Below are 55228 nucleotides of genomic sequence, written 5' to 3'. Positions count from 1 at the left end.
CATCGATCACGACCATCTTGGCCGCGCGGCGCGTGGTGCCGCCCGACTTGATGGCGCCGGCGGCGCGGTCACCGATCTTGAGGAAGGACATCAGGCCGGACGAGCGGCCGCCGCCGGAGAGCTTCTCGCCTTCTCCCCTGAGATAGGAGAAGTTGGAGCCGGTTCCCGAGCCGTACTTGAACAGGCGCGCCTCGCGCACCCAAAGGTCCATGATGCCGCCCTCGTTCACCAGGTCGTCCTCGACGCTCTGGATGAAGCAGGCATGGGGTTGCGGATGCTCGTAAGACGACTTGGACTTGGTCAGCTTTCCGGTCTTGTAGTCCACGTAATAGTGACCCTGGCTCGGACCGTCGATGCCATAGGCCCAGTGCAGGCCAGTGTTGAACCATTGCGGGGAGTTGGGCGCCACCATCTGATTGGCGAGCATGAAGCGCAACTCGTCATGAAATGCATGGGCATCTTCTTCCGACGAGAAGTAGCCGCCCTTCCAGCCCCAATAGGTCCAGCAGCCGGCGAGCCGGTCGAAGACCTGCTTGGAGGAGATCTCGGAACCGAAGCGCTGATCCTCGGGGAGCTGGCCAAGCGCCGCCTCGTCGGGCACGGAGCGCCAGAGCCAGGAGGGAACGTCGTTCTCCTCCACCTTCTTCAGGCGGGCCGGGACGCCGGCTTTGCGAAAGTACTTCTGGGCCAGCACATCCGCTGCGACCTGGCTCCAGGATTCGGGAACCTCGATGTTCTCGAGCTTGAAGACGATCGAGCCGTCCGGATTGCGGATCTCGCTCGTGGCGAGCCGGAAGGCGAGGGCAGCGTAGGGCGACTGCCCTGCTGTGGTGAAACGGCGCTCGAAATGCATCGTAGGCTAATCCTTACTTCGGAGATCTCAATCTCCGGGCCGCAGGGGCGGCTCATTGATGAGGGGTCTCAGGTTCTTTCGCTTCCCAGTGGAGGGCATACTCGAAGCGACCCAGAGGATGCTCTGGAACACCGCAAGTATGATTTGCGAAATAACTTGTACTTTAAGTGCGAGATAATTCCAAAGACGATCACGCCCTGACAGGGATCAAGGCGAAAATGTCCTTAATTTTCGTCACTTTGATCTCTCAGGAGAGAAGACGGCGTCGATCGATGTGCCTGCACCGGATCGCGAATTGGATCGCCTTCGAGGCGCCGCCGACGTGGCAAATAGCTTCGGCAGCGGCCAGGAAGTCATCTCTGTAGGTCCGGCGAGTATAGATGGCCGAATGCGCCTCGGACTGACTGAATCCAGCGAGGCTCATGGCCCGCTGCAGACGCGGAAGGGGCCGAGTGATCATGGGAGGTCTCCGGATCCAGATTTTGGGGTTTGGTTCTGGTCAGTGGATCTCGTGATCACCTGATCTAAGTGGATCTTGTTCTATCCCTTGTGGGTGGGAAGAGGGCGGTGCACTCCTTTATGAAAGCACCGCAGCATCGATCTGGGCCTGAGCATAGTAGCGATAGGCCTCTTCGGTCGGTCCTTTGAGCGTCCTTCGCGCAGTCTCAATTTCGTTTCGGACCTGTTTCAGCCTAGCCAGACCGTTCCGGATCTGGCTTTCAAGCCGGCGCTTTTCGGACATGATCTCCCGGTCGACCCGGGCGGCGTCGGCGGGATCAACGGGCAGGGTAGGGACATAAACGAAATCCCGCTCTATGGAAGTCCGCCAGGAGAGTAGGCTTTCGAGCAGGCGGTTGCTCAGGCCGGGGACGGCGTGGAACCGCTTGATGTCGATGTCGGCAGCGGTCTCGATCCCATAGGAGGCAAGGAAGATCTGCCGTTCCGTGGTCAGAGCCTCTATCCTGGCCTCAGCAATCCGGTAGCCATCGAGGTAGCGGTTCCTTTGCAGCGCCCAATGATTGTCTTTGAGCTCCTCTTGGCGGCGGTTCCGGAGGGCTGGGAGCTGGTCCCAAACGTCGCGAAGCTCCTGAAGGACGGTCTTCTGACGAGAGAACTCTTCTGAACTCGCCCTGAGTGTCCACTCGGCCTCGGCAGCTTCCCACTTGAGCTTTGCTCGCTCTAAGCGACGCCTGATGGCAGCCTCGTCGTCCTCGGTATCAAACAGACCGTGGGTGACAAAGAATGCGAGGATCCCAGCACCGATGAACCACATCGGGTGAATGGCCTCAATCTTGGTGAAGATGCCTAATGTAATCAGGCCAAATCCGATGATCACTGCGGCCAGATGGGCAAGGTTCCCTTTGCGGCGGACTGCTAGAGCCGCTTCCGAGGGAGCCGAGTCAAGGTTGAGGACATTGGGCGCCTCACCTGGTGGGTCGAGGGTTTCGGCTTCCCGCCAGAGGGTCTCAAAGTCAGCGCTTTCTCCGAAGACAACTGCCTCAGCCATGAAACTTGAGGCCGTCCCGTTGTCGGATGAGAGCCGGCACCACGGGCACGAGGTTCCTGTGTGGTGCCAATGGGATCCATCGGAGCGGCATGGCTTCAGATTTTGCTCTAGTCGGCTGAGGGCAGCCATCCACTCGCGCGCTGACGGGCGTCCGCCCTTGACCGCAGGTTTTCCGAACGCACGCTCAAACAACGCGGCCAACTCTGGGCCCACAATTGACAAGGATGGGGTCTTTGGCGGCTGCTCCATTAGATGGACGCTACGACGGGAGCCATATGGGAAGCGAAACTCAGCGATCGCTCTCGAGATCGGCATGTCACCATCTCCGAGGTAGCGTCCTGCGAAGGGATGGCGGCCAGCAAAGAGTAACTGGAATATCAGAATAGCCAGGGCAAAATTGTCATGGTTAACGCTGCGAACCAGACCACCAAAGGGCTTGTCTTGAAGTTCGGGGGCAAGCAGCGTTACCTGCGCGGCTTCTCCGACTACAGAATCGATCATGTCGATCTGGAAGGTGTCGCAGCCCGTGAGAATGACCGATGCATCCTGTCCGACCAGAATATTGGCAGGGTTGACGTTTCCAACGATGCACCCGGCTTTGATCACCGCGTTGAATGCCCGAGCAAGATTGATCGAGACCCTGACAAGAAATCTCCAATCGGCATTAGGAAAGCGCTCGATCTGCCCCTTAGGGCTGGAGAGCGTTGAGATGGGAAACCGCCCTCTGACCAAGGGCATCAGGAACCCGATAGGCTCGTGACTATCCTTCGGATAGAGCAGGGTTGTCGGCCAGGCCGTCACCTTCCTTAGTTCGCTGTTGTTGAGCTGCAGCATCCCCTTGAGCCGGGCAGTCATGTGCGCACTAGGGCTGCCGTGGAGGACTTTGGCCGCAAGCCGTCCGTCGGCGGGCACACGATAGACGGCTCCGCCGCTCTCATCGGAGAGCATTTCACCGAGCGGGAATGGTACTCCAGCCTCGTCAGTCACCCGGGGTGCATTGAGGTTAACAGCGATGCTTTCGCCTGAAGGGAGCCGCCGGTCCGTTGGAAGGGCAGGGCTGAGATGCATCGCGTAAGGTCCTCATGTGACGCGGCCGATTTACATTCAGGTGAATGCGATGGGCACGATAGAGGATCGATCTGTTAATTGGAATTTACGATTTAAAACAGCGTAAACGCCAGCCGCTTTGCGCCTATTCGGCGGCTAATTTCGTGCGGCAGATCATTGCGAGCGTCGTAGCCCTACGGTTATGAGAGGAGAGATACCTCGTTGCGCGCCTTCTGGTATCGGTCGAATTCCAGGCTCAAGATTTCTGCGCCACGCGAGCGAACCTTCTTGATCCGTGCGAGCGTTTTCTCGAGGTCCGCGATCCCGAGCCTAAGCTGGAGTTCCAGATCTCTGGCTTGTGCCGCGATATCCGCCTTAACTCCATCGACCTGCACGGGCAGGAGTGGCTCGGCAGGATCGAATTGGAATCCGCTCTGCAGCGTTCTGCGCCAATCGACCAAGGTTTTCGCGATTGAGGGACCAATACCCTGGATGCGCGAAAGGTTTTCCTCGGCCGGGATGTCGGCTGCCGTCTTGACCTTCGCGTCTTGGAGAGCTTTCAGACGCGGGTCACCTATATTGAAGATATCGGCCTCATGAATTGGGAACCCTGATAGAAACTGCTGACGCTGGGTGTCCCATTGGACGTCCCTGAGAGCCTCCATCTTCTCCTCTTCCTGATCGGGAAGGCTGTTCCACTCATTCCGGAGGTCCAGCAGTTGGAGTTTCTTGGTGTCGAAGGATCGCGGTCCAGCGCATTGCTCCCATTCGGCCTCGACGCTCTTCCATTCGGCCTCGGCAGCTTGGAGCCGCTTCTGGAAGGCACTGGTGTCTGTAGGAATTGCCAGGACGCAGCAGAGACAGAGGAGTCCGACCCCTCCAATAGACCATAGCGATACTGGGTCTCCTCCAGCGATGCTGAGGATCGGGAGAAGGATGAAAGCTGTCCAGGCAAGGGCGAGGGTGACCTGGCGGCCATCAAGGAGGCGCCGATAGAAACGCGCCTGGCGTGACGGGAGGATCGTAGAAGCTTGCGGCTTCGGCGCGGGCCCTGGGTGAGGAATTGCCTCGACCCGTTCCCAAAGGGACTCGAAATCGGCTGTCATCGTTTCTCTGGGCGGCTGGATGCTCTGACGAAGCGGAAGGGCCTGGGATGAGGCCTTAATGGAGGAACGCCAGTGGCGGGGTTGCCTCCTGTAGTTCGGCTGCCCCTGCGATCAGCATGACTTCCGAACTAACCAGCGTGCGAAAGCTGACAAGTTCCTCATACAAGGCTCCAGCTCGGAGGAACGCCCGTTCCCATGCGGCGTCGTTGTTCCCGGCGCTTCTGAGACGGGAGAACGTGGTCACTATCTCGTCCCGCAACTCCTCAGTCCGTGTTTCTAACATGTGGGTTTCGGCGCCCATGTCTTCGGCCGCCTCGATTTGCTCATCGATTTCGTCGAGGATGCCGATTTGAAGCCCCCAGAGCGTTTCGATCTCATTCATCAGGATGTCGGATGAGAGCGGAGCAATGTGAAGGTCTGTCACGGGAGGGAGGGTATTCATCGAATTTTCCTATTAACCGCGGCAGTTAGTGACATGACTTAGTGTCAACTGCACTGTCGTGCTGTTGGATTCCAGTAAGCCACTCCTTAAGCGCTTTGGCACGCTCGGGCGCTTGCCGAGCAATTTCCGCTTCAATGCAATCAACGAGCCGAAGATATTTCGCGCCTAAGAGGTTTGCGTGGTTTACGACCAATCCAGCAAGAGAGTTTGGACCGCTCGCTGCTTGGAGGCGGTTGTGCAATGTTGTGATCTCCTCCCGTGTCCAGTCGAAGTCCGACCTGTCGAAGGGAGCTTTAAGGTTCAACTCCTCCATCATGGCGTACAACGCCTCGTTTCGGGCAAGCATTTCGCTCAAGGTTTGGTTGATCTCAGCTATTCTTGAGCCGAGAGGCCGATTGCTTTCAGGTGAGTTGATCATTTTCTTCTCGCTTCGAATTGTGAAGGGTTGTGAGACTAAATACGTCTAGGGAAGCGCCTCGCGGGCTACGGATGCGAAGCACCGCCGCATGCTATTGAGCACCTTCAGCAGCTCTTTCCCGGTCTTCGTCGTATAACTTCGATAATGGGCTTCGAGGCCATCCATTAATTGGGTGTACAACTGGCTGATCGCAGCAGCCATCTCTTTGCCTGCAGCGATGTCCGGCATCGGATTATCCGCAGCGAGTGCGCCTTGCTGGAGGACTAAGAACTCTCGGCGAAGCCGCGTTAGCTTTGATCGTCTGAAGGGACGTTGAACTTTCAACTTCTTCATTGAATCAAAACCGTCCTCGGTCATCTCCAGCATTGCCGAAAGGACAGCCGTGAGGTTGTCGACTTTCTTCCGGATCGAGGCACGAACTCTGGGGGAGGGACTCAAGGCTGATCTCTTGTTCGTTGAGGCGCAACGTTATAATTTCGCATAAGATACGTTATGGAACCTGTTCGGAGATTCCGCATGCGATTTCAATATGTTGGGCCGGCCCATCTGCGTTACCTACAGGTCGATTTTCACCAGCGAGGCCTTGGACATGACGCGGTAGACGCCATCGGCCATTTTCTCTGGGTCGGCTCGCCACTCGTCGATCGGGATGCGGCAGAGCTGCCATCCAGCGTTCTTGATGCGAGCAATGTCCGAAGCCTCTTGCAGAGGCGAATGAAGTCCCGTGATGTAGAAGCTTATGACGTACCGCTGTGGGTCATCTTTTTCGAATCCAGCCAAGAAGCGCGGGAACTTGTGAACGAAGTACCGTTCGAACTTAAGCCGCTTCTGCATCAGGCGGAAAGCTACCTCGAGATCATCACTAGGATCGTTAGCTTCGAGGGGAAGAATGGCTGGATCGATAACCGAGCCGTTTTGACATTCTTTCCAGTAACGCCTCAGTGCCCGGGCGCCATCACTGTTGGCATCGTCTAGCAACTCCAAGTCGAATGAATGGTAGACAACTGTCTTCCATTTCGAGCGGGTCGCAAGCACGTTGACTCGGTTCGCAGCCCCAGGCTGTGAGAGTACGCCAAGATTGGCGATGAATCGTTGCTTCCGGTCTCGGCCATAAGTTGTTGAAACTAGAACAATGTCGCGCTCATCGCCTTGGACATTCTCAAGAGCTTTGACGAAGTGCCTCTCGTGCCCGTTTGTTCCGGCTAGGTCGAGCTCGGATAGGCCCTGTCCTTCCAGCGCTTCCGGAAGCTGGGTAAGGATAAGATCGCGCTGATTTTCATTCAGCGTGATAATGCCCACAGAGCGAGGCGTGCCCCCCAGTGGATTTCTCCTTCGGAAGTTGTTCTCCTTCGCGATCTCTAGTGCATCCGAGATCAAGGCATTTGCTTCAACAACGTTATCGCCGGCTCCGCCTCGGTCGTAGATCGCGTCGGGTACGAATTTAAAGGTAGTTCCGAGGGATCCGTTGCGCAGTGGAGACGGAATGATATCGAGCTGGCCTCCATAGTAGTTCTTGTTCGAGAAGAGGATGAGGCTCTCGTGCTTGGAGCGGTAATGCTGTTTGAGGACCCGTGACGGCATGTTTGAGGCGACGGCGTGATCCAGGAGACTACGGATCATGGTTGCCGAAACTTGGGTCTGGCCGACACGTGCGAACAGGTTGCTCGGCGCCATCTGCTGTGAGTCACCAATAACGATGATCTGGTCCGCCAACGCGGCGACGACAGCGGAATGAGCTAGCCTCATCTGAGATGCCTCATCAACGATCAGGGTGTCGAATGAGACGCCAGGAGGAATTTTCAGGGCTGCGACTGCTGGGGTTGCGACGGCGAACTGAGCTTCGGGTCCCAATGGTGTTCCTCCCTCAGTGAGAAGGACTGGGCCCACAACGTTTTGAGCGTTCTTCGGCCAGCGATCGGCAATGACTTCCAATGCGGCGGTTTTCTCGGCCGAGACAAGGACGCGCTTCCCGTCATTAAGCAGATTAGCAACGACGTTGACGATAGTTTGCGACTTGCCTGCTCCGGGCGGGCCCTGAAGGACGAAGGACTCCCCTGCCCTGGCGGCAGTGACGGCCTCGTCCTGGCTTAAGTCGGCATCGACGATATGCAGGTTTGATGTTTCGAGATGATTTCTCGGGCTCGCTGCATGTAGGCCTGCAAGAATACGAAGTGCACCAACTTCGGCCAAGTGCGGCCGAGCGGAAAGATCCACGGCTCGGTGCATCGCCGCGCTTTTGCCAGCATAGAGGTTAAGGTTCACACGCGCCTTATACCCCAGAACTGCTATGCCACCGGCTTTTACTGGTTCGACCGTGTGGGCCTTCACTGCCAATGCGCGAGAGGGAAGTTTTGTTGGGTCGATCCCAACCGTACATCCAAACGAAGCTGCGAAGAGTGGAAATGTCTCGTTCGGCTCTAAAGGTCCAGCCTGAGCAATCGTGAGGTCGTTTGCGACCGTTACTGGCATGGTAAACAAAGGAGCCATTCGGATCTCACCATCGGCGTCCTTCCACTCGATTGCTCCTATGCCCAGCCGGCGGGTTTCGATGCCTTGTTCGCTGGCGACGATCTCCGCATCGGCTATCAACGATATGATCGAGCGGCGAAGCTCCGCCGCTGAGCGTTGGGACTCTCGAGCCAGCGGCAGTTGGTCAGATCCGATTTTCCAGCGAGTCTCTTGCTGTGAGAGTAGTGAGACCAACGAGTCTGGATCAACGGCGAGGTCAATCGAACGCCCACGTGAGCTCGCGGCCGGAAGCGAAATCATCTTATTTCGCAATCCGAGATCCGTCAGGGCCCGGTAGGCGTCGGTGATAAATGTCACAACGGGATCTGCGGGAGAAGCGAGTTCTGCCTGTTGCATCGGCGTGAAAGGCCCCTGAATTTCGTTTCTGAAATCAGAAATGATTTGCGTACTTTCCACCTTTTATAGCAGACCCTCGCCCAGTTGGCACGGTGTCTCCGCGATTTGGCGACCGCTGAGTTAAGGGTAAACAAATCATGGATGATCCTGATTTGTTCACGCTATTCACAGGACTGACTCCTGTTCAAAGGGATCCTATTCCTCGCCTCCGACGTTCGCCTTATGTTCCGCGAAACTGGAGTGAATCGGCCGCGTAGTGCCGATCCTCCTGTCGGGATTGCTTTGTCTGAAGGTTGGCGCAGGGGGTTTGAATGAGGCGGATGGTGTCCGTGTATCTTCCGACCTGGTCAACAGATCGGGTCAGGCGGCATGGTGGCCCTCCTCCCGACGAGCCTCTGGTCACGGCCGTATCAATCGGATCAGCCCGGCGGATCGGGTGCGCCTGCCCCAAGGCATTGGAGTTGGGTCTCGGTCCAGGACTTCCCATTGCCCAGGCACAAGCCCGTGTTCCGAACCTCCATGTGGTTGATGCCACGCCAGAGGAGGACAGGGCCGCATTGGAGCGGTTGGCACGGTGGGCGATCGCCTTTTCACCGGTCGTCGCCCTCGATCCGCCGGACGGAGTTTGGATCGACATCGCGGGTGTGGCCCATCTCTTTGGCAGCGAGGAGAAGCTGCTTGAGCACCTCTTGGGTCGTCTGTCGGGTCAGGGGATCAACGCGAAGGCTGCGATTGCCGATGCGCCGGGGACTGCATGGGCAGCCGCCCGCTTTCGAGGCGGAGGGATTATTCCAGTGGGCCGAAGTGTCGAGGCCGTAGCAACCTTGCCGGTCGCCGCCTTGAGGATCCCTTCCCAGACCGTGGCCACGATGCAAAAGCTTGGGGTCGATCGTGTCGGTCAGCTTGCGGCCATGCCCCGGGCGCCGATGGTTCGCCGCTTCGGGAAAGACGTGGCGCTCAGGCTCGACCAGGCGCTGGGTCATGCCTTTGAACCGATCAACCCGCTGATCCCGCACGAAACGGCAATGGCGAGCCGCGCCTTTGCGGAGCCGATTGGCCGGCTGGAGCATCTTCAGCAGGTGGTCAGGCATTTGGCCGAGGACCTGTGCGGCCAGCTTGTCAAACGAGGTCAGGGTGTGCGGCGATTGGATTTGATCCTCCGCCGGGTCGACCAGAAGGGGGCCTCGCTGCGGGTTGGCACGGCCAAAGCGACCCGGGAGTACGCCCACCTTGCGAAACTCTTTGATGAGCGACTGGAAACAATCGATCCAGGCTTCGGCATTGAGGAGATGGTTCTTGTGGCGAGCAAGGTCGAGCCATTCGCCGAAGCGCAGGTGGAGGCCAGGGGCATCGATGCCGCTGAAACGCAGGATGTGGACCTGAGCCGTCTTGTTGACCGGCTCAGCGCGAAAGTGGGCAGCGCCCGCGTCTATCGCCTGGCCCCTGTTCAGACCCTGGTGCCTGAGCGGATGGTAAAGCGGATCTCACCGCTCGCTCCGCCGACTGGGGAAGTCTGGCCCGAAAACTTGCCGCGACCGCCCCGTCTGCTCGATCCGCCGGAGCACGTGGTGGCGACGGCACTTGTCCCGGATCACCCCCCTGCCCTCATCGTCTGGCGCAAGGTCCGGCATAAGGTGATCCATGCTGATGGTCCGGAACGGATCGCGCCGGAGTGGTGGGCCGGAGATAAGGATGGCCCCTCTCGGGACTATTATCGCATCGAAACCGATCGGGGCGGCCGGTTCTGGATCTTCCGCGATGCCCCTATGGCCGAGGGCGGTCGCTGGTGGATGCATGGGTTCTTCGGCTGATGTACGCCGAGTTGCAGGTCACCAGCCACTTCAGCTTTTTGCGAGGAGCCTCCAGTCCGGCCGAATTGTTCGAGCAGGCGAAGCTCCTTGGGATCACCGCGCTGGGAATTGTCGATCGCAACTCGCTTGCCGGGATCGTGAGGGCGTATGAGGCCTCACGGGAAACGGGTCTCCGGCTTGTCGTGGGTTGCCGACTGGATCTGACAGACGGGACCTCGCTGCTGGTTTATCCGACGGATCGTGCCGCTTATTCGCGCCTCTGCAGGCTGCTGAGCGTCGGCAAGAGCCGGGCCGGCAAGGGGCGATGCCTTCTCACCTGGGAGGATGTCACCGCGTGGCAGGAGGGGCTTTTGGCCATTCTCCTCGGCGACGATGCGGATGAAGAGCTTAAATCGAACCTCGCGCGGCTGAAGGCGACCTTCGGGGATCGAGCCTATATGGCTCTCATCCGCCGTTTTGCGCCCAACGAGCACGCGCGCCTGTATTATGTGGAGCAAGCGGCCCAGGCGGCGAAGGTGCCGACGGTTGCCATGGGTGACGTACTCTACCATCACCCCTCCCGCCGTCGCCTGCAGGATGTGGTGTCCTGCATCCGCCAGCGGTGCACCATCGATGAAGCCGGGTTTCGGCTGGATCGCCATGCCGATCGATTCCTCAAGGATCCGGCAGAGATGCAGCGCCTCTTCGAGCGTCATCCAGAGGCGTTCTGGCGTATCGGTGAAATCCTGGACCAATGCACCTTCTCCCTGGACGAGCTGCGGTACCAATATCCCTCGGAGACGGACCCCGGCGAGACCGCCCAGGAGAAACTCGAGCGCTTAACCTGGGAGGGTGCGGCCAAGCGCTATCCGGAGGGTGTCCCTGACGTAGTGGCGGCGACCTGCCGTCATGAGCTCCATCTGATCGAGGAGTTGGGGTATGCCCCTTACTTCCTGACGGTCCATGCGATCGTGAGCTTTGCGAAGTCTCGGGGGATCTTGTGTCAGGGGCGGGGCTCGGCTGCGAACTCCGCCGTCTGCTACGTCCTCGGCATCACCTCCATCAATCCCACCGAACACGATCTGCTCTTTGAGCGGTTCGTGTCTCAGGAGCGCCGGGAGCCACCGGACATCGACGTGGATTTCGAGCATGAGCGTCGTGAGGAGGTGATCCAGTGGATCTATGACACCTATGGCCGGCACCGTGCGGCCCTGACGGGCGTCGTGATTACCTACCGCGCCCGTGGCGCCGTCCGTGAGGTCGGCAAGGTGCTGGGCGTGCCGGAGGATGTCACGGCAGGATTATCCGGTCTTGTCTGGGGTTGGGGCAACGAGGGTGTGACTGACAAGGAGGCGAAGGAGCTCAATCTCAATTTGAGCGACCCGCGTCTTCGGATGACCCTGGAACTCGCCTCCGAGCTGATCGGAGCGCCGCGCCATCTCTCCCAGCACCCGGGCGGCTTTGTCCTGACGCAGGAACGTCTTGATGACTTGGTGCCGATTGAACCGGCAGCGATGGAAAACCGCCAGGTGATCGAATGGGACAAGAACGACATCGATACCCTGAAGTTCATGAAGGTCGATGTGCTGGGGCTGGGAATGCTCGGCTGCATGCGCCGTGCTTTTGATCTCCTGCGGGAGCACAAGCAGGTTGAGCACGATCTGTCGTCGATCCCGCTCGATGATCAAAAAACCTATGAGATGATCCAGAAGGCGGACACGGTCGGCGTGTTCCAGATCGAGAGCCGCGCCCAGATGGCGATGCTGCCACGGGTTAAGCCAGCGAACTTCTATGACATCGTTATCCAGGTGGCGATCGTCCGTCCCGGGCCGATCCAGGGCGATATGGTGCACCCATACCTGCGCCGACGGGAGGGCCGCGAAAAGCCGGAATATCCTCGCCCGGAATTGCAGCGTGTTCTGGAGAAAACCCTGGGCGTGCCCCTGTTTCAGGAACAGGCGATGCGGGTTGCCATTGAGTGTGCCGGATTCACCCCTTCCGAGGCTGATCAGCTTCGGCGAGCTATGGCGACGTTCAAGCTGACGGCCGGCGTGACTAAGTTTAGGGATAAGCTGGTCCAGGGAATGATCACCCGAGGCTATGATGCGGAATTTGCCGAACGGACTTTCAAGCAGCTTGAAGGCTTCGGATCCTACGGCTTTCCGGAGAGCCACGCGGCATCGTTTGCCAAGATCGCCTATGCCTCCTCTTGGATGAAGCGGCACCATCCGGACGTGTTCTGCTGCGCGATCTTGAATGCCCAGCCGATGGGCTTCTATGCTCCTGCCCAACTGGTACGGGATGCAAGGGCTCATGGGGTCGAGATCAGGCCCGTCGACGTCAATTACTCCCGTTGGGACTGTACCTTGGAGCCGACGCGCAACCGGCACCGCTTTGCGGTGCGCCTGGGGCTGCGCATGGTGAGAGGGCTCGCTAATGCCGACGGCGGCATGATCCCGATTGCAAGGGGCGAAACACCCTATAGCTCGATCGAGGAGCTTTGGCGGCGTGCTGAAATCCCGGTGTCAGCCCTTGAGCGCCTGGCCGAGGCTGATGCGCTTGGCTCCCTTGGGGTAAGTCGCCGCGATGCCTTGTGGACAATCCGGGGGCTGTCGGACGAGGTCATGCCCCTGTTTGCCGCGGCCGACGAACGGGACCGGGTCATCCGGTCCGAGAGTACCGAACCCTCAGTGGCACTCACTCCGATGACGGAAGGCCGGGAGGTGGTGGAGGACTATCGCTCGAAAGGTCTGACCCTGCGGCAGCATCCCCTCGCCTTCCTGCGCGGTGAGTTACGGGAGCGAAGGATTCATAGCTGCGCCACCCTACGTCGCGTCCGAGACGGCCAGCGGCTCACAATTGCGGGTCTGGTCCTGGTGCGCCAGAAGCCGGGATCGGCGAAGGGCGTGATGTTCATGACCATCGAGGATGAGACTGATGTGGCCAACATCATCGTCTGGCCGTCCCTTTTCGAGAAGCAGCGCCGTTTGATCCTCTCATCCGGCATGATGGCGGTGCGGGGACGCTATCAGCGTGAGGGCGGAGTAACCCACCTGATCGCCGAGCATCTCATCGACCTGTCAGACCTGTTGCGCAGCGTCGGCGACCGGGATGATCCCTTCAGCATGCGCCATGGACGCGGCGACGAGGCGAAAATCGGTACCCGCGACCGCCTCCGGGAGGGCGCAAGGGAGATCGTTGATGCGCGGGAGGCAGAATTGCCGGAGCAAATTGTGGAGGCTCCGGTCATCAGGGTTGCAACGCGGGATTTCCACTAAAACCGCAATGAGGGAGCGGCGGCGGGTTTTGCCGCCACTCCCGAAGCCCCGCCGGTCACCAGGCCAAGGGCTTAGGACTGCTTATCCACGGCCTCGTAGAAGGCTTGGATCTGTTCAGCAACCTCGACCCGGAATGGACCACCCCAGTCTTGAACCCATTTCGGGGCATTCTGGGTGTAGCGAAGATCGTCCGTGTTGTGCTGATCGTCCTCGAGCTCCATCGCCTTCTGGCGTCCCATGGCTACGATCTCGGCCGTTATGTCCCAGACAGTGTCACCTTCCGGATCAACCGCCATTGCATAATCCCCCACCCATGCCTGAGGGGTAAACTCTGCAGTGACCTTCGGGCCCGAAGCCGGCATCATCAGACGGGCAAGCTTGATCTTCCATTCATCGAAGTCAGCGGCGTTCTGGACGATCCAGTCGAAGGGGATCAGGACCTGCAGTGTATGGCTGGTCTCGTCCGGCTCGTCTTCCTCGACGATGACGTGACCGCCGATCGCCTGCAGGCGGGGTTGGATCTCTTCGGCATATGACTTGAGCTTCGCGAGCACCGTAATACGGTCTCCCTCGCCTTCCTGGCCATAGCCGACCTCAATGGTGGGGCACGCGAACTTCCGGCCTTCATAGAGGCAGCTATAGGCCATGTGTGGCCAGTAGCCGTTCGGAAGCGCGATACCGTCCTCGCCCACGAACGCGCTTTCCTTCTGGGTCAATGGATAGAAGAAGCCGTCGTCGTCGAGGCTCCATTGAAGTCCAAGTTTTTGGAGAAGACGCGGTCCACCGTGGGCCGACTCGCAGCACCCGTTGGTCGTATATAAGAGGCCTCCGGCATACGTATCAGGCTCGTCCGAGACCCATTTGTGAACGGGTGGCAGACCGTTGGCATCTTCAGGCTCATCGCCTTGTTCCTCTGCCTCTTCGATCTTTGACGCAACCCAATCCCAATATCCGCGGCGGGTATCGCCGTTCTCGACCTCGTACTTCCAATCCTCGGACGGATAGTCGGGGTGATCGTCCCAAACACTATCGATCCCGGCGATCAATGCCGGAGCATTGGAGTGAGTAGTACTCGGGAGTGACTGGGGTGCGACGCCCGCCGAACCCCGCGTTTCGCTTCTGGGCTTCTTCGACTCCGACACTGCGCTCGGGACAACACCAAGGAGTTCACGAAGGAGCGGCAGCGGCACTCTCAGCGTGTCGGTTGACGTGTTGAGGTATTCTTCGTGCGGTGCGTCGAAGTATCGGCGGATGATCTCCTTGTCGGAGAGCTTGGTAAGATCGTCACCAGCGTCTGCCGCGTTGCCGGGTCGGAACGTCCAGTCATTGAACAGACTGGACCGGCAGTAATCGGCGACTTCCGCGTCGAGGGCCTCTTGTGTTGCCATCACATAGAGGTTGTCTCCATGCTTATGGCTGACCTCTCCAATGAAGAGCGGAATTTCCACGGTGTCGGAGGCGCCGATGCCGTCCAGGCTTGCCTGTAGCGGCAGGATCTCATCGTCCAGAAGGCGCGACAGGTTGAGAAGGTGTCCGTAAGGTGTGGGACCGAAGATCTCGGCGCGCTCCTCGGCAACCACTTGGTCGACGAAGGCCTGGTCTACCGCATAGGCGGAGTTGGCAAGGGGATCACGAACCACGATGATTGTCTCCCCCGACGGCAGGGCGACTTCCCCGATGGGCTCGGCCATCGGCGGATTGAGATCGCCCGCCTTGCCAGCAGCGGTGAGTTCGTTCTGGTTGTGGTAGCCGAACGCGGCGGCAGCGACTTCCAGGGTTTGATGACGCTTGCAGGGGATGCCGCGGGCCTTGAGGACTTTCTCAAGACGATCAAGATGAACGGATAGCGATTTCATAAGCTGTCTCCTTCAGGGCAGCCGGCATGCTCTATCGAGACGGGGGTTCCATTGACCGCGAGCCGGCCGCCGCAGGATGCAGCAGGGGTTAATCGCAGGGTGACGTTGGACAGGATTCGCCTGCGGCCGAGAGCAGGCCACGAGAGACAAGGTCTCTTTGGAACCGGCGGGCTTACCTGAGGCCCTTAAGGGGTCGAAGGCCCCTTCGGCACGGCCGCTATGGCCGTGGCGGAGAGGTCATCACCATTGTTTTGGGGTTTGGTCCATCTTTGGACCGATAGACAATCCTAGTTCAGGGGGTAGCCTATCTGCATGAAATTTGGGGGTGCAGAATGCCGAAATTCTTAAAGGACGGAGAAATCCTGAAGGCCGTTAAGGAGATCATCGATGGCGGCAATAAGTGTCGGCTTGCGGTCGCCTATTGGGGCTGGGGTGCAGCGGAGAAAATCGGAATTGGTAAAGCGAAAGGCCCGAGGGTCGATATAATCTGCGATCCATGGAGTGGAGCTTGCAATAAGGAACAGCTTCTAGCCTTGGCAAAGAACCCAAAGGTGAGATTGAGGCATCTGCGGGATCTCCACGCAAAAGTCTATTTGACCTCCAAAGGAGCCGTGATTGGCTCCGCAAACGCATCGACGAAAGGTCTTGGCAAATCCGACGGGCAAACCATCAATCATGAGGCGGCGATAAAATTCGGAGCCAATGAAGACCGAAAGGATTTAAGTGACTGGTTTGAGAGCAAGTGGAAGTTGGCCCGACGCCTTACCGAAAAGCAGATTGTAAAACTTCCCGTCCTTCCAAAGCCACCTGTAGCAAGCATCAAGCAGCCGCAGCGGACGGTTATGGAAGTAATGGGAACGGACCGGGATTGGTTTCGTCAAAACCGCGTTCGGCTAATGGCGTACGATCCAGATGAAGCCAGTGATGCAGCGGTAGCCTTATACAAGAAGACCGCGGATGAAGTTTATGACCCAGCCACACGAAAGGAATACGAGGATAACTACTACTACCCAATTTTCGAAGCCGTACCAGGCTGGAAGATCGATCCTTCTGATATTGTGATTTGCTTCGCGTTCGATGGAAAAACCAAGGAAGTTGAATTCGACGGGATCTGGACTCTGAAAGACGAAGATCCGCGTGTCGAGGGAACGACAAAGATCTTGTTCTTGGATGGTCACACAGCTGTGGAGGATCTAAAGTTTCCACGATCGGAGATCGCCGCGCTACGAGCAAAGGTGAAACGCTACTTAAAAGCAAATAACTACAAGGAGGACCGCTATGGCGACCTCATTGATATGAATCTGGCAGATTTTTGGGAAAGTCCGCTGCTGGATGACCCTTGGCTCAGGAAGCTGGATCCGATGGCCAAGAGGAGGATCCTTAACTTCGCAGCCAAGCAAATGCCAAAGGTCGAGAGCATCTTCGTAGGCAAGATCGGGGAAGGTCAGCAACCAAACTTCCGGCTTCATTTCAAATCTGAACCGCCAAAGGATTATAACGGCAAAACTTTCAAATCGGGGAAGTTTGACGAGCTAAAGGGTGGCATCAAGAATCCTAAGAATCTCGTTGAGCTCCGGCAATCTTGAATGGGAGAGATATGTGAGCCGTATCTTGAGTTTGGCGATGTTGATGTTAGTCGCCTTGGCACCAAAGGCATTTGCCGAAACGTCTTGGCAGCGAGATACCCGTCGCCTATGTACCTCGACACAGCAACAGGCCTGTTGGATCAAACCTGGCGCGGCGCTCTGCGATAAGGACCAGATGCGTTGTGACAAGCTGCCGGATCAGGCTCCGGCTCGGATCATCGGGCATAGCGGGGGTCGCTGGAATGTCCAGACAGCTTATGGCACTGGTTGGGTATCAGAGCGCATGATCATGATGGACTGCCGCTTCATGGCGCCGCCGCACCGGTGCGCAGGAGATGTCCGGTAGCCAGCAGAAGCTTTTCATCATCAGAATCCGGCGATAGGCGGCGCAACCTTCCTCCTCTGTGCGCCGCCTTGACGAAGTGGTTCTCTAGGACGGCTATGCGGCTGCTTCGCCTTCTGGCGATCTTCCGGGGCGAGGAGCGCTGGCCAAGTGCTGCTCAATGAGCTTGCGCGCTTCTGTGTCCGTGATTTGATTCACTGCCGCGACCTCCTTGATCATGAAGTCCAGAGCGCTCTCGAAGATCTGCCGCTCGCTATAGGATGCCTCTTCCTGCTGCGGCCCTCGGTTTAGATCCCGCAGAACCTCGGCGATCGCTGTCAACTGGCCTGTTCCGATGCGCTCTTGGAAATCTGCAGCACGGCGGTTCCACATTCCGCGCTTTGCGCGAGCCTTTCCACTCAGGATCTCAAGTGCCTGGCTGACAACGGCCGGCTCAGACAGCTTTCTCAAGCCGCTGCTTTTCGCCTTAGCCAGAGGAAGGCGAACGGTGAGTTTGCCAGCGTCGAACCCGATTACGAGGAGTTCAAGCTTGAACCCAGCGACCTCTTGCTCCTCAATTCCTGTGATCGCACCGACGCCGTGACCCGGATACACGACCGCTTCGCCAGTCTGGAAGGTCAGAGGATTATTCTTCGTCGTCATTCAGATCAGATCTCCTTGAGACACAGATCATTTCTCGGTCGAACTAATCTGTGCCGCAGACGTCGAATTCACTACGCTCATACGGCGAGTGTAAATGGTTTGAACTCGATATCTTTTGTGCGGTTCCCGCATATCGGATTCCCACCGTGGCTGCGCAAGGGGGACTTTCAACGATGGTTTACGCTGGCTACGCTCGGTCGGCTGTAGCGTCGTCTCATCTCTAAATGCCGCTGCTTAAAAGCAGTCCTGGAACGATAAGGCGGTTTGGTTAACGGGCTGTTTACGAGAGGGGCAAAGGCCTCAATCCAGAATAGGGCGGCTTGAGCCCTGCCCGCTGGCGCGCTAGGCGGCGGAGTTCCTGACAACCGGCATTCAGACTAGCTCCTGGCGGGTTGATGTGCTTGTACGGGTCCCAGAACGCTTATCTGCCTTCCGGTGAACGGTCGATGCCAGCAATAATCTCCAATTGTCCGATCGTACTGGCCGCCCGGAGAATTTTCTCGATAGGATGTTCCGGCGGTGATTTCCTGCGCTTACCCGGCATGTTGTTCTCCTGATCGGCATTGAAACTACGGAAAATTTGCAGATAATCGCCTCGGTCTCACAACCGGAGAGAACTGGCGTGCAGAGGATGACGGCAATCATGAGTGAGGGCATTCCCGGCCCCGTCATGCCCGTCGTGCGCCCGAAATCCACTCGTCTCGCTCGAATAGTGGCGCCGCGCGCCTGGTGAAGCGACCCCGCTGAAGATTCTCGGGGCGCATGCGCCCCGCCCGCGGCGTCCCGCCCAGCCATGACCCTGTCCGCCCTCTTGTCAGGCGCGGATCAGCGCACCTTCGAGAGAGCGAGCGATGACCATTTTCTACACGAGCGACACCCATTTCCGGCACAAGGCCGTTCTGCACTTTGACCGCCGCCCCTTCATCACCGCCGAGGAGATGGAGGAGGAGATCATCCGTCGCTGGAACCAGCGCGTCCGGCCCACCGACACCGTTTGGCACCTGGGCGATTTCGTGTGGGGCAAAGGCCAGCATGCCGCAGCCATCCTTGGCCGCCTCAACGGCCAGAAGCATTTCGTGTGGGGAAATCACGATCATTCCACTGTGAAGCGCTTGCCGGAATGGGTTTCGTCCCAGGCTTACGCGGAGATCCGGGACGGTCAGGACTTTGTCGTCCTGAGCCATTACGGGCACCGGGTCTGGAATAAGGCTCATTATGGAGCCTTCCATCTGTACGGTCACTCGCACGGGTCCCTGCCGCCGCAGGGGCGCTCCCACGATGTGGGGACGAACGTCTGGGACTATCGGCCCGTGACGCTGCCGGAGGTAAAAGAGCGTTTGGCTGGTCTGGGCCTGCTGGAGAGCTATGGCGTCCATCATGGGCAGGAAACGAGGCCCGTTGGGTAAACGGGCTTTAGGCGATTGGCGGCGCGCCCCTTCCCTCCTGGCGCCGCCAATCGAAGCTGTCAGGCAGCCAAGGCCATTTCTGGGTGGGAAGCGACTTCGGCCTCTTCGTCATCGAAGGCGAAGGCCAACACGCGTTCATCATGAAGCTGCTGCCAGTCGATTTCTCCCGCCTCGAGCAACTCTCGCATCTGCTCACGGGCATGATGAAGCCGTGCCTCAAGAGGGCTCAAAGGTAGCGGCATCCTCAGATCCAGGAGGGCTGGCGGATGGCGGTTCTCGCCGGCCGGAGCCTGCAGGGCATCCAGCTGCTTTAGGTACCAATCGGTCATGGTCTGGGCGAGGAACTGGTTGGTCTTGCTGATCCCGGCTTCCCGCGCCTCAATCCGAGCTTTGGTGCCATAGGCCTGCGAGTCCACGGTGGCGACGCGGGGATGCTGGCGCAGCTCGGCCGCCCCGACTCCTTTGAGGCCGAAGAGGTGAAGCTGGATGGGTGTCCCGCGCAGTTCGCGATCCAGTGTCTCGATCACCTGCAGGATGCCTTGGGGACCGTGGAGGTGCCGCCGGCACATGGATCCGACCCCGACGATCGGAAACCCGGAGAGATCCGGTATGCGCTCCAGGCAGCGGACGTAATCTTCAGGCATCCAGCCCTGCAATACAGGCATCAGGCGGCTGAGGATTCCTCGCTCTCTGGCGCCGCGGATACAGGCGCGGTTGAGATCCACGGTGCCGGAGATCCTGTCCAGGACCAGATCACGGTTTCGGGCGATCTCCGGCTCGACGCAGAGGTCCATTGAGGCGAACCACTGCCACGGGTATGCAGCGCCAAGGTCGAGATACTGATCGACCGTCCAGGCGAAGCCCCGGTATCGGCTCGCGGCGACGAAGCCTGCGCTATCAAGATATGCTTCTAAGCCGTTGAGATGTTTGAGGTTGCTGGTTCTGAATCCGTGCCAGACGGGGATGTCGCTGGCATCCTTCTTCCAGACCGACAGGGCGTTGGCACTGATTAGGACCGGTGCATTCAGGGATCGGGCAGCATCGATCAGCGGCCCTCTCATCACATGAGGGAGGCCGAGCAGAAACTTGAGCATGGGTTCTTTGTCCGGAATGGCGGGGATTGTCAGTCCGCAACGGGCAAAGAAAAAAGGACCGGCGAAACTCACCGATCCTTTCGAAACTTCAATGATTTAAGGGAGGGATCTGAACCACTACCTTAATGGTGCTGGTGCCTCTGACGGCGCATATGCCATTCATTCAGAACAACCGCGCCGATGCCGATCGCCGCGACAAGAGCGGGGGCAATCACGAAGGCTAGTAACTCTGTTCCGTTCATGGCTTCAACCACCTCAGGACATATCTTCCCAGTAAATGTAGTAGGATCGCGACGGATAGCCAACCCAGAAGACCGATAGTTAGTTTCTTGGTCTCCATCAATTCCGCGAAACCGTTCAGGTTGTAGACGGCTGCAGCGATCGGACCGGCGACCCCGACAGTCAGGCAGGTGGTGGAAGCTCGATCCAGAGCATTGACCAGGTATTTGATTCGTTCGTTCTCGACGTGCTTCAACTCAAGCTGCCTCCCTCCGGGAATCTTTTGAGGATCCGGTTGAGCTTCTTGGGGTTTGTCGTCCCTTTGGCTCATAGGGAGGGCTCTGCCGAGTTCTTAGGCGACCTTGGTTCCGCTGCGGGATTTGATGGCTTCGAGCGCAGCATCGGCGCTCTGTTGCAGCCGAAGCTCGGCCAACTGCTGGCGAAGACTCAGGTACAGCGGCCGAAAAGCTGGGCCGTTTTGCTCTACGATGTCGGCAAGAATATTGACGGCCTTGAGGAGTTTCTCCTCGGTGATGGGTCCACGGTCGTGGTTGGGCAAAGCCGTCATAGTGCGTACTCCTTACAAACGAGGAGGCACACTGCCGCGATCATCTTGATACAAGGTTAAGCTTGCCCAGGGCTTGTGGAAGCGACTGAGCTGCCACGACCAATCTTACGGCGCCACCCTCGCACAATGCTGCTGCGGTAAGCGAAGCGCAGGGAAAGGGGGCTCCCATGTGTAAGAGACAGATTGAAAGGCGGCCAGCACCGGCGAAGCCATGCAATGACAATGAGCCACGTGCCATCAGCTTTTTGGCGCGGCGGCCAATCGCCTACCGTACGGGCATCCTGGCGGCAGCTTTGGAGCGGACGGAACGTGTCAGGCTGGATGTTCTGGCTGCTGGTGTGGTGACGATCCAGGGACAAGGTCCAAGGCCGAAAAAAGAGAAGCGCCCATCGTCTCAGCGGGCGCTTTAAGGATTCCGGCCGTAGGGGCAACTAGACCGGTTCGGGTTACTCAATCAGGTTCGCTCGCCGTCGTCTGTCGGGAAAAAAACAATTCTCGCAAAAAGTTATGCCGGGCATATCGCGACTAAGCGGCTCATAAAATTGCCACGGTTGAACGGCCAAGGTTCGCGTGTGCGGTTTCAGCCTCCTTGAGCCGCATACGCCCTGGCTGAGGATCCACCCGATTTCCTTGGCCGGGGCTCCAACCGCCCTCAGCCGGAGGTCTGGCAAGACCCCTCGGTGAGGGCGTTTTGCTGTACTCCCAGCGATAAGGCTCCGTTAACCATCCTCGCGGACGATAGCTTGCCTGATCAAGACTGGGGGAAATGGCATGAATGTCGTGGTTTTCGCGTCCCGCAAGGGCGGTTCTGGAAAAAGCACCCTAGCCGCGCATCTGGGGAGCTATATGGCCGAGAATGCTCGCCCGACGCTCCTGATTGACGCGGATCCGCAGGGGTCTCTGGCCCTTTGGAACCGGGTTCGGGGCTCACAGGATCTTCCGCTCCACGTTGGCACCAAGCATCTCGCGGCCACCTTGGCGAAGGCGCGCCGTGCCGGGGCTGAATGGGTTCTGATCGACACGCCGCCGAATGCGGAAGCCCCTGTGGCCGAGGCGATCTGGCATGCGGATCTTGTCGTGATCCCAATGCGTCCGGGGCTGTTTGATGTCGATGCCGTCCAGGCCACGATCCAGATGTGCCGTGAACTCAAGAAGCCTTATGCGGTGGTGATCAACGCCGCGCCAGCCAAGAACGGCTCGGAAGATCCGACGGTGATGGACGCACGGGGCGCGATGCAGGCGCTCGACGTTCCGACGTGGAGTGGTCAGATCACGCATCGCCCCGAACTGTCGCTTTCCCTGGCTCATGGAGCCGGCGTGAGCAAGTTCAGCGCCGGGTCGCCTGGATCGGAGGAGATCGGCAGCCTTTGGCGGGCGCTCACAAGGAGCTTCGAGGCGATGAAGGCGATGTCGGGCAACCAGGCTCAATCGGCCTGACCCGCACGAGCGAGCCAGAATCCTTGGCCATGGAAGCCTCGGTCGGGTGGGCAGGCTTACAGCTTCTCAGGGAACCGGAGGTAGGCGTCGGGGTCGATCCCGTTCTCCTTCATCGCGTCCTTGAACCCGGCGAGGTACATGATGTCGCCGGCGGTCATCGGCGAGCCGTCCGGCTTCTTGAGCGAGGTCGGCTTGAGGAAGACAGAATCGGGATGCGCCTTGTGCATGTGTCCGAGCTCACTCTGCAGGCCGCGGCGCATGGCGTGCTCCTGCATCAGTTCCCATTTCAGGTCGCCAATGTGCCGACGCAGGGTGGCGAGGGCCTCCTCGTACTGATCTACCGTCGCTTCCATCCTTTTCGCCGCTCCCCAAGCGAGCGCGTAGGCCATGTTGTCGTCCATCGGTCGTCCTTCAGGTTTGGGAAAATCCATAACGCGCGGTGGGGGAGGCTCAAAATCTAAATCGCTCCTAGTGGTAAATCTGGGCTTTGCACGCGCATAGAACGCAAAACTGAGCCGCAAAAATTCGCATTATGGGAACCACGGAACGATGCCGGGCAAAAGCTTCAGTTCTCAATGATGGCGGTGATCAGGTTTAAAGCCTGAACGGCAGAGGCGACGACTCCTGCGGCTTCGTCAAAGGTCCGTGTATCCCTTGCGCCTCTGGGCGTCGGCCCACAGCTCCAGGGCGCGGGTGGCCTGGGCTTCCTCGGGGTAGATATCGACCTTCTCCTGGCCCTTGGAGCCAACGGCTCCCCAATTCCGCACCAGCCGGATGGTGCCAAACAGGTCGCGTTCGATCATCAGGCTGAAGAAGCGAGCCCTGCCCTGCTCCGGGTCGCGCCGGTAAAGCACCAGGTGGTGCTTTATGGGCGAGCGGGCATCAGACATCCGGGCCGAAGTCCCTTAGGAGGAGCGGCTATTTTGGAGCGCACGCTCCATTTCGTCCATCATGGCCGCCTCGAGCTCGCCGAGATCGACCGTGGCAACTTGGCCCCTGCGGGTCACTGGCGCGGCAGGAGAGTTGGTCACCGGCACCTGCTTGGCTGTGGGGCGGGCTACCGGGATACGAGCCTGAACTGGGAACCGGTTCTCGAGGGTGTCGAGCAGGCCGCTGAGCGCCTCGTCGGACAGTGGAACCTCTGGAGCCTCGTTGAGCCCACTCAAGGCCAAAGACTGGTTCGTGTAGCGGTCATCGCCCGTGACCTCAGGACCGAACCAGGGGAGTGGCCGGAACCCCCTCGCCTCGCCGTCCGTATCGAATTCGACCGTAACGACCTGAAATGAGCGTGGCCGGAAGGTCTGGTCCACCAGGGCGGCGCGATCCCCGATCTGAAGCCTGGTGCGGGCGTAGTCGACCTCGCCGGCACAGACATCGAGGAGCGCGTGGGCGTGAGCCACCGGAACTTCGGTCTGTTCCTCCGTCTCCCCATGAGGGCCAGCCGCTCTTAGGATGAGGAAAGCTCTATCCTCTTCGAGCCGGACCCAGGAGGTGCGGTCCGATTGTGCCGGGAAGAAGCCTTCGACCTGGCGAAGACCTCCTCTCTCCCGCTGAATGAGGCGGGCAAGAGACGGGGCGAGGAGAAATCGGCGGCGAATGGTCATGGAATTTAGGGAATGAAAGGATTTGAGGAGATTTGGTTCTCGTAATCACGGGGCAAGGGCGAGGCAACCCCTGAAACCCGCAGGATAGTCCCCGGTCAGCCGCATACCCCCGCCCGAGACCTCTCCTTTTCGCTGATCTTCTGCCGAGTCAGATACTCCCGTCCGTAGAGGAAGAGCGGCTCAGCCTTCTCACCCCGCATGTCCGACCAGGCGGTGACGCTGGCGAACGGGACCATGTGGTACTGGCACGAGGAGCCAGATCGAGGCTCGAAGAGGACCAGTTGGTCCTCGGGACCCTCAGCAATGGCTCCCGTAAGGGAATGACGCGAGTTCAGATGGAGGGTCACGACACGGTCGAGCGGTAGTTCCTTGAGACCGGCCAGAGGGTCGGCCCCGGCAGTCGCGGCTGGCTTGAGGGCCTCATCGGCCGGTTTGTCGAGCCGGCTTCGAAGCTCCTCAACGAGGTCGAGGCCCGAACAGCCGATCTCAGTGGCATCCCGCAGGCAGAGGACATCTGGCGCCTCGGTGTCCGAGAGCGAGACCCTCTCGGTATTCGCCAGAATGGCGAAGTAGCTTTGGATTTCATTGAGCAGTTCGGCGACCGTCTTAAGTGTGGTCGGCGTAGCGGGGTTATCCATCGGCAGGGTTCCTCGTGAACGGGCGGGTGCGTCAGGCGGCGATCTGCTGGCCGATCTTGTCGATCAGGTCGTTGGCCCGGGCGATGATCCGGGTCCGGATGTCGCGCTCATTCTCGGCGTACTGATCCGGGTGGTAGATCAGTGTCACGGCGCGCCGAAGCTTGGTGAGTTGATCCTTGGCTTTGATGGGCTGGGCCCGGATGAAGGTTTCCGTGACGGACCAGAGGCGATCTTCCTGAAGATCGGTGGGCTTGGCCGCGGGCTCGGGGGCCATCGGACGCGCCTTTTGGTGCGAGGCCTCGACGGTGCAGGAGAGTTCCAGCGAGGAGATGTCGCCGACGGCGAGGTCGGCGACCGGCACCGGGACCGTGAGCTTGTCTGATCCGAAGTAGACCACCAGGGTCATCGACTTCGTGAAATCGCGCTCCTTTCCGGCAAACGCGCTGCCGTAATAGGTCGTGCCATCTTGGGCGGTTGCGCGGAGCTTGCGGTATATGCCGCCATTCGTGGCCTGGAAGACCGCATCGGTCAGGTGGATGTCCAGCTTGTCGACCCGGACGTCGGCTCTGGTGCCCTCATCCTGGCGATTGACCGTAAGGAAGCCGAGGTGAAATCGGCTGTTGTCGTTATGTGCGCGGCGCATCGTCATGGCGGGACCACCATTCATCGGAAGAACTGGAAAGGAAGGGGTGACGGTTGGGCGCTAGTGACTGGCGTCAGGCAAAGAGGACGTGAGAGTGCCCGTCCTCGAAGGCCTCCAGCGCAAGGTCGCGATCATCCTCAACGAGGTCTGAGGCGACCGACGGCTTCTCGAGGGTCTGCCACTGAGGACCTTCGGCTTGGGCCTCGTACCGGTCGTACCACCGTTCCACGGCCATCGGGATAGCGGGAACCATGGAGACGCGATTGTCCCAGCGGCCGCCGTCGCAATCGATGCCACCATAAACGATGGCGACTTTGCCGCTTTCCTGCAGCTGCCCGATCCTCGTTTTGAGATCGGCCCGTCGGGCGAGGAAATTCACCTTGTTACGATTCAGTTCGCGGACCAGACGACGGATGAGGCTGCGGTACTTGCGCGTGAGCTGCATCGAGATCTCCCTTCACCCTTTCCGGGGATTTGACCAACTGTCGGGTTCACCCAATGTCCGAGTTAAAGCGAGAATTCTGTTGGTTTCGTATGCCCAGCTTAGCCGCAACGGCTTCTTCCGGCAGGCGTTATCCCTTCGTCGGGAGGGGCAATCTCCTCAACGTGTAGGCCGCGGCTTGATCCTCACCGGAGGAGGAAATCATGTTTGACATTGCTGGCTCGGACCTCCTGCCAGACTGGCCGCGCCTGCTGACGTTTGCGGTTGCCAGTTTCGCCCTCAATGTCACGCCAGGCGCCGACATGACGTTTGTCGCCACATCAGCGGCCCGAGGCGGAGCTAAGGGTGGGATAGCCGCAGCGCTTGGCGCCGGCGCAGGCTCGATGGTCCATCTGCTGGCGGCAGTTCTGGGCCTGTCGGCGATCATCGCGTCGTCCCAGACAGCCTTCACCATCCTGAAATGGGTGGGTGCAGCGTACCTGATCTATATCGCCTTTACCCTGATCCGCAGCGGGCCTACCCACTCACACGACGTGGAGGTGCCCCGCTCCACTGCGGCCGTGTTCCGCTCAGGAGCAATGGTGAACCTCCTGAACCCGAAGGTGGGCTTGTTCTTCCTCGCGTTCTTGCCCCAGTTCATTGACCCTGTGCATGGAGTGGCTGCGATCCAGACCTTTCTTCTGGGTCTGTGGTGCAACGTCGGTGGGACGAGCGTGAACCTTCTTGTAGCGCTTGTAACCGCGCGTGCCGCCACTCGCCTGGCCAGCGTCGGATGGATCCGTCAAGCGGCACGTTGGATAACGGCAACAATCATGGGCGGATTGGCCGTGAAGCTCGTCACGTCCGACAATCGGTAGCCGTTAAACTCCAGCAGCGGATAATGTGAGCTCTGCATGAAAACGGGCGGTCGCGATGACCGCCCTTGTCGCCCTCAAGCCGCTTCCGCCTGGACCGGTGTGTCACGCTCAACGGTCACAACCGGAGAGCCGCCATTCTTCAGGCTCACCATCACCCTCAACACGATGGTCTCCTCCTCTCCTTCGACGTCGCTCATGAGCGAATACGCCTTGTCTTGGACAGCCGACTGAACCTCCCGCTGGAAGTGGGAGCGCGACGTTCCAGTGATCTTCGCAATCAGCGTAGCGAACGATGCGCTGTGGTTGTCCTCCTGGAGGGAATAGTCCCCGCCCTCATCATTGTACCAGGGGACTCCCCGGAGCATGCGGGTCTGGACTTCGTCCTCACGACCCTTGGCGATGATCAGATAAGGGTCGTAGGTATCCCAGTCGGGATTGAAGTAGATCGCTGCGATGGGAGCCGAGAGGGTTCTGTCATCTCCCTGCGGGTCTTCAATCGTAAACATCAGGGCAAGGTCTTCCACGACCGTGTTGTAGAGATCGTCGATCTTGACCGTGGCATCGCCAATCGCACCGCCGACCTCGGTATATTCGAGGGCGTAGCCGGACTCTCCATCGTCGAGGGGCACGTGGATTTCGTCGCCCTCGGCTTTGATCACAAGGGTGTTGCCGACCACATGCGGAACGACCCCCTTTCCAAGCGCTTGGTCGATGTCTCGGTCCTCGAACATGACCCGCGTCACGGGTGCACAGCCATCGCTCCCGACGATGTTCTCCAGCATCGACTGCAGGTAGCCACTTTCCTGGACGTGGTAGGAATCGAGGGTCACGCTGACGATCTCATGGCGCTCCAAGCGGTCGCCATCGGCCGCTATCAAGCCGCCGTCGACAGGCATCCAGCTGGTGCCTGCGAGATTGGAGACGACGCAGGAGGGGCGCGGAAGGGGATAGGGCGAGGTCCCGCGCAAGGGGTGGTCGGCCGGAAGACCGTTGACGATGGCCGGGTTCGAGATCATCCGGCAATAGAGCTGCTCGACCGTCTTCCAGATCAGGTCCAGACCCTCATCCTGGATCAGGACATCGCGTTCGGGCAGTTTGAGCTTCAGGCGGCTCGTATCGTGCACATCGATCAGGACGATCGTGCAGAAGCTGGTCTCAACGAACGCCTTCTTCTCGGTGCTCAACTCGACCGTCTTCTCTGCGGCCGGGATCTGATGCCGGGCCTGGGTGTCGCTCAGGCTGATGACCTTGCCGAAGAAGTTGATCTTGGTTTTGTCCATCCGCCAGAACTCGCCGCGAACGCGGGCTAGCTTGATGGTCACGCCATGGATCGTCTCGGAGGTAACAGCGGTGATCTGGCCTTTGTGGTCCTCCAGGGTGTGATCAAGGAAGATCCTGGGCAGGACCACCGTCGGCACCTCCTGAGGAAAGCCTTCAAGAGTGGCGGTCAGTCCGGAATAGCGGATGCAGCGCTCGATGATCTCGCCGAGGCGTTTACCCTCATGCTCCTCCAGGGCTTTGAGCGGGATGAATGCTCGGATCCGGATGGAGAGTCCGTCCTGATGGGGAAAACCACGGGTGAGTGCGGCGGTCGTGCCGCCCGTGAAGGCCTCCTTCGGCACCTGCATCTCCCAGTCATGGGAGCGTACGACGACGTCGTACTTAGAGAGCGCGAAGAAGCCCAAACCCGCTGGCACCTCAAAGGTCTCCGTCGCATCGTCGTTTTTGCTACCGCCCGCCATCAGCAGGATGTGGGCGTTATCGGCCGTCAGTCCGTGCCCATCGTCGGCGATAACGAGATCGCCGCCTTCGAGGGTGAACCGGACGGATTTCGCCCTGGCGCGGCGGGAGTTCTGAATCATCTCGTCGATGATGCAGTCTTGGGAGTGGCTGAAGAACTGATCCGCCCGGGTGATGAGCTTGCGGCCGAGGGTGGCTTCAACGGAAGTGGTGGTGAGCGTGTTCATTGCAATTGCCTTGGAATATCGAGGGGAGTTAGCCGGCGAGGTTGAGCAGAGCGGAAACGGCATTGTCGTTGCGATGCTCGTCATCGGCTTTGAGGATCCTGGCGACGGCCGGAAAGATCTTTACGATGTCCTGATAGGTGACGCAGTCGTTGAAAGCCTGGACGAAGGCTGGAACCTGGGCGAACTCCGCCATCACCGCCGGGCAGATCTCCTCTTCCAGAATTCTGACATGTTCCTTGAGGCTGGCTTGATACGTCTCGACCCCGGAGGCCTCGGTCGACAGGGCCCAGGAAAGGGATGCGACGGGGAGGAAGGAGGCGCTTCCGCCCCGCCCTCCTTCGTGAACACGCTTGAAGTTGAGGATTTCGCCGGCCATCGGCTGACGGTTCATCGCTCCTTCCGGTAGTTGGAAGGTCAGAAACCCCGGGCGGGAGCAGTGGTCGATCCATACACCCCAGACGCTGCGATAGGTGTGAGCGATTTCCACGTATCCGAGCAGGTGGCTTGCCAGCGCTCCGATCTCCAACTCGGAGGTATTCTCAGTTAGGCCCGCAAGAGTGAATTCCTCAAAAGCCTTGTAGCGCTCAGAAGCGATGGTCCCGATCTGGTAGGCGCAATGAACAATGTCGCTCAGAAGGCGAGAGCGACGCTCGTATAGGGGTTTGCAGGCCTGGGCATTGATCAGTGAAACCGCGTGCAAAAGCGCGCGGGTGCGATGCCCGTTCCTGAGCTTGAAATCATGTGTCATGGGATCCTCCGGTCAACTTTGTGCCGGTAAGGGTGGGTTGCGGTTCGATCGACCCTGCGTCGAGCCCGCGCCGTCGAGATTCTTCTCTTGGGGATTGAGAAATGCCGACTGGCAGATGAGCAGAATTGGAAAAGAAAAAGGCTGACCCGAACTCAATCGGGACCAGCCTCTTGAACGCTTGAGGGGGAAGAGTGTTAGGCTGCTGCAGGAACCTGGTCGAGGAAACCCACGACCTCCTTCAGGCGCCCATTGTCCAGAGTGGCAAAGTCGGTGCCCTTGATCGGCCCGTCCACCCCTTCTGGCCCGAGCTGCCACGAGAACCGGACGTTGCTGCCATGGCCGTCGGGCTGACCGACCAGCGCGAAGCGAAAGCCGGGGAAGCGCTCGTGCACGGCGCTGATGAGGGCGCCGATCTGGTTGTGGCCGCTGCCCTGCATCAGTGGGTCGATGTAAGTACCATCGTCGGTCCAGAGATCGGCCAGCAGCGCCTGCCGACGGTTGGCATTCGTCTCATTCCAGAGAGCGATGTAGCGGTTGGCGATTGAGGTGGCGTCGGTCATGAGATGTCTCCTGATGGTGGGCTGGGGTAATCCCGGCATGAGGACCATGGAGGAGACGCAGCATCGGGTCGATTACGCCTGAGGTAATGCTTTACGTGGCAGTCGCGAGGATGTCATCGGCCGCCGTTTCCGGAGAATGGCCGGTCTCGTAATAGTCCCGAGCATCGCCATAGCGGGCTTCGGGGAGCTTTCGCTTGGCCAACTCTCCGTTCAGAGCCAGCCACCACGGCGAGAATTCGGTGTTGGCCTTGGTCGATGCCATTTCGAGAAGGCGAAGGCTGGTGTTGGTGAAGTAGGTCACTGATCCTCCTTGGGAGCGATAACGAAGGGTGTGAACATGCCCATGCGCGCTCAAACTCCGGGCGGAGTGAACGTTTGGCGCATCAGGTGAGATCGGGAGCAGAGCGTATGCTCGGCAGTCTGCGAGACGCAGAGCAACGCCTTGGCAGAGGTGCTGTCTTGGAAACCTCGACCAAGGCGTTCGTGGTCCAAGGGAATGACACCACAGTGGGGAGATAGGCAGCGGTTGCAATTCCGTCAACGCTGCTCAAACGAAAACGCCCTGACAGAGATAGCCGTGCGGAGCTCACTGTCAGGGCGAATTGTTGTGATGCCGGTTGCAACACCACGGCAAGATAATACGCCAAGTGCCTCGTCGGTTCAACATCAGGCTGTGCATAAGCAGAATTGCCCCGGCAGGAGGCTGAGCACCAGACCTCCCACCAGGGCGCGTGCGATGTGTTCCGGCATCGCACGTTCTTTGTAGATGCACGCACGACGCACCACTGTGTGGCGGCGCACATCATCAGTTCCGAGCGGGATCACTGGACCGCACCGTCGAAACATCACTCGGCTCGGCTGCGGTCGACACCAACATCACGCAGCATATGCGGGTTGAGTTCGTTACGCAGCGCCTGCTTGAGTTCGTGGCGCAGGAGATGATCGAGTTCGGCTGTTGCTAGAGGTCGCTTGTGATCGTTCGCAGGCCTACGCGGCACGCGAAGGAGTTCAAAGCGGAAGGCGAACCCTACCAAGGGCAGAGGGAAGACGGTCGGTTTCATGGGAGCCACCAGCAGCATAGGTCATGACGAGGAAAGCGGCGCGTTGGTACGTGCAAAGTCGCATAGACATGTAACGCCTCCTCTGGCTGTGGCTGTGAACCGAGCGGAAGATCCGCGGGGCAGCTTCAATACCAGAATTCGTCTCTCGATTCTACCCCTGAGACGCACAATTGTTAATTTCGCCTGCGTGATTACTGCAGGGCGACGGGTTCAAGCGGTAATAGGTGGATACCGATGTGCTGTTTGCGGGCGCGATTAGTCCCTGACCCTTCAGTTCATACATCGTGCTAATGCCGATGCCGCGAACTGTCCGGCCGGAGGCGGTCCTGAGGCGTGCCTTAAACTGCTCACGCTTTGTGAAGCTGTTGGTCTCAAGGGCGTAACGGAACTCCCCACCCCGTCTCAGCACATCGAGGGCTTTCCGTGCGAGGGTGGAGAGCGCGGGACATTCTGTCATGATTGCCTCTAATCTATGCGAGAAGCCCCAGCGCGGCGCATCGAATGCGCCAGAGCTCAGTTGCTTGGCAGGCGTGGCCGGCCTGACCGAACAGGTCCTGCAGGCCGCTGGCGCTCGTCAGAACCGGCAGGAGGTGCGGGTTCTCGGCGACGTATTCATCCCAGAGCACCGAGTAGAGCGCCCTCACCTCGTCGGCATTCACGGCACGCTTGCCTTTGGCTTCGCGCCAGGCCAAGCCGGTCGAACCGTCCTGGAAACGCTTTGCGGCCTGATAGATCTCTTCAATGGACTTGTTTCCACGGCCCTTGAGCCGGGCCGCGAAGGCACTGAAGCGGCGATCTCCGCGGCTGGAGCATTCGAGGAAAGGGGCCGTGCCATGCTGAATCATTTTTGGGGATCCTTAACTGCCTTTGCCCGTCGAAGAATCCAGAACTCCGTCCTTACTGGGTATCTGCCGTTTCAGGCTTAGGAGCCGGAGCCTCATTGTGGCGGTTTGCCCATGCCAGTTTGACGGGATCGCGCCATCCGAGTTTCGCGTCCGGCCGATCCGTGCGATGGCAGACGACAGCAACACCCTCGAGGATTGCGGTCGCGATGTAGACACCTGGAGGAGCGGCCCTGATAATCACCTCCCGGTCGCGCATGCCAGGACTTCCCAATTCGTCCTCGTGTACCCAGACTTCCTTGCCGATCCACTCGGCCGGAGCTTTCCACCACCCGCGCTGGAAGAGGATGGTACCGTCGTTCCGGACCCGCCGAAGGCCGCCGAGGAGGTAGCCGTCGGGCGCCTTGATGTCGTGGGGCCGGGTCATGATGCGACGGCGACTACTCCCGTCTCAGCGCGGTACTCGTCGCGATCATCTGCCGGGAATTCGAATATCGACAGCTTGTTGTGGTTCGTCTTCAGCATCTCGTCCGTGACCTCGAAGTTCAGAACCTTCTCGAAGTCGCTGCGGTTCTTGTGCAGCCCGGCGACCTTCATCACGCAATCCGGAATCTCGGAGTAGTAGGATTCCGCCGACTTGAACCAGCTTGGCGACTCGTGGCCGGCGGCTTCTCGGATGGCGCTGTCGGCGATCATGAAGCTCCGGAGGCGCTGAACGGCAACGATGATATTCAGCGTGTCGTAGTTGAGCCTGCGCATACGCAATCCTTTCTGGGGACATGAATGGAATAGTTCATGTCTAAACATGAACAGCGTGTTTAGAATTTCAGACCCAAAACGGCGCAATTGAAGATAAGGGGAAGTACGTAGAGAAATTATTCAGCTAAGATTTAGCGGTAAGCTTAATGTCTTCTTCACGTCTATGACGAATTTTTGCCCCGCCTGATTTATGCGCGTCAGGGGGCGTGCGCTTCTCGCGGCGATGCGAGCGGGCCAACGAAAGACGATGAGACTCCTCAATAATCTGAAGATCCTTACGAAGATCGCCATTCCGGTCGTGGTCTTTGTTGCGATTGCTATTGGCCTAATCGTGATGGCCGTGTCAGGCCTTGATGACATGGCTGCGGACACCCAGCGCATTGTCGACAGTGACGCCAAGCGCCTGAGCATGGTTCAGAGCGTTAATACGCAGATCAATGAGGCGTCGATTCAGGAAAAAAGCATGATCCTGACGCCCAAGAATCTACCGGAGCGCGTCAAAAGCGTGGATAACGCTTTTAAGACCGCAACCAAGAAGGCAACGGACGATCTTAATTGGATTGTAGATTCTTCGAGCTCTGCGGAATTCCGTAAGCTCAATGAGAATCTACGGGATGCCACTCTCAACTACTTCAAATTGCTGGAACAGAGCCTTGCTGCCTCCATGGCAGGCAACGACGGCAAGGCTACCGAGATTACGAATGGCTCCGCGCGTGATCTGCGCCGTGCTCTGCGGGATCAGATTACCATGAGCGTCGAGGGTATCGCTCTCGAACTGAACCAAGCCAAAGACCAAGCGAATGACGATGCCTTGAGCACCAGATGGTGGCTGATCGGTTCTGCCGCGGGCGGCATTGCAGTGGCTATCGGCCTGATCTGCTCGATTGTCCTCTTGGGCGTGGCCCGTCCACTGGGATCGATGACAGGAGCGATGGGTCGCTTGGCCGGAGGGGAGCTTGATATTCCTGTGACCGGCACTGAGCGCAAAGACGAAGTCGGGGCACTCGCCCGCTCGCTGCAGGTGTTCAAGGACAACGCCATCGAGGCGCGCCGCCTGGCGGCGGAGCAGGCGGCCGAGGATGAGGCCAAGATGCGCCGGGCCCAGGTCCTTGATCAGCTGACCAAGGACTTCGAGCGCAATGTCTCGGCCATGACCCAGGGGCTGGCCTCGGCTGCGACCGAAATGGAGGCGACCGCCCAAACCATGACGTCCATCGCCGACCAGACCAACAACCAGACGGTCAGCGCCGCCTCGGCGGCCGAGCAGACCTCGGCCAATGTGCAGACGGTGGCTGCGGCCACGGAGGAGTTGTCGATCTCGATCCGGGAAATCGCCTCCCAGGTGACCCAATCCTCGCGGATTGCCGAGCGCGCGGTTCAGGACGCCCAGCGTACCGATACGATCGTTCAGCAGCTTGCTGCCACGGCCGAGAGGATTGGCAATGTTATTGCCTTGATCAACTCGGTGGCAGGCCAGACCAACCTGCTGGCGCTCAACGCCACCATTGAGGCTGCGCGTGCCGGTGAAGCGGGTAAGGGCTTTGCGGTTGTGGCTTCCGAGGTGAAGGAGCTTGCCAACCAGACGGCGAAGGCCACGGACGAGATCTCGCAGCAGATCGCGTCGGTGCAGCAGGCGACCCGCGAGGCGGTCCAGGCGATCCAGACGATCACCCAGACCATCGGGGAGATGTCCCAGATCTCGACTTCGATCGCGGCCGCCATGGAAGAGCAAGGCGCAGCCACGGGCGAGATCGCCCGTAACGTCCAGGAGGCTGCTCGTGGCACCGAGCATGTGACCGGGAACATCGGCGATGTGCGCCGGGGTGCCGGCGAGACCGGGGCGGCGGCCTCTCAGGTCCTGAGTGCTGCTCAGGAACTGGCTCGCCATTCCAACAGCCTCGGCGACGAAGTCGGCCAGTTCCTCCGGGGCGTGAAGGCAGCTTAAGGCAAGCTTTCGGAGCTATATGGCGAATTCCGGCGAACCCCAGTTCGTCGGGCGGCCCGCTCCCGCGGTGAGCTGAAAACGGAAGGCGCCCCTACTGGGAGGGGCGCCTTTCTTTTTGTGGCAAGCGAACCGCCGCTACACTGGACCGATAGCGACTACCCCGAAGGTGACCCCTCCGAGAGACTTCGGGGTGCCGTTGACCGGCGGGTAGACCAAGTGACCAACGCCATAGCAGACGTCGGAAGTGTCGACCCCTGCGGCGCCATAGCACTCACGGGTGATCTGGATCGTGTACCGGGGGCAGCCTTCGTGCACGACCTCGCCTATGGCGACTACTTTGCCCTCAATGAAATCCACTCTGTTCGAGGCGGTAATCCGGGTATCCATCCCATAGACGCGGCCATCATTGAGCAACGTCGCTAGATTGAAGGTGCGGACCGTGGCTCCGACCTGGATCGGGTTTCCGAAGATGTCCTGATCCGGCTTGGCGTATTCCTCGATGACTTCCGGTGTCGAGAAGAGAGAAACTGCGCTCATGATGTCCTCCGGGGATCTGGTTTCAGCCGATTGCCCTGTCGAGGGCGTTTCTCAAGGCGAGGTACTCGGGAGGATCGGAATCTGCGATGCCGGTCTCCTCAATCCAAGGGAGCGCCCGCCGGATCGCATGGGCCATCCTGGGAGCTGCACTTAGCACCTGGGCGTAGGCCGCGCTGTCGTCCGTCGGAATGTGTCCGTCGTCTTCGCGGTTGGTGACGCTCGCTAACCCGCTTGAGGGCTCAAGGACGAGGCGGAAGTCGATGGCCCGGATTGGGGTTTCGATGATCCTGTTGTAGGCCTCTTCGCCGAACCGGGGCGTCAATCCTCTCGGCGGGGCGGAAGGACCTGGCTTCCAGACATTGTGGCCACAGGTTTCCGCCATGAGGGTCAGGGAGGCGACGTGGTTGACGACATTTTCGCCGGCATTGTAAGCCGACAGGAAGTTGGCAAGAGCAGCTGTGATGTCGTCCTTAGAGTACGGCTCCTGCTCCAAGTGGATGACCGGGATCAGGATCATCGACTTACGGAGATCGACCAGGTTCGTGAACGAGCAACCTTCATTGATGGCAACCGCCATTTTGCACTGAAATTCGGCGCACTCATCATCCACCGCGTAGACTGCATCGGTCCAGGTCGGAGGTGTTCCGCCGTTCGTATATTCCCCCTCGACCTTGTAGCGGACAGGCGTCCCGGCCTTACGGAATGCCGTAATGCGGCGGGTCTCGGCGTCGGCATCGAAGGCAGAGTTCAGCTCGCGGGCTTTGGCGACCGCTGGGAGGAAGTTATCGATCATCGGGCGCCGAGCTGGAACATCCAACTTGACATGGACGGGAGCGTCGCCGCCCTCGAAAAGGACCACGTATTCGCGGATGGCGGTTTCTTGTGCTGCGGGTGTCATGGGAACCCTTTGAGGTGGAATTCAGGACGGGGCCCGAAACAAGTCAGGCTGCGACGGCGGGAGCCGGGATACGGGCGATCGGAGAAAGATCCATCGGCGTGCCTTCCTCCCCGGAGGGCGCTTGTGCCTGCGGAACAGCCGGCGTGACGGACAGGAGCTTAGCCACCTTCGCGAGGCGGTGCTGAACCTCTTCGGGAAGGCTCCCCTTCACCTTGTCGATCTCAGGCAGGAGTTCCGCGACGGCCTCTTCCAGCGAATACGGGGGAACAGGGTCGCCATGACGCCAGATGTCCTCACCGGAGCTGAGAACGACCCGCTCCACCTCGAAGTGTCCTGCAACCGATGAGGTGTCGTAGGCCTCCTGGAGTTCGAGAACAAATTGACGAACGAGGTGGCCGCCGAGGCGTCGTTCGTCGCGGACTACGGCATCCGGCAGGTTCAAAATGGGAAGATCATCACTCAATTGGCGTTCAAAGCGCACGTCAATGAAATAGCTGGTCATAGCGATCAGTCCTTCGCTGCAGGTGCGGCTTCTGGAGTGTGGATGGGGACAAGGGCGGTCAGAACCGCGAGCTCGTCGATCAAGTCAGAGATTGGCTCGCCACGTTCATGGGCGGCTATGAGGGTGCGAGCGCTGCTGACGAGTTCCGGGAGGCTGACAGGGTGATCGCTGCAGCGGACAACCTCGACGGATTCCAGAGCCTCGGAAAAGAGTTCCGGATCGAAAAAGGCGCTCCCTTTCAGGGTTCCTGCTTGGAGAGCGATCCCCCAGCGAGCGGCGAAGTCGGCTTCGTCGGTGTCAACAGCGATAACCGGGCCGCTGAAGACTGCCTCGTCGTTCTCACCGACATAACCTTCGTAGGCGAACCTAACGGGTTGACCTGGTTTCCGGATAGAAACGACGTGGTACTCAGCGGCCCTGGCGTCGACCATATTCAGGTACTCGCTATCCGAATTGAAGCTGTCGTAGTCGACGACTCCGGCAGCACATCGCTTTTGAGCGGCCTGGAGAATGTCCCCGGCATCGTCCCGCATCGGAGTATCCGGGCGGCTTTCGACCTCTATGGTAACCGTCTGCTCAAGGCCGTCGGGTCCGCACATCATGGCGATGTACGATCTGATAATGCGGTTCATGCGGGATCTCACGTTGGGCCGGCACATTCGCCGAAGGCACCTGCGGGCAGCTTCCACTGGCCAGGAGGCAGGATCATGGGCTCGTCGAAGCTTTCGGACAGGCAGCGTTCCATGGAGGCCTCCGAGGCAGCTTCATAGGGAGTGCCTTTGGCCGCGCGTTCTAGGACGGTCAGAGTCCGATGGATCGTGCAGCCGAATTCCTGTTCGTAGGCAGCAACTGGCGCGAGTTTCTCGGGAGCGAAGGCTTGGATCGTCGCGGCTTGGTTGGCTGACATGAAGATACAATTCATGCACGAAACTCTGCCGAAACCAGCATCATAGGCAGGATGAGGCCGGACGCTAAACTTCTCGATGATGGCCCAAACCTGCTCTTCCTTCCAGCCGTGGATTGGACGCCAATGATCCACATGGCGCATCCGGCGGGTGCCGTTTCGACGATCAGTCCTGTGCGGCTCGAAAGTCAGGTATTTCGACCGGGCTGCGGATTCTTGGGCCCTTTCTCCAGTGACAAACAGGGTTCGTTTTCCGAGAAAGCGATCTTGATTGGTGATCGCCATCGAAGAAATGTCCACCTTGAGGCTGCTCGAACACCACCTCACGGAGAGGTCGGCGCTGACCTGCGGGAACTTCCGGCGGGTACCAAATTTTCCGCCCTGTCCCCCACCACTTCTGAGGCCGTTGGGCGTTTCAAAATGTGTAGGCGCGGTGCGGCTGTTCTCACGCAGCATTTCGCGCTCGAAGCCGCCTTCGCGCCAGGAGAAGTAGAGTTTGAGCCCAAACGCCTTGGCAACGGCTTCGCAGTACGCGCGAGTAACCGGCCAGTCCATCAAAGACGATCCCTCGCGGCCATCGATATCATGATGCCATAGTTCGACTCTCTCAAGAGGAACGCCGGCTTCGATAAGATTTTCAATGATTACGCAAAGGCAGGCCAGCGAATCTTTCCCGCCGGAAAACGCTATGAGTACGTAGTCGTATGAGGTGAAGTCTGGACGAGCGAGAGCCGTGCTGTCTTCGAAAACCTCAATCGGCGGCGGGAGTTCAGGAAACGAAAACAGAGCAAGCTGTTCCACGGGATCTACTCCTGGCCTGAAGACGCGGACCCGTCCTCGTCATCATTGAGGACGTCATCGAAGAACGTGCCGTCGTTGCCGATCGCGAGGAGCTCGTCACGGACCTCGTCGTCAGGAATGTGCTCGACCGAGCCGACGATTTCGCAGCCGATCCAATCACCCTCATCAATCTCGCGGAGGGCTTTTTCAGCCCTGGAGTGCTGCGCCCAATGAGCGTCGGCAGCAGGCATCAAGGCGACAACCTGGTAGACGATTTTCACGATCTTCGTCTCAGGAAGTGCGGCTGTTGGCGCCAGGATAGCGGGTTGAGGGGATGAGCGGCCTCTGATCACGTGGCCGAGGATGTTGGCGTGAGATTTTGCGATCTCGTCCGATCTATCGTGGAACGTGATGTGAAAGGTGCCCCGGATCGATGGCGCATCCCGATCATCTCCGAAGAAGAAGATCGGCTTCTCCCAGTGGTTACCGGGGGTCGTCCACTCCCAGCCTGAGGCGTCCTTAACCTCATAGCCAAAATCGAACGTGCTGCATTCTTCGTCAGCCGCAAGGCGACGCTTCTCATCAAGAGCGTTCATGGAATAGTCCTGAGATGGGGGAAAGATTAGGCAGCCAGCGGCAACGGCGCAGCGCCGGAGATCTCGCGGTCGAGAATCTCGCGCTGGAAGGCTTCTTGCATTTCGTCGCTGGCGACGGATGAGGCGAAGATCGCGCCAGACCTCAAGAGTATCTTAGGGTCGGTGAACTTGCTGGTGCGGTAGTCCCAGACCTTGAGTTCCCCGCTCGTTGTGCGGGTTGGGATGAACGCCAGAATGCGATCACTGCCGTCTAGAACAGTCAGTTCCTTGACAGTGCCGAACGATGCATGGATCTCGTCGAGGGCGTCGCGGACAGAACGCAGCCGGCGGAATTGTCCGCGGCAGTTGAGGTTGTCGGTGAAAATGCAAGTAGTCATGGCCGCGTGCCTTTTCCTTGGATCCAAATTTTGGGGTTTAGCCTTGGACGTTTGACGTCTTCGGGCTCAAAGATCCGGGAACAGGAATCCGGCGCAGCAGCCCTGCCCTGATGTCGAGATAGCCATTCTCGAGGGGCGGGGCGTTTCTCAAGACCCACGTTTGGGTCTCCTCACTCTGCAGGACTTCCTGAATGGTTTCGAGCGAGTGATCTGGACCGGCGGAGACCACATAGAGGTTGTGATTGATTGGGAGGATGCCTAGCTCCAGCAGGGTGGTCCGGATCTTTCGCCCGATGCGGGGGATCAGGAGTGCCGGACGATCGAGAGGTAGGGTGATCGCCTCAGGCGGCATCCACCAACGTGCCTTTTGGCCTCGCTTGGGCATCCGGGCAATCGTTGCCTGCAGATGGTCCCTTCCAGCACCCGTCGGCTCCCGATCCTTGTGAGTGCGAATGGCGTAGCGGGTCGCCAGTCTTAACGCATCGGTGGCAGGATCGATGTCATCGCTGTCCACCGCAGGCAGAAGATCGGCATCGGCAAGGCGTCCGACCTGGTGGGCGTCGATCGTGAAGATGCCATGCGGCCCCAGCCATGGCGCGAGGCGGACAGTGGCGATATCGGCGAGGGTCGGCCCATCATGCTGATCCAGGGCGCCATCGGGCGAAACAGGTTGCTTGCCAAGAGGGATTCGGGCCTGTGCTGAGGGAATGAGCACGACTTCGACAGGGTGGATACGGGGAGGTGTCCCTTTCCGGCGGGTCTTCGGCATGTAGAAGCTGGAGCGAGGATCGAGCCGGGAGATGTGGTCGATGCCCTACCTTGTTCCCGAGCTGCTTGCGCAGGTTGGCAGCCGTGTCGTTCACCCAGATCCGGTCACTGGTGACGAAACCGATGATGCCGTCGGGCGGCATGTTGTAGACGCATCGGTCGAGGAAAGCATGCAGGAGGTCGCCTCGGGCGAAATCCGGTAGGATGGGCCGGTAGAGATCCTTTAGCACCTCAGGCAGATGGCCGTAGCGCAGGTAAGGGGGATTGCCTGCACAGAAACGGAAGGTGCTAGGCACAGGACCTCCGGTGAGGAAGTCCCCATGGTGAACGATGGCCTGGGCGGCTTTGTGGGCGGAAGCGACCGACCAGCCATTGCAAATGAGGTGGAATTGCACCCGCTCCCGGGCAGATCGCATGGCACCGGGATGAAGCTCCCAGCCCTGAACCCGGGCGACCTCCCGGAAATCATCGGGCGCGAGGTCAAGGCGGCTCAGAGCGCGGACCATGAACATGCCGTCGCCGGCGCTGGGATCTACGAGCCCGCCGTCGGCATCTGGCCAGCCGATCCGGTCAAGGAGAACGTCGACCACGGGCTCTGCTGTGTAAAGGGCTGTTGCGGCATGGAGAGCTTCAATAGCGGCGGAGAGATCACCAGCCGCGTCAAACAGATCGAGCATTGTGGATGTTGCCTCATCATCGGGCTGTGCTATGTATCCGCAGGCTTGGCCGATGCAGTTTTGGGGTTTACCCAAGACCTGTGTTCAAGATGTCAGGTCCGTTCCCGATCCGTTTTGGAAAGAATCTCTTATCCATTGTCCCCTACGGTGCAGGCCGATACGTGGGACATGGTTGTTTCTCAGATGAAGAAAACATCCCCATCTTTTACATTCGAAGTAAAACGCTCAAAGCTCTCAGCTCACAAACCTTCGACATTCGAGCGGTTTGTTCTGGAGCCGAAACAAAAGCTGTTCCCTCCTGCGCGCCCTCCAGCAAACCAGGAGCGGTCTGCCGCGAGCAAAACAGAGACTTCGGTCGTTGAGCGCCGAATTCTTGAAAGCCTTCCAATTGCTCCCGCTGTGCCAGAGCTTGAGCTGCCATCAGAGCAGCAGGTTGAAGAAACTGTGCAGGTGGAGGTAAAGGCACAAGCGCCCAGTCGCAGACGCAAAGCAGTAGCTTCGCCGGTAGCCTCGTCTGTCGAAGTCGAGGAAGCTCACGAGACGCCGTTGGTCAAGGTGAGCCTAGCGCCAAGGACATCGGCGGTTGTGGTCCCGTTGCCGATCTCAAAGGGAAAACGGAAAGCAGTCGCATCGGTAGACCATTTACCCCGAGGGGAGCGCTGGAAGCGACGGCTCCCTCGGGCAGCTTGGTGACAGTCAATCGAAGAAATTGTTCCACATATTTTGGAAGAGTGGAGTCGCGATTGGACTGGAGTGTCACTTGCGGAATGAAATTTAATCCTAATGCCTCGGTTCCGCTCCGAGAGTGTTCCTCGGCGGGCCTATGGTGCGATACTCCTGAAGTTACTCGCCAGGGCCGATAAGCTTCCAACGAGGAGTGGATAGGTGCGTGGCTGTTGCCAGACGCCGTTCTGCTGGGCCATCATAGGAGGATGATCCGCATCCTGCTCCCTGCCCTCCTCGCTTTTGGCCTCTCAGTTCAGCCGGGACAATCTGTCGAAGTCTCATCGCCCCCGACTCCTGCCGCCGACAACCCCGTCCGGATCGAGGATCTGGGCATTGTGCTTCCAAGCCCAATTGTGGTGCCCTCCAAGCCGGCCAAGCCCAAAGTTGAACACCCCGCGCCTTTGACGGAAGAGGAAAAGAAAGCGAAGGAACTCGCCAGCTATCAGTCCTGGTGCGGAGGTCCAAGAGATTTGGCTCAGTGCACAGACGCAATCATCTACTTGGATCGGGAGATAAGAAGACGGCAGACAATTGTTGAGAGAACCAAAAACCCGAACGCTATGGGGAACCTTGGCCTCTCAATCGCCGGCTGCCCAGAGTACTGCCGTATGCGCTACTTCCCTTCAGACACGCCCCAGGAGTGTGAATCGACAATCTCCACCTTCAAGCATATGGCGCGCACAAAGCCTTATCTTTTGAAGTCTGACTTTCGCAAATCCCTGCTCGAGAGTTGCGGGAAATTTTAGGTACAGATCACTGTCAGTCCCGGAGGGTTCTAGGGCCTGCCACCAAGCCTGAGAGTGAGGAGCCAACGGGAAATTATGACAGCCTCTTGGTTCTAATCTTAGCTTGCTGGCAGGCAATTCCGCAGCGCAATTGACGCTGATGCTGCGAATCCCTCGCGCGGAATCGGCGGAAAGACGAAGCTTCGGATGGTGACCATCGGGGCAGTGTTGATATCTGGGAAAAATTCCAAATCCACTTTAAGGCTGCTTATTCTTTTCTCGTAGTCGAGAGGCAAATCCGTAGAGAAGTATACGTTTTTGCCGTCTGTCGTGATATTGAGGCTCTCGGTCGGGATTACCATTCCGGCAAATTGAAATGAGACTGCCATCTTAGCCAGATCGCGCCAGTCGCCGGCATTGGCTCCCTTCTGCCAAATGACGAACTTTCTTTCCGTACCGCGCTTCGACGTAAAGCATGCCACTTGGGCGATACGGTTGCCATCTTGACTAATCGAACGGGCGATAACCCCACGCCCTCTGGGCAGGATCTGCCACGCGGTGAAGCTCTCCGGATCATAGATAACCTTCAGGTCGCGCGCCTCTTTTTGGGACAGAACCCTCATAGTATCGTATTCAGCCTTGGCGGCTTCGACTATCAGGCGCGCGTCAGCGCCCATTCTGACGATGTAATCGACGATCAGGCCTGTCATGACTTGTTGAAATGACAAGTCGGTTGCATCAAAGGCTTTTGCCGTGGGTTCGGAAGTGGCCTTCTCGTTATAGAACTGATGGACCCCATACCGCGTTTTCTCGCCAAAATCCCGCGAGATGCCTCCGAGAAACGCATAGGCGCAAGCGCTCATGCATATCTCTGGCACATCCTCTTGATTACCTTGGTCTCCGCCAAAATCCGCGACGGCCGGTATGGAAGACTGAGGCTTGAACGGACCTCCTCCAATGCTGGTCGAGTAACCGTTTTCCCTGAAGAGTTCACCCAGCCGCAATCCAGCGATCAGGCTTCCTCCTGGCGAGTTGAGCCGGATCGACTTTGGCCGCTCGTCAGGATTACGAAGAAGGTATGCTTCAAAATCCCGTGGAGTTTCCGGTGTGATAACGCCGTACCCGGTCAGGAACTCGACTGAGGCGCCGGCGGAAAATTTCATGAAGACCATCCGATCCGGGGAGGGTCGATATCCGGCCACCTGTTCTCTGGGAACCTCAAGACGAGGCGTGATTTTCTCGACCCGTCGGTACTCGGTCGCCAAGGATCCAATATCGGACTGAAAAACAGCCCGATATTTTGTCAGGCAGGCGGACGGCGGGTCGGGGTCGTTGCAAGCCTGTAGCCCGATGAAGTTGTCTGGAACCCGAGTGAGTTTAACCTGAGGTTTGCCTTGACCTCCCGCTATCATAGCTGCCGCTTGGTCGATCAGCGCGCTTGTCCGGGCTGGATGGCGGCCTTCAAACCGGGATGCTTCCACCACAGCCATGCAGGTTGAATACATCTGGTCCATCGCCTTGACGGCGATACGCGAGCGCTCACAAAAACCCTTGTCCTGACTACCGGTACAAATCGTTGCTCGGAGTGGTGAGCCGAAAGGAACATGCCAGCGGACGGCGCATTCCTCGGCGTCCGGAATGCTCTGGGCCAGTGCGTGGTCTACGATAGAACAGAGTGTAACGGAAACGAGCGCTAAAGCGAGAGAGCGAAACATTTTCTTATGACTTCAAGATCGATCTAGTGCAAAGACCCGGGAGGTTGCTTAGTACCTTGCCGCTGGTTGCGCAGCAACGGGCTAGTTGTCATGATGGCTTATCCGGCCTCGGGGGAGCGATGAGCTTTAGCAAGCGAGTTATGTTCGACAGGCATCCCGAAGAGGATCACATCCGGGCTAGGATTGCCCGATCGGCGGAATCTGTCATCGAGAAATTCGCGGTCCAGGCTCGCCCGCGTCCGAGAAAACCAAAGCGCAACCTGGGCGACCGTCGCCGGGACAGCATCTGGGAGGGAGCGCTCAATGCTGTGATACATGAACTCGGAATCAAGCACATTAACGTCAATGGGGTTCCCTGCTTCAGAACGGCCGAGGATCGGGACCGTGTCCATGAAGCCGCGGTTCTACAATGGCATGCCAAGTGGGATGACGTTGAGAACAGGCGTTATCGGCCTACTCAACCTCCGCAAACGGTTCTGCCAGCCACCAACGAAGTGAAGCCGAAATCGTCTGCCCCATTCATTCTGAGTCCAATCCTGCCAGACCCGATCCCGACCGAAGATCAGTTGAAGCTTTTTTCCGTCGCCAGTACTGGAGATCCACGGCTTGACCGCTTTAAGGCCGAAACGAAGTGGAGGGATGTTCTTATCGAGCGGGACGAAAACGCATTCTTAGTGCCGTTCGTGAGCTGGATACGACCAGCCATTGATTATAATGCATATCTCAAGACGCCGCTGTGGAAAGGCATCAAGAGGAAGGTCCTCGCGAAAGCGGGCCGGAAGTGTGCCTGCTGCCTACAACGTGCGACTGAAGTTCACCACCGGGATTATAGGCCGCGTGTTCTTGCCGGGGAGGACCTTTCCCCGCTTGTCCCTATCTGCAGATCATGTCACGACCTGATTGAGAATGAGAGGAACAAGGGCTGGCACAGTGGCGAGTCCAAGTTGGCTGAACTGGTCAACACAGAGAACCAGCGCCTTGCCGGCGCTGGCGGTCAGCAGTGATAGGTCGACTGTAGCATGGTTCGTCTCTAACAGGATTGGCGCTGAATGAGGGGAAGTGGATCTGTTAGGCGACGCCTGCACAAAGGCAATAGCTTGGCCGTTACGACCTTTTTCGCAGTTGCTTATGGTCTACAGGGCCGTACTCTCGCTCCCAGAAAAAAGGCCGCTCGAAAGCGGCCCGAAGTTTAGGGAGGAAACGCCCAAGAAGGGCGAGCAGGACGGCAACGCCAATCGCCGTGCTGCAATGCACAATATAGTTCGTGCCTAAACGATAGGCAAGATCATCTGGGCAGCATCGCTGCCCATTTTTGTTTCATGGATGCTGTCCGCGGGCTACGGGTTATTCGCCGGATTCCAGGCGGATCTGAGGATTGCCTATCCTGACAGGGCGATCTGTACCGCACTTGAAGGTGTGAGCCGTGTTATCGGCAATCTCGGCCGCCTGTTGATTGGCATTCTTCGAGCGGGCATTGATATAGCCGATGTGGCAAGCCTCCCTGCCGTTGACCTTGGTCACGACCAGAACCTGGCTTGGGTTGTCGTCAGCATCACGGGTAAAGTGCCGGAGAATCCCTGCGAAGGGCTTGCCATCCCGAACGCGCCATTCAATCTTTTTGCCAATCATATCGCCAGAGACTTGGAATCCAGGCTCGAGTTCGGTGTTGGTGCTGTCGCCAAAGCGAACGGCTGCAATAAGACCGGTGTCCATGAATTGAGCCCTCCGTCCACCGGGCGCCGAGCAGCTCCAATGGCTGAACTCGGACTCGCTCGCTATCTGCTTGCAGGTTCTTCCTTGAGTATCCGAGTAAACCGCGGTGACGGCTCCTGAGGGCGGAGGCGATGCCTCAGCAACCTTGTCGGGCTTCACAGCAGCAGGTCCAGCCTTATCAAGGCGAACGAGCTTGGTGCATTCCTTTGCATACCTGCCCTTGGAGGCTACATTGAACTGGATCCCAACCTTCGGGATGAATGCCGCATAGTTTTTGTCGTTAAGACCATTTGAGGCGTCGACGAGGGCGGTGATGGTTGTGCAAACAGTGTCCTCGACAATCCGTGACCCGCCTCCATGAGTGATTTTAACCCTGACTGGGCAGGTGCCCCAGTCCACAGCGGAGGTCGAAGAGTTCGGCCCGTTATCGCAGACCATGTCCCAAGCGCGATAGACGGAAGCCAGGACCGTTGTATCACCGTCCTTGAACTCCTTGGCGAAAACGTATCCTGGGACCAGCCCGGAAGTGGCGGGATTACCCTTTCGCTCGGCATTGGCCTTGTCGAGCAAGTCCTTCCACATCTCGACAGCCGGATTGGAATAGATCCCGGGTTCGCTCAGATCGAGAGGATGCATGACGTCCTCCGCATTCTGGGCGTAGGCCGGGACGGAGCAGCCCATGAATGTTATGGCAGCTGCAAAGGCGAGCTTTAGGTTCATGGAAGGACACTTCATTTCAAATCCCTCCTGCCTTGAGCGATCTGATCGTTTCGATCAGTTCACGTTCATGACGCTCCCGGCTAATCCGGGACAGGACCTTCCAGGCGTGGAGGATCGATGCGAGCCAGCAGACGAAGGCTACAAGGCCCACCACGCCGACTGTTGCGAGGAATCCTCCCATGAAGAGGAGGCCGATCAACAGCACAAACGGGAGGAACATGATGAGCGCAACCGATACGAACAGCATCCCGGCCAGGGAGTCGACCAGGCCGGAGAACATACTGATGATCGGAAGTACGAGCAGCCATGAGACGCCGTAAAGGAGGGCGTTGCCGAGGGCGGGTCCCCATTTGTGGGCAAGAACGAGGGCAAGAGGGGGACAGAAGAACGCGATGGCGTGGAGCATAGACTGAACTCAGACGAATTGAATGTGCCGATTTTAGACTATTAAATCGGCTTTGCGACAGCTTCCCTCAGGGAAACCCACAACGCGGTTAATCCGAACTACGAGCGGGACTCGAGTTGGGAGGCCTTTTCCTCAAGCTCCGCGACACGTGAATGATGCCCCGCAAGCTCATCTCTGGCTTTGGCGAGCTGTTCCTCATAACTGGCGATCTGCCGCTCCACATGCTGGATCGACTTCTTCTGATCCTTGATTTCGTTCCGGACGATCAGGGCCATATTGGCGGGAACCGAAGCCCACGCGGCGACTGCCGCCCGAACGGCATCCTGAACCTTCTTTGGTGAAGTGACAGTGTCTGAATAGACGCCGTTCCTGAGAAGGTTGTGGCTCTGGATGTCCTTGAACCGGCTTTCCTCGAAGGTCGCGTAGGTCATGAACTCGTAGTGCTGATCATCAACGGCAAACTTACCTTCGACGCTTTTCACGTTGCCGATCCGAAAGCATCCACCGACCAGAATAGGTCCGTACGGCGTGTCGACCTGGGCCACCTCCCATTCGAGCGGGTCCTTCGGCTTTGAAACCTCCTCCTTTGGCTCCGGCCAGAGTGGCTTCATGCCGACGGCGAATTCGCCTGGCGGCCAGATGGTCCCGTTGTAAGCGACCTTACCAACAATCTGGCCGTTCTCACGGATCTCGCCGCCGGTCCAATTGCCGCCACCGAGGTCATTTTCCTCGATGTAATCCCGGCAGGCTTTTGAGGCTGCTGCGGAATCCTCGACAGAAACGACCTTCCGAACGGTACCGGGGAGCCGGCGCGACGGATCCTGGCCCCGATCCGGGTTGCCGCAATTATCCAGGACTACGGTGTAGCGAGCTTCAACTTTCTTGGGTTTCTTGGTCATTGGACTGGTTCATTCCGTGGCGGCGATGAGTTCGGTTTTCAGGAAGGGAGCAGTGTCGCCTGCCGTGGCGGCGGCCTCGTCCATCCAGGACAGGCGTTCGCAGACCCGCTTGAGCGACAGGCCTGCGGCATGAGCCTCCTCGACGGTCTTCAGGATCAAGCTCGCTGCGAGCTCACGGATCGGGCGGGGAAGCCGGGCATCGAGTTGGGTGCAATAGCTGCTGTCGGGCACGTCCTCCCATTCGCCGTTTTCACCCTCCTGGGAGACGTCAAAACGGAGGATGGGACGATCATTGGGGTCGGCGGGCCGATAATCCCCATCCTCACCCTCCCCGATCCATTCCAGACTGGCCCGGAAGGACTCGCCCGTGGCGACGATTTCGGTCGCCAGGGTGCCCATGTTGACGGGCACCTCGCCGCTGTGAAACTCGGCGTCCTCCGGCTCATACCGGATGAGCTTGCGTCCGAGCTGTCCGATTTCGGAGCAGGAAGAGACATAGGTGGCGTCGGCCGCGATGATCATCTTCGCGTCGGGCTCCTCGCCCCTGTATGATCGGACCACGACATTGCCCTGATCAATCTCAATGTCGACCACGCGGTCAGAGCCGTCCGGCGCCTTAAGGGTCAGGGTCAAGCCGTGATAGGCAGAATGCGAAGCCTGAACGAGCCAGTCTTCCGTCTGGCGTCCGACCAGGTCCTCGGCGCTGTCTTCAGCAATGCGCCAGTCCCGAATTTCGGTCTGGCACAGGATAGTGTCGTTCTCGGTCATAGCAATTCTCTTGGCTAGGAATGATCAGATTTGAGAGTGCTTCAGGCGAACAGGGCGTATTGCCCGTTGTCGATGCGTGGGAGGCCAAGTCTGCCGATCGTCTGGCGAATTTTCTCGCGGAAGTGAGGGTTCCCCTTAGCTTTGGGATGGTCCTCGAGCGCTGCGTAAATGTCTTTTAGCTTCGCCATGCCACCGAGATTCTTGATTGCGTCGCAGACCACCTCGCGCCAATGCGGCATGGGCTGCTCGAAGTTGAGCACCATGTGCAGCAACACCGGACGGGTCAGGCCAACGAAGGCACCCTCAAGGCCGCTCTGGATCAACCGCTCCACATCTTCCTCGCCGTAGGCGACGAGAACGCTGGGAGCTCCGGAGTTGGCTTCGGCTCTCCGGCCGTCGGGGTAATGGAAGTGAAGACGGCCCCGGAGGAAGAGGATGCCGGATGCGTAGGGCCAGACGAACTCGTGATAGGCCTCGGTTTCGGTACGGGCGAAGATCAGCGCGGTGCCCTTGTTGTGACGGCTCATCTTCTTGAGCCAATCGGTCATGGCGCGGCCATAGGGCGGGTTGAGCCACACCCTGCCCTCCCAGGGCAGTCTCAAGCCGTACTGCTCCGGCCAGGTGTAATGGTTCCGGGCGGTGTCCCAGGGGCGGGGCATCGGAGCAGCGCACGGGTCCAAGTCAAATGAGGACGAGGAGCCGAGCGCCTGGATGATGCTGGGCGGGGTCAACCACGTCTCGGTAATGGCCGCCGCCGAGTGGTGACCGCCCATTCCTTTATTCAGCGTCATGGAAACCTCAGGCAAAGAGATCGGCCTGCTGGGGCCGAGTTGCGACAGCGGGGTTGATCGAATGGCCGGCCTTGAGGCCTGCGATGAGAGAATCTTGAGAACTTGCGCTTACCTGACGTTCAGCCCTGATTTCCTTGAAATCCGCGCAGACGATTTCAGTGCGGGGTGACGTTCCGCGCCAGAGGTGGTCGTAACCGGAGGTGTCCAGCCCGCAGTTTGGCTGGAGTGAGATCCCGGTCGATTTCACGAAAGCCTCGTACTTCTGCGAGGTCGCGTGCCTGAACGTCTGGGTTCCGCTCATCTGGAAGGGAGCCGAGCCCTGCGGGACGATGAAGACACCGTAATCAGCCATATCTGATGCCAGATCGATGACCGCATATTCGAAGTGGCTGCCCTTGTACCGGGGTGCCTTCGTATCCGTCCGGATCGCTCCGAACGGCGGATTGCCGATGGCGCAATCGAACGTGCCGAGATCGAGCTTCGAGAGATCAAGAACGTCGGCGTGGATCCACCGAGCCTCGGGGAGGATCTTGCGGCCGACCTCGACGTAGTCCTTATTGATCTCGATACAAGTGAGGTCCAGCGGTTGGCGGGAGATGTCGGCCGCAGCTTTGATCACGTATGACAGCCGGCCGATCCCAGCGCAGAGGTCAATGATCTTCCGTCCTGTGACCTCGACAGCGAAATCGCGGGCGAGTTCCAGGGGCGTGAAGAACGCGCCGGCAACCGAGTTTAGGTGGCGTGCGCCCTCGTGCCAGTGTTCCAGAACGAACTCCCGTTCGGCCACGGTGAGGATATCCTTTTCGAGAAGCCTCTCCGCCTCCTGGTGGCGTGCGGCTTCTTCCTTAGAGAGCTTGGGCATCGGCGGACGCTCCGGTTGATAATCGGGACGAGCGAAGCTGACGCGCGGCTAATTGCTGCGCGGCTAGCCGGTGGTGCGGAGGGGTTCGGGGCTAGGCGAGGAAGAGAGTTGTCTGGCCGACACGCTCTGGCCGCGCCTCTTGCGGGGCTGCCCGTTCCTTGGCCTCCTCGATGCGTCGCTCTAGCAGGCGAGCGCCGACGGTGGCCTCGTAATGCTTGCGGCTCCCGCGGAGAGTAAGGCGGAGAATGATAAGGCCGTTGGGCCGGATCTCGGAGATCTGAGCTGTCGTGAAAATGCGATGGCCGAACTTGAGACATTCGAACTTCTGGTACAGCGCAAAGCCGTTATCAGCGATTGCCTTGAGGTCGCCGGCAATCTCACGCTCTGCCTCGACGGCATGGCGCATCGTGTAGATCTCGTACCCGAGCACATTGCGTTGAGCGTCTGCGAAGGGGAGCGGGCGATCATAGGTATCGTGGGCGACGCCGGTCGCCAGCTTTCCTGTCCCATCGCTGAACATCAGCGTGTAGCATCCGCCGCCATCCCACTCCTTGCGGATGATCGCCCAGGATCCGCGGGGAAGAGCTGTGACGCGAGCTTCCAGATCCCGAAGTTCCTGAAACGAGGGGTTGGTGAAGGTGCCGATCAGATTCTCGACCGCCTCGTCGAATGGAAGGATCTGCGGAATAATCCGCTCCTGCAGGTCACGCTCATAGAAGACGCCGGCGTCGAGCGCCTCCTCGACGAACAGCTTGAGCTTCTGGTTTCGAAGCTGGGATTCGGGCGACGTCATGGGTGATCCTCAGCTGCTGATCGACGGGATGGTCGCCGCGGTGTAGCAGGCGGCGATACGCTGGCAGGCCTGCTTGGCGGCCTCCACATCCGGCCACTCGATTTCCTCGGCCGGATGCTTCTTCTCGCGTTGGGCGTATCCCTCGACCCTGAAGGTGTTGGCACCGCCCTTGCGCTTCTTCACCTCGCGATAGGTGGCGTAGATGTGCTGGTTGCTCTGATCGAGCAGGCCCATGCGGCTGGAGTCCTTGCGAATCCAGATCAGTCCCATGGAGATCTCCTGTTCTAAGCGGCAGGCTGGATGGAAAGCTTGTATTCGATGACGTCCTTGAACGATCCGTCCTTGCTGGCGTCGATCGTCACGACATCGCCCGAGAACCGGTACTCGGCGGCTTTGCCGAACCAGAGCCAGTTGTCGCCCGTGAACTGGACCGCATTGGTCTGGAGCTTTTTGACCTGGCGGGTGCCATAGGCCTGGGGCCGGGTCTCGGGCGTCTGCCCATTCCTCGTCATGACATCGTTCCGGAGGGTCTCGATGGTGGCGCCGGGCCGGGCGAGGAAGCGCTTAAAGTCGGCGAGGCTGCGGATATTCACGTCTGTCATTGTGACCTCATGACAGGCAAAAGCGCCGCTCGACGGTTATCGAACGGCGCTCATGCTCTTCGTTGGGGTTTTTAGTTACACTAATTCAATGAGTGGCTTCGGGACTCAGAGTATGGTCCGGGATCAACCGCCCGAGCGACGAGGTTCCATTTCCGACCCATAGCGAAAGTTGAACTTCAACCGCGAGCCATAGGCCTAGGTCTTTTCGAGCGTAGGGCATAGGCTCGCCCCATGGGACGACTGACCTTCACCATCAACCTCACCCTGGACGGCTGCGTCGACCACCAGGAGGGGATCGCCGACGACGAGACGCACGCGTTCTTCACCCGCCTTATGGACGAAAGCGGGGCGATGCTGTGGGGCCGTGTCACCTACGAGATGATGGAGAGCTACTGGCCGGCGGTCGCTCGCGGCAACGTGGAGGCGCCGCCGGCCATACGCGAGTGGGCGGTCAAACTGGAGGTCAAGCCGAAATACGTCGTGTCGTCGACGCGAAGGGACTTCCTGTGGACCAACAGCCACCACATCGCCGAGGATCTGCGAACAGGCGTTCAGACGCTCAAGGACGCGACTCCGGCGGGCGTGCTCCTTTGTAGCGGCAAACTCGCGACCGAGCTGGACCGGCTGGACCTGATCGACGAGTACAAGCTCCTCGTCCATCCCAGGATCGCCGGCCACGGCCCGACCCTGTACCAGGGCGGCCTGCCCAGCACGCGGCGGCTCGAGTTGGTCTCGGCGACGCAGCTCCGCAATGGCGTAGTCGCCATGCACTACCGGCGCGAACGCTGACTTCGCGCAACCTTTCGCGGACACCTTGAGGATTTGCGCGTCGCGGGAACGCCGGCGGCACCTGGAGTTTGCGCCGGCGACCGAGGGACGGTGTTGGGCTTTGGCAGAATTTCGAGGATGCAAAGGGTGAATTGACGCTTCCCACGAGGTTCTCCTAAGACCGGAGCATGAAGCTCCTTGAAGAGACAGGGATAATCTATGTTTGAACCGTGGATAGGCGACCGTTGGGCATGTCAGGATAACCCTTTGGGTGGAATGCGTCTCATGGTCCTTGGGGAGTCACATCATTGCGATAAGCGCCCCATTGGCAGCTTGGCGCCTGAGATGACCCGAGACGTCGTCACGGCGTATGTGAACGGCTCTCTCTACAGGAGATCAAAGAACTTCTTTACGAAAGTGGCAAAGCTCGTTGCCCGAAAGCCTGTAGAGCAAGTGACGCAGGCTGAGATGATCGCAATTTGGAACTCGGTCATTTTCTATAACTATGTCCCGCGTATCGCGGCCAATGGTCCGGGGCAGCGTCCGCCAAGAGAGCTTTGGTATGGTGAGGCGCCAAACCTCTTTATAGAAATCATCAAGAAAAAGGAGGTGGAAGCAATCCTGGTATGTGGCGATGACCTTTGGAACCATCTCCCGCCAGGTCTTGAAGGTGCACCGTCCTATATTCTCAATGCGGCCGATCGGCCGACGAGAATGTATCCGATCACAGGCCCATACCAAGCCGTCGCGGCACATATGCACCATCCGTCAACCGGAGGCGGCTGGGCCTATGCCCGCTGGCGGCCTGTTGTTGACTTTCTGTTTGCTGAGGTTTCACGCCAGCGAGCCGTCCAAGGCACAGCTCCAGCGCTTCCCGCATCCGTTCTAACAATTCGATGATCCGTCGTTTCGCGTCCCGGAGAAAGCATGAGGTTGAAACCGCTCGTCGGAATCTTCTGGGGAGTGCGGTGGTCAGGAGCCATTGTACTGATTTTCGACAAGACCGACCTTGATGCCGCAGAACCATACGGGGAGTTCTTGACCCACCCGAAGGGGCACTATGAATTTTGGGAAGAACTGCGGAAAGAAGGCGTAGGGCCTCTGAAACGAAGAGGATGGCCCGCCATGCTCCTGTCCTATGAATATGAACAGTGGCCACGTGGCAGAATAGTGTACAACACCAAAACGAACTTCTTCACGCTCTACGCTGACCGAAAACTCCAGAGCGGAGCCATCATCCAGCGGATCATAAGCGAGTTCGGTTTGGCATCTGAAAATTGCGCGGTACAATCAGATCCGCATTACCGCAGTACTGAAACTCTCTAGCGTTTGACCTCCTCAGACGATGTCCACCGCGGAACGTACGGGTTTAGCTGGCGCTTCAACCTGCGAGGCTGTCAACGAGCCTGGCTAAAATCAATACTCTTAGGGCATGACTCGGTGCCAGGCTTTCGACAGGCAATCCCATGCTGCTCAATCCGCAGGATCATTTTTCCTCCCGACGGCTTAAAGCTGTAGCCTCGGACGGTATCCTCGAACTTCGGAGTCCACTGATTGCGGCCGGTCGAGATGAGGACCTGAAGCGTGCAGCCCCCACTGCCACAGAACATCGTTGCAGACCCGTCACATTCAATATGTCCGTAGTCAACGATCCAGTCGTTGGCACCATCGCCGTTTAGATCGAGGTCATTACGGGTGAACCCGGGCTTCGCCTTGAAGGTATCGCAAGCTGCGGTGTTCGAGTTGATGGCGGCCGCTACGGAGGCCGGGTAGGAGGGTGCCTGGCCTGAAGACGTGGCTGGCGGGTTGCCAGATGCTTCGACGAGGTATCTAGCGTTTGCCCAGCCTTCAACAGGTCCGTAACGAACCCGACACCAGAATGGTCCAGGGTTTACATCGGAGTCGGGGAGGATTCGCCCGTCGCGAACGGCCGCACAGCCTTCGTTTCGAAGCATCTTGCCATTGTGCGGGACCCGACCGACCTTTGCCGCGCTGGCAGTGGGCCGTTCTCGCAGGAACAGAACGTCATTTGGACTGACCCCGCGGACGTCGAAAAAGTCTGGTCCGTCGGCGGTTGCAAAGGCCGCTCCAGCCGAGATGACGGAGAAGGCAATGGACAGAGATATGAGACGCATCCGGTAGACCTTGTCGCAAGCGGCCCGTGCATCCAGATCGAGCGCCGGGTCCGACACCCTTATAGCAGGTTGACGTATCGCATGGGGACGGGACTGGTGATCACACGGTCAACCTTAGTCTGAGTCACACGGCCGGCAATAGGATCAGCCAACGTACGTGTAACCTTCGAAGCGCTTGGCGACGATTGGGTCATAGCCCATCCGCATCCTCAGCTTCTTGCGCAGCTTGCTGATGTGCCCCTCGACAACAGTCTCCGAGACATCTGCCCGGCAATCCTGATAGACCGCATGAAACACTTGGGCTTTGCTGACAGAGCGGCCACGGTTCCTGACGAAGTATTCCAGGATGTTGAGCTCACGACGGGGCAAAGTCAGCGGCAGGCCGTCGATCTCCGCATCCTGACCATTGAAGTAGACACGCAGGCGATCGCTGGACGTCGCAGTCTGGCTCTCGCGATGACGCCGCCAGATCGCCTCCGAACGAGCAAGGATTTCCTTAACGTGGATGGGACGGCGCACGACATCGTCAATGCCAGCGGTCAGTAGCTCCAGGGTTCGCTCAAGCGACCGGCTTTCGCTGAAGGCAATTATCGGGGCAGGCGTACGCTTGCGCAGAGTCTGGGCAAAAGCGATGCGGTCACTGGATTCTTCAATCAGGAATCCGCGCGCCTGATCGAGATTTGCTTTGGAAGGGTCGTCAAGCCAGGAGTTGTAATCATCCGAAAACATCCCGACTGAGGGAACGCCTTCGCCGATGAACTCAGACACATAAGCAGCCGCAGCCGCTTGCTGCGAAGCAACGACGATAAACATTGGATAATGCCCCAACCCAGAATCTGCTTCGAACGCTTGGTCGTCTATTCTCGGCTCCCAAAAGCCACGTACTCAGCTTCGGGTCCGTTCGTGTTCTTTTAGGCTAAGTAGGTCGCCATAAGACTTGCAACGCGAGAGCCTCGGGTGTTTGCTGGGGCGCATGCAACACCATGATCACTCTCCCGAGACGTGGCTCGACGAGGCGGATCGCACGCGGCTTACTGCCGCGC

Annotated in this window: 60 protein-coding genes and 1 pseudogene (1 of these 61 cut by a window edge); 14 read left to right on the top strand and 47 right to left on the bottom strand. The window is 59.0% G+C overall.

Going from position 1 to position 55228, the window contains the following annotated elements; genetic code table 11:
• The 7 genes from OCW50_RS18840 to OCW50_RS18810 all read right to left on the bottom strand — a co-directional run.
• Positions 1-853, bottom strand: partial view of a vitamin B12-dependent ribonucleotide reductase gene (locus OCW50_RS18840; RefSeq protein ID WP_262267257.1) — the beginning only. 2837 nt of this gene lie to the left of the window's left edge; only the first 853 of its 3690 coding nucleotides appear in the window; its start codon is at positions 851-853; the stop codon falls past the left edge of the window.
• A gap of 577 nt (positions 854-1430) precedes the next feature.
• Positions 1431-3428, bottom strand: coding sequence for a hypothetical protein (locus OCW50_RS18835; RefSeq protein WP_262267259.1), 1998 nt, complete (start codon positions 3426-3428; stop codon positions 1431-1433).
• A gap of 179 nt (positions 3429-3607) precedes the next feature.
• Positions 3608-4513, bottom strand: a complete 906-nt coding sequence (locus tag OCW50_RS18830) for a hypothetical protein (protein ID WP_262298601.1) — start codon at positions 4511-4513, stop codon at positions 3608-3610.
• A 55-nt stretch (positions 4514-4568) separates the two neighbouring features.
• On the bottom strand, positions 4569-4955 hold the full coding sequence (locus tag OCW50_RS18825) for a hypothetical protein (protein ID WP_262267261.1): 387 nt from the start codon (positions 4953-4955) through the stop codon (positions 4569-4571).
• Between the two features lie 25 nt (positions 4956-4980).
• Positions 4981-5373, bottom strand: a complete 393-nt coding sequence (locus tag OCW50_RS18820) for a hypothetical protein (RefSeq protein ID WP_262267262.1) — start codon at positions 5371-5373, stop codon at positions 4981-4983.
• A 45-nt stretch (positions 5374-5418) separates the two neighbouring features.
• Entirely contained in the window at positions 5419-5811 is a 393-nt protein-coding gene (locus OCW50_RS18815; RefSeq protein WP_262267263.1) for a hypothetical protein, read from the bottom strand.
• Positions 5812-5928: 117 nt separating this feature from the next.
• The gene (locus OCW50_RS18810) at positions 5929-8298 is read right to left on the bottom strand and encodes an AAA domain-containing protein (RefSeq protein ID WP_262298600.1); all 2370 of its coding nucleotides are present in this window, start codon (positions 8296-8298) and stop codon (positions 5929-5931) included.
• A 251-nt stretch (positions 8299-8549) separates the two neighbouring features.
• Here OCW50_RS18810 and OCW50_RS18805 point away from each other — a divergent pair, with 251 nt between their 5' ends.
• The gene (locus OCW50_RS18805; protein WP_262298599.1) at positions 8550-10049 is read left to right on the top strand and encodes a Y-family DNA polymerase; all 1500 of its coding nucleotides are present in this window, start codon (positions 8550-8552) and stop codon (positions 10047-10049) included.
• A complete protein-coding gene (locus OCW50_RS18800; RefSeq protein ID WP_262267363.1) occupies positions 10049-13306 on the top strand; it encodes an error-prone DNA polymerase in 3258 nt (1085 codons plus the stop codon). The genes OCW50_RS18805 and OCW50_RS18800 overlap by 1 nt, the downstream gene beginning before the upstream one ends.
• 71 nt (positions 13307-13377) lie before the next feature.
• Here the strand turns inward: OCW50_RS18800 and OCW50_RS18795 are convergent, their stop codons facing one another.
• Positions 13378-15162: a hypothetical protein gene (locus OCW50_RS18795; RefSeq protein WP_262267265.1), complete on the bottom strand. Its 1785-nt coding sequence runs from the start codon at positions 15160-15162 to the stop codon at positions 13378-13380.
• Positions 15163-15494: 332 nt separating this feature from the next.
• Between OCW50_RS18795 and OCW50_RS18790 the strand changes: the two genes are divergently transcribed.
• Positions 15495-16748 (top strand): phospholipase D family protein, encoded by a 1254-nt coding sequence (locus tag OCW50_RS18790; protein WP_262267266.1) that lies wholly within the window; start codon positions 15495-15497, stop codon positions 16746-16748.
• 439 nt (positions 16749-17187) lie between these two features.
• Here the strand turns inward: OCW50_RS18790 and OCW50_RS18785 are convergent, their stop codons facing one another.
• Positions 17188-17733 (bottom strand): CarD family transcriptional regulator, encoded by a 546-nt coding sequence (locus OCW50_RS18785; RefSeq protein WP_262267267.1) that lies wholly within the window; start codon positions 17731-17733, stop codon positions 17188-17190.
• 851 nt (positions 17734-18584) lie between these two features.
• On the opposite strand from OCW50_RS18785, the gene OCW50_RS18780 reads away from it, so the two are divergent.
• Positions 18585-19139: a metallophosphoesterase family protein gene (locus OCW50_RS18780; protein WP_262267268.1), complete on the top strand. Its 555-nt coding sequence runs from the start codon at positions 18585-18587 to the stop codon at positions 19137-19139.
• Between the two features lie 59 nt (positions 19140-19198).
• Here OCW50_RS18780 and OCW50_RS18775 read toward each other — a convergent pair whose 3' ends face one another.
• The 3 genes from OCW50_RS18775 to OCW50_RS18765 all read right to left on the bottom strand — a co-directional run bounded on the left by OCW50_RS18775 (position 19199) and on the right by OCW50_RS18765 (position 21020).
• Complete coding sequence (locus tag OCW50_RS18775; protein ID WP_262298598.1) at positions 19199-20305, bottom strand: deazapurine DNA modification protein DpdA family protein; 1107 nt, start codon at positions 20303-20305, stop codon at positions 19199-19201.
• 166 nt (positions 20306-20471) lie between these two features.
• Positions 20472-20783 carry a hypothetical protein gene (locus tag OCW50_RS18770; protein ID WP_262267270.1) on the bottom strand — a complete coding sequence of 104 codons (312 nt, stop codon included), beginning with the start codon at positions 20781-20783 and terminating at the stop codon, positions 20472-20474.
• Positions 20784-20804: 21 nt separating this feature from the next.
• Complete coding sequence (locus tag OCW50_RS18765; RefSeq protein ID WP_262267271.1) at positions 20805-21020, bottom strand: hypothetical protein; 216 nt, start codon at positions 21018-21020, stop codon at positions 20805-20807.
• Between the two features lie 771 nt (positions 21021-21791).
• On the opposite strand from OCW50_RS18765, the gene OCW50_RS18760 reads away from it, so the two are divergent.
• Positions 21792-22457, top strand: coding sequence for an AAA family ATPase (locus OCW50_RS18760; RefSeq protein ID WP_262267272.1), 666 nt, complete (start codon positions 21792-21794; stop codon positions 22455-22457).
• 56 nt (positions 22458-22513) lie between these two features.
• On the opposite strand, the gene OCW50_RS18755 is transcribed toward OCW50_RS18760, so the two are convergent.
• The 6 genes from OCW50_RS18755 to OCW50_RS18730 form a co-directional block, all read right to left on the bottom strand.
• Entirely contained in the window at positions 22514-22858 is a 345-nt protein-coding gene (locus OCW50_RS18755) for a hypothetical protein (protein WP_262267273.1), read from the bottom strand.
• Between the two features lie 234 nt (positions 22859-23092).
• Positions 23093-23347: a WGR domain-containing protein gene (locus OCW50_RS18750; RefSeq protein ID WP_262267274.1), complete on the bottom strand. Its 255-nt coding sequence runs from the start codon at positions 23345-23347 to the stop codon at positions 23093-23095.
• A 15-nt stretch (positions 23348-23362) separates the two neighbouring features.
• On the bottom strand, positions 23363-23857 hold the full coding sequence (locus OCW50_RS18745; protein WP_262267275.1) for a CYTH domain-containing protein: 495 nt from the start codon (positions 23855-23857) through the stop codon (positions 23363-23365).
• Between the two features lie 299 nt (positions 23858-24156).
• Entirely contained in the window at positions 24157-24699 is a 543-nt protein-coding gene (locus OCW50_RS18740; RefSeq protein ID WP_262267276.1) for a hypothetical protein, read from the bottom strand.
• A gap of 31 nt (positions 24700-24730) precedes the next feature.
• The gene (locus OCW50_RS18735; protein WP_262267277.1) at positions 24731-25348 is read right to left on the bottom strand and encodes a hypothetical protein; all 618 of its coding nucleotides are present in this window, start codon (positions 25346-25348) and stop codon (positions 24731-24733) included.
• A 67-nt stretch (positions 25349-25415) separates the two neighbouring features.
• Positions 25416-25787 (bottom strand): hypothetical protein, encoded by a 372-nt coding sequence (locus OCW50_RS18730; RefSeq protein WP_262267278.1) that lies wholly within the window; start codon positions 25785-25787, stop codon positions 25416-25418.
• A 200-nt stretch (positions 25788-25987) separates the two neighbouring features.
• Between OCW50_RS18730 and OCW50_RS18725 the strand changes: the two genes are divergently transcribed.
• Positions 25988-26641, top strand: coding sequence for a LysE family translocator (locus tag OCW50_RS18725; RefSeq protein ID WP_262267279.1), 654 nt, complete (start codon positions 25988-25990; stop codon positions 26639-26641).
• 74 nt (positions 26642-26715) lie between these two features.
• Here the strand turns inward: OCW50_RS18725 and OCW50_RS18720 are convergent, their stop codons facing one another.
• From OCW50_RS18720 to OCW50_RS18685, 8 genes are all read right to left on the bottom strand, one after another.
• Positions 26716-28608 (bottom strand): hypothetical protein, encoded by a 1893-nt coding sequence (locus tag OCW50_RS18720; protein ID WP_262267280.1) that lies wholly within the window; start codon positions 28606-28608, stop codon positions 26716-26718.
• A 28-nt stretch (positions 28609-28636) separates the two neighbouring features.
• On the bottom strand, positions 28637-29356 hold the full coding sequence (locus tag OCW50_RS18715; protein WP_262267281.1) for a hypothetical protein: 720 nt from the start codon (positions 29354-29356) through the stop codon (positions 28637-28639).
• Between the two features lie 194 nt (positions 29357-29550).
• Positions 29551-29916 carry a nuclear transport factor 2 family protein gene (locus OCW50_RS18710; protein WP_262267282.1) on the bottom strand — a complete coding sequence of 122 codons (366 nt, stop codon included), beginning with the start codon at positions 29914-29916 and terminating at the stop codon, positions 29551-29553.
• A 91-nt stretch (positions 29917-30007) separates the two neighbouring features.
• On the bottom strand, positions 30008-30217 hold the full coding sequence (locus OCW50_RS18705; RefSeq protein WP_262298597.1) for a hypothetical protein: 210 nt from the start codon (positions 30215-30217) through the stop codon (positions 30008-30010).
• Between the two features lie 544 nt (positions 30218-30761).
• A complete protein-coding gene (locus tag OCW50_RS18700) occupies positions 30762-30977 on the bottom strand; it encodes a hypothetical protein (RefSeq protein ID WP_262267284.1) in 216 nt (71 codons plus the stop codon).
• 470 nt (positions 30978-31447) lie between these two features.
• Complete coding sequence (locus OCW50_RS18695; protein WP_262267285.1) at positions 31448-31822, bottom strand: hypothetical protein; 375 nt, start codon at positions 31820-31822, stop codon at positions 31448-31450.
• Positions 31823-31874: 52 nt separating this feature from the next.
• Entirely contained in the window at positions 31875-32246 is a 372-nt protein-coding gene (locus tag OCW50_RS18690) for a hypothetical protein (protein ID WP_262267286.1), read from the bottom strand.
• The gene (locus OCW50_RS18685; RefSeq protein ID WP_262267287.1) at positions 32243-32578 is read right to left on the bottom strand and encodes a hypothetical protein; all 336 of its coding nucleotides are present in this window, start codon (positions 32576-32578) and stop codon (positions 32243-32245) included. The genes OCW50_RS18690 and OCW50_RS18685 overlap by 4 nt, the downstream gene beginning before the upstream one ends.
• A 247-nt stretch (positions 32579-32825) precedes the next feature.
• On the opposite strand from OCW50_RS18685, the gene OCW50_RS18680 reads away from it, so the two are divergent.
• Entirely contained in the window at positions 32826-34523 is a 1698-nt protein-coding gene (locus OCW50_RS18680; RefSeq protein WP_262267288.1) for a methyl-accepting chemotaxis protein, read from the top strand.
• Between the two features lie 135 nt (positions 34524-34658).
• On the opposite strand, the gene OCW50_RS18675 is transcribed toward OCW50_RS18680, so the two are convergent.
• The 8 genes from OCW50_RS18675 to OCW50_RS18640 are packed head-to-tail and all read right to left on the bottom strand — an operon-like array spanning position 34659 to position 39886.
• Positions 34659-35060, bottom strand: a complete 402-nt coding sequence (locus OCW50_RS18675; RefSeq protein ID WP_262267289.1) for a hypothetical protein — start codon at positions 35058-35060, stop codon at positions 34659-34661.
• Positions 35061-35082: 22 nt separating this feature from the next.
• Positions 35083-35958: a hypothetical protein gene (locus OCW50_RS18670; protein WP_262267290.1), complete on the bottom strand. Its 876-nt coding sequence runs from the start codon at positions 35956-35958 to the stop codon at positions 35083-35085.
• A gap of 43 nt (positions 35959-36001) precedes the next feature.
• Positions 36002-36460, bottom strand: coding sequence for a hypothetical protein (locus OCW50_RS18665; RefSeq protein ID WP_262267291.1), 459 nt, complete (start codon positions 36458-36460; stop codon positions 36002-36004).
• A gap of 5 nt (positions 36461-36465) precedes the next feature.
• A complete protein-coding gene (locus tag OCW50_RS18660; RefSeq protein ID WP_262267292.1) occupies positions 36466-37092 on the bottom strand; it encodes a hypothetical protein in 627 nt (208 codons plus the stop codon).
• Positions 37093-37100: 8 nt separating this feature from the next.
• Positions 37101-38165: a phosphoadenosine phosphosulfate reductase domain-containing protein gene (locus OCW50_RS18655; RefSeq protein WP_262267293.1), complete on the bottom strand. Its 1065-nt coding sequence runs from the start codon at positions 38163-38165 to the stop codon at positions 37101-37103.
• 5 nt (positions 38166-38170) lie between these two features.
• Positions 38171-38740 (bottom strand): hypothetical protein, encoded by a 570-nt coding sequence (locus OCW50_RS18650; RefSeq protein WP_262267294.1) that lies wholly within the window; start codon positions 38738-38740, stop codon positions 38171-38173.
• A 26-nt stretch (positions 38741-38766) separates the two neighbouring features.
• Entirely contained in the window at positions 38767-39117 is a 351-nt protein-coding gene (locus tag OCW50_RS18645) for a hypothetical protein (protein ID WP_262267295.1), read from the bottom strand.
• A gap of 37 nt (positions 39118-39154) precedes the next feature.
• Positions 39155-39886, bottom strand: coding sequence for a hypothetical protein (locus tag OCW50_RS18640; RefSeq protein WP_262267296.1), 732 nt, complete (start codon positions 39884-39886; stop codon positions 39155-39157).
• A gap of 40 nt (positions 39887-39926) precedes the next feature.
• On the opposite strand from OCW50_RS18640, the gene OCW50_RS18635 reads away from it, so the two are divergent.
• Positions 39927-40088 (top strand): hypothetical protein, encoded by a 162-nt coding sequence (locus OCW50_RS18635; protein ID WP_262267297.1) that lies wholly within the window; start codon positions 39927-39929, stop codon positions 40086-40088.
• Here OCW50_RS18635 and OCW50_RS33435 read toward each other — a convergent pair.
• Positions 40008-40301, bottom strand: a pseudogene (locus OCW50_RS33435) (Eco57I restriction-modification methylase domain-containing protein); the annotation flags it as partial. The gene OCW50_RS18635 and the pseudogene OCW50_RS33435 overlap by 81 nt on opposite strands.
• Between OCW50_RS33435 and OCW50_RS18630 the strand changes: the two are divergent.
• Complete coding sequence (locus OCW50_RS18630) at positions 40206-41255, top strand: hypothetical protein (protein WP_262267298.1); 1050 nt, start codon at positions 40206-40208, stop codon at positions 41253-41255. The pseudogene OCW50_RS33435 and the gene OCW50_RS18630 overlap by 96 nt on opposite strands.
• A gap of 239 nt (positions 41256-41494) precedes the next feature.
• Positions 41495-42034, top strand: a complete 540-nt coding sequence (locus OCW50_RS18625; RefSeq protein ID WP_262267299.1) for a hypothetical protein — start codon at positions 41495-41497, stop codon at positions 42032-42034.
• 98 nt (positions 42035-42132) lie between these two features.
• On the opposite strand, the gene OCW50_RS18620 is transcribed toward OCW50_RS18625, so the two are convergent.
• On the bottom strand, positions 42133-43728 hold the full coding sequence (locus OCW50_RS18620; protein WP_262298596.1) for a COG3904 family protein: 1596 nt from the start codon (positions 43726-43728) through the stop codon (positions 42133-42135).
• Positions 43729-43868: 140 nt separating this feature from the next.
• On the opposite strand from OCW50_RS18620, the gene OCW50_RS18615 reads away from it, so the two are divergent.
• Complete coding sequence (locus OCW50_RS18615; RefSeq protein WP_262267301.1) at positions 43869-44732, top strand: HNH endonuclease; 864 nt, start codon at positions 43869-43871, stop codon at positions 44730-44732.
• Positions 44733-45072: 340 nt separating this feature from the next.
• Here OCW50_RS18615 and OCW50_RS18610 read toward each other — a convergent pair whose 3' ends face one another.
• The 9 genes from OCW50_RS18610 to OCW50_RS18570 all read right to left on the bottom strand — a co-directional run bounded on the left by OCW50_RS18610 (position 45073) and on the right by OCW50_RS18570 (position 51282).
• Positions 45073-46161: a hypothetical protein gene (locus tag OCW50_RS18610; protein ID WP_262267302.1), complete on the bottom strand. Its 1089-nt coding sequence runs from the start codon at positions 46159-46161 to the stop codon at positions 45073-45075.
• A gap of 16 nt (positions 46162-46177) precedes the next feature.
• Positions 46178-46567, bottom strand: coding sequence for a hypothetical protein (locus OCW50_RS18605; protein ID WP_262267303.1), 390 nt, complete (start codon positions 46565-46567; stop codon positions 46178-46180).
• Between the two features lie 98 nt (positions 46568-46665).
• Complete coding sequence (locus OCW50_RS18600; protein ID WP_262298595.1) at positions 46666-47466, bottom strand: hypothetical protein; 801 nt, start codon at positions 47464-47466, stop codon at positions 46666-46668.
• Positions 47467-47475: 9 nt separating this feature from the next.
• Positions 47476-48234, bottom strand: coding sequence for a hypothetical protein (locus OCW50_RS18595; protein WP_262267305.1), 759 nt, complete (start codon positions 48232-48234; stop codon positions 47476-47478).
• A 41-nt stretch (positions 48235-48275) separates the two neighbouring features.
• Complete coding sequence (locus OCW50_RS18590; protein WP_262298594.1) at positions 48276-49025, bottom strand: DNA N-6-adenine-methyltransferase; 750 nt, start codon at positions 49023-49025, stop codon at positions 48276-48278.
• Positions 49026-49032: 7 nt separating this feature from the next.
• Positions 49033-49887, bottom strand: a complete 855-nt coding sequence (locus tag OCW50_RS18585) for a class I SAM-dependent methyltransferase (RefSeq protein WP_262267307.1) — start codon at positions 49885-49887, stop codon at positions 49033-49035.
• A gap of 91 nt (positions 49888-49978) precedes the next feature.
• Complete coding sequence (locus OCW50_RS18580) at positions 49979-50680, bottom strand: hypothetical protein (RefSeq protein WP_262267308.1); 702 nt, start codon at positions 50678-50680, stop codon at positions 49979-49981.
• A 9-nt stretch (positions 50681-50689) separates the two neighbouring features.
• A complete protein-coding gene (locus tag OCW50_RS18575; RefSeq protein ID WP_262267309.1) occupies positions 50690-50950 on the bottom strand; it encodes a hypothetical protein in 261 nt (86 codons plus the stop codon).
• A 14-nt stretch (positions 50951-50964) separates the two neighbouring features.
• Positions 50965-51282 (bottom strand): hypothetical protein, encoded by a 318-nt coding sequence (locus OCW50_RS18570; protein ID WP_262267310.1) that lies wholly within the window; start codon positions 51280-51282, stop codon positions 50965-50967.
• Positions 51283-51513: 231 nt separating this feature from the next.
• On the opposite strand from OCW50_RS18570, the gene OCW50_RS18565 reads away from it, so the two are divergent.
• From OCW50_RS18565 to OCW50_RS18555, 3 genes are all read left to right on the top strand, one after another.
• Entirely contained in the window at positions 51514-52071 is a 558-nt protein-coding gene (locus OCW50_RS18565) for a dihydrofolate reductase family protein (RefSeq protein ID WP_262267311.1), read from the top strand.
• Between the two features lie 324 nt (positions 52072-52395).
• Positions 52396-52950, top strand: a complete 555-nt coding sequence (locus tag OCW50_RS18560; protein WP_262267312.1) for an RsbRD N-terminal domain-containing protein — start codon at positions 52396-52398, stop codon at positions 52948-52950.
• 27 nt (positions 52951-52977) lie between these two features.
• The gene (locus OCW50_RS18555; protein WP_262267313.1) at positions 52978-53376 is read left to right on the top strand and encodes a hypothetical protein; all 399 of its coding nucleotides are present in this window, start codon (positions 52978-52980) and stop codon (positions 53374-53376) included.
• A 71-nt stretch (positions 53377-53447) separates the two neighbouring features.
• On the opposite strand, the gene OCW50_RS18550 is transcribed toward OCW50_RS18555, so the two are convergent.
• Together OCW50_RS18550 and OCW50_RS18545 are read right to left on the bottom strand one after the other, a co-directional pair.
• Positions 53448-54242 (bottom strand): SH3 domain-containing protein, encoded by a 795-nt coding sequence (locus OCW50_RS18550; RefSeq protein ID WP_262267314.1) that lies wholly within the window; start codon positions 54240-54242, stop codon positions 53448-53450.
• Between the two features lie 87 nt (positions 54243-54329).
• Entirely contained in the window at positions 54330-54998 is a 669-nt protein-coding gene (locus tag OCW50_RS18545; RefSeq protein ID WP_262267315.1) for a response regulator transcription factor, read from the bottom strand.
• Positions 54999-55228 lie beyond the last annotated feature (230 nt).

This window comes from Microvirga sesbaniae, assembly GCF_025460805.1.
Classification (GTDB): Bacteria; Pseudomonadota; Alphaproteobacteria; order Rhizobiales; family Beijerinckiaceae; genus Microvirga; species Microvirga sesbaniae.
The sequence above is the reverse complement of the archived record's forward strand: the minus strand, read 5'-3'. Positions and strand labels throughout refer to the sequence as shown.

What these genes read in the sequence shown, in the direction of transcription:
- OCW50_RS18725 (WP_262267279.1), top strand. Translation starts at nt 25,988, where the DNA reads ATGTTTGACATTGCTGGCTCGGACCTCCTGCCAGACTGGCCGCGCCTG.
- OCW50_RS18625 (WP_262267299.1), top strand. Translation starts at nt 41,495, where the DNA reads ATGATCCGCATCCTGCTCCCTGCCCTCCTCGCTTTTGGCCTCTCAGTT.
- OCW50_RS18765 (WP_262267271.1), bottom strand. Translation starts at nt 21,020, where the DNA reads ATGACGGCTTTGCCCAACCACGACCGTGGACCCATCACCGAGGAGAAA.
- OCW50_RS18600 (WP_262298595.1), bottom strand. Translation starts at nt 47,466, where the DNA reads ATGACCAAGAAACCCAAGAAAGTTGAAGCTCGCTACACCGTAGTCCTG.
- OCW50_RS18585 (WP_262267307.1), bottom strand. Translation starts at nt 49,887, where the DNA reads ATGCCCAAGCTCTCTAAGGAAGAAGCCGCACGCCACCAGGAGGCGGAG.
- OCW50_RS18710 (WP_262267282.1), bottom strand. Translation starts at nt 29,916, where the DNA reads ATGACCGACGCCACCTCAATCGCCAACCGCTACATCGCTCTCTGGAAT.
- OCW50_RS18785 (WP_262267267.1), bottom strand. Translation starts at nt 17,733, where the DNA reads ATGACGACGAAGAATAATCCTCTGACCTTCCAGACTGGCGAAGCGGTC.
- OCW50_RS18740 (WP_262267276.1), bottom strand. Translation starts at nt 24,699, where the DNA reads ATGGATAACCCCGCTACGCCGACCACACTTAAGACGGTCGCCGAACTG.
- OCW50_RS18820 (WP_262267262.1), bottom strand. Translation starts at nt 5,373, where the DNA reads ATGATCAACTCACCTGAAAGCAATCGGCCTCTCGGCTCAAGAATAGCT.
- OCW50_RS18715 (WP_262267281.1), bottom strand. Translation starts at nt 29,356, where the DNA reads ATGACACATGATTTCAAGCTCAGGAACGGGCATCGCACCCGCGCGCTT.
- OCW50_RS18680 (WP_262267288.1), top strand. Translation starts at nt 32,826, where the DNA reads ATGAGACTCCTCAATAATCTGAAGATCCTTACGAAGATCGCCATTCCG.
- OCW50_RS18835 (WP_262267259.1), bottom strand. Translation starts at nt 3,428, where the DNA reads ATGCATCTCAGCCCTGCCCTTCCAACGGACCGGCGGCTCCCTTCAGGC.
- OCW50_RS18555 (WP_262267313.1), top strand. Translation starts at nt 52,978, where the DNA reads ATGAGGTTGAAACCGCTCGTCGGAATCTTCTGGGGAGTGCGGTGGTCA.
- OCW50_RS18640 (WP_262267296.1), bottom strand. Translation starts at nt 39,886, where the DNA reads ATGCCGAAGACCCGCCGGAAAGGGACACCTCCCCGTATCCACCCTGTC.
- OCW50_RS18700 (WP_262267284.1), bottom strand. Translation starts at nt 30,977, where the DNA reads ATGAAACCGACCGTCTTCCCTCTGCCCTTGGTAGGGTTCGCCTTCCGC.
- OCW50_RS18645 (WP_262267295.1), bottom strand. Translation starts at nt 39,117, where the DNA reads ATGACTACTTGCATTTTCACCGACAACCTCAACTGCCGCGGACAATTC.
- OCW50_RS18735 (WP_262267277.1), bottom strand. Translation starts at nt 25,348, where the DNA reads ATGACGATGCGCCGCGCACATAACGACAACAGCCGATTTCACCTCGGC.
- OCW50_RS18665 (WP_262267291.1), bottom strand. Translation starts at nt 36,460, where the DNA reads ATGACCAGCTATTTCATTGACGTGCGCTTTGAACGCCAATTGAGTGAT.
- OCW50_RS18690 (WP_262267286.1), bottom strand. Translation starts at nt 32,246, where the DNA reads ATGACCCGGCCCCACGACATCAAGGCGCCCGACGGCTACCTCCTCGGC.
- OCW50_RS18615 (WP_262267301.1), top strand. Translation starts at nt 43,869, where the DNA reads ATGTTCGACAGGCATCCCGAAGAGGATCACATCCGGGCTAGGATTGCC.
- OCW50_RS18580 (WP_262267308.1), bottom strand. Translation starts at nt 50,680, where the DNA reads ATGACGTCGCCCGAATCCCAGCTTCGAAACCAGAAGCTCAAGCTGTTC.
- OCW50_RS18650 (WP_262267294.1), bottom strand. Translation starts at nt 38,740, where the DNA reads ATGAACGCTCTTGATGAGAAGCGTCGCCTTGCGGCTGACGAAGAATGC.
- OCW50_RS18610 (WP_262267302.1), bottom strand. Translation starts at nt 46,161, where the DNA reads ATGAACCTAAAGCTCGCCTTTGCAGCTGCCATAACATTCATGGGCTGC.
- OCW50_RS18755 (WP_262267273.1), bottom strand. Translation starts at nt 22,858, where the DNA reads ATGGACGACAACATGGCCTACGCGCTCGCTTGGGGAGCGGCGAAAAGG.
- OCW50_RS18685 (WP_262267287.1), bottom strand. Translation starts at nt 32,578, where the DNA reads ATGCGCAGGCTCAACTACGACACGCTGAATATCATCGTTGCCGTTCAG.
- OCW50_RS18695 (WP_262267285.1), bottom strand. Translation starts at nt 31,822, where the DNA reads ATGATTCAGCATGGCACGGCCCCTTTCCTCGAATGCTCCAGCCGCGGA.
- OCW50_RS18660 (WP_262267292.1), bottom strand. Translation starts at nt 37,092, where the DNA reads ATGAACCGCATTATCAGATCGTACATCGCCATGATGTGCGGACCCGAC.
- OCW50_RS18560 (WP_262267312.1), top strand. Translation starts at nt 52,396, where the DNA reads ATGACCCGAGACGTCGTCACGGCGTATGTGAACGGCTCTCTCTACAGG.
- OCW50_RS18800 (WP_262267363.1), top strand. Translation starts at nt 10,049, where the DNA reads ATGTACGCCGAGTTGCAGGTCACCAGCCACTTCAGCTTTTTGCGAGGA.
- OCW50_RS18805 (WP_262298599.1), top strand. Translation starts at nt 8,550, where the DNA reads ATGAGGCGGATGGTGTCCGTGTATCTTCCGACCTGGTCAACAGATCGG.
- OCW50_RS18570 (WP_262267310.1), bottom strand. Translation starts at nt 51,282, where the DNA reads ATGACAGACGTGAATATCCGCAGCCTCGCCGACTTTAAGCGCTTCCTC.
- OCW50_RS18620 (WP_262298596.1), bottom strand. Translation starts at nt 43,728, where the DNA reads ATGTTTCGCTCTCTCGCTTTAGCGCTCGTTTCCGTTACACTCTGTTCT.
- OCW50_RS18790 (WP_262267266.1), top strand. Translation starts at nt 15,495, where the DNA reads ATGCCGAAATTCTTAAAGGACGGAGAAATCCTGAAGGCCGTTAAGGAG.
- OCW50_RS18595 (WP_262267305.1), bottom strand. Translation starts at nt 48,234, where the DNA reads ATGACCGAGAACGACACTATCCTGTGCCAGACCGAAATTCGGGACTGG.
- OCW50_RS18830 (WP_262298601.1), bottom strand. Translation starts at nt 4,513, where the DNA reads ATGACAGCCGATTTCGAGTCCCTTTGGGAACGGGTCGAGGCAATTCCT.
- OCW50_RS18825 (WP_262267261.1), bottom strand. Translation starts at nt 4,955, where the DNA reads ATGAATACCCTCCCTCCCGTGACAGACCTTCACATTGCTCCGCTCTCA.
- OCW50_RS18770 (WP_262267270.1), bottom strand. Translation starts at nt 20,783, where the DNA reads ATGAGCCAAAGGGACGACAAACCCCAAGAAGCTCAACCGGATCCTCAA.
- OCW50_RS18605 (WP_262267303.1), bottom strand. Translation starts at nt 46,567, where the DNA reads ATGCTCCACGCCATCGCGTTCTTCTGTCCCCCTCTTGCCCTCGTTCTT.
- OCW50_RS18780 (WP_262267268.1), top strand. Translation starts at nt 18,585, where the DNA reads ATGACCATTTTCTACACGAGCGACACCCATTTCCGGCACAAGGCCGTT.
- OCW50_RS18720 (WP_262267280.1), bottom strand. Translation starts at nt 28,608, where the DNA reads ATGAACACGCTCACCACCACTTCCGTTGAAGCCACCCTCGGCCGCAAG.
- OCW50_RS18575 (WP_262267309.1), bottom strand. Translation starts at nt 50,950, where the DNA reads ATGGGACTGATCTGGATTCGCAAGGACTCCAGCCGCATGGGCCTGCTC.
- OCW50_RS18590 (WP_262298594.1), bottom strand. Translation starts at nt 49,025, where the DNA reads ATGACGCTGAATAAAGGAATGGGCGGTCACCACTCGGCGGCGGCCATT.
- OCW50_RS18545 (WP_262267315.1), bottom strand. Translation starts at nt 54,998, where the DNA reads ATGTTTATCGTCGTTGCTTCGCAGCAAGCGGCTGCGGCTGCTTATGTG.
- OCW50_RS18750 (WP_262267274.1), bottom strand. Translation starts at nt 23,347, where the DNA reads ATGTCTGATGCCCGCTCGCCCATAAAGCACCACCTGGTGCTTTACCGG.
- OCW50_RS18795 (WP_262267265.1), bottom strand. Translation starts at nt 15,162, where the DNA reads ATGAAATCGCTATCCGTTCATCTTGATCGTCTTGAGAAAGTCCTCAAG.
- OCW50_RS18730 (WP_262267278.1), bottom strand. Translation starts at nt 25,787, where the DNA reads ATGCAGCTCACGCGCAAGTACCGCAGCCTCATCCGTCGTCTGGTCCGC.
- OCW50_RS18670 (WP_262267290.1), bottom strand. Translation starts at nt 35,958, where the DNA reads ATGACACCCGCAGCACAAGAAACCGCCATCCGCGAATACGTGGTCCTT.
- OCW50_RS18565 (WP_262267311.1), top strand. Translation starts at nt 51,514, where the DNA reads ATGGGACGACTGACCTTCACCATCAACCTCACCCTGGACGGCTGCGTC.
- OCW50_RS18675 (WP_262267289.1), bottom strand. Translation starts at nt 35,060, where the DNA reads ATGAGCGCAGTTTCTCTCTTCTCGACACCGGAAGTCATCGAGGAATAC.
- OCW50_RS18635 (WP_262267297.1), top strand. Translation starts at nt 39,927, where the DNA reads ATGCCCTACCTTGTTCCCGAGCTGCTTGCGCAGGTTGGCAGCCGTGTC.
- OCW50_RS18630 (WP_262267298.1), top strand. Translation starts at nt 40,206, where the DNA reads ATGGTGAACGATGGCCTGGGCGGCTTTGTGGGCGGAAGCGACCGACCA.
- OCW50_RS18760 (WP_262267272.1), top strand. Translation starts at nt 21,792, where the DNA reads ATGAATGTCGTGGTTTTCGCGTCCCGCAAGGGCGGTTCTGGAAAAAGC.